The 53,619-nt window shown below is 64.9% G+C and carries 54 protein-coding genes and 1 pseudogene; 32 read left to right on the top strand and 23 right to left on the bottom strand.

The window, feature by feature from the left end:
• Together Q319_RS0106440 and Q319_RS28105 are read right to left on the bottom strand one after the other, a co-directional pair.
• Window positions 1-734, bottom strand: a 734-nt coding sequence (locus Q319_RS0106440; protein ID WP_029481266.1) for a PRC-barrel domain-containing protein, incomplete at its 3' end; no start/stop codon positions are given.
• Window positions 735-802: 68 nt separating this feature from the next.
• On the bottom strand, window positions 803-940 hold the full coding sequence (locus tag Q319_RS28105; RefSeq protein ID WP_169816506.1) for a hypothetical protein: 138 nt from the start codon (window positions 938-940) through the stop codon (window positions 803-805).
• A gap of 272 nt (window positions 941-1,212) precedes the next feature.
• On the opposite strand from Q319_RS28105, the gene Q319_RS0106430 reads away from it, so the two are divergent.
• The 3 genes from Q319_RS0106430 to Q319_RS0106420 all read left to right on the top strand — a co-directional run bounded on the left by Q319_RS0106430 (window position 1,213) and on the right by Q319_RS0106420 (window position 3,528).
• A complete protein-coding gene (locus Q319_RS0106430) occupies window positions 1,213-2,034 on the top strand; it encodes a DEAD/DEAH box helicase family protein (protein ID WP_415812924.1) in 822 nt (273 codons plus the stop codon).
• Entirely contained in the window at window positions 2,031-3,140 is a 1,110-nt protein-coding gene (locus Q319_RS0106425) for an enolase C-terminal domain-like protein (RefSeq protein WP_029481264.1), read from the top strand. Before Q319_RS0106430 ends, Q319_RS0106425 begins: the two co-directional genes overlap by 4 nt.
• 121 nt (window positions 3,141-3,261) lie before the next feature.
• Entirely contained in the window at window positions 3,262-3,528 is a 267-nt protein-coding gene (locus Q319_RS0106420) for a hypothetical protein (RefSeq protein WP_029481262.1), read from the top strand.
• 102 nt (window positions 3,529-3,630) lie between these two features.
• Here the strand turns inward: Q319_RS0106420 and Q319_RS0106415 are convergent, their stop codons facing one another.
• Window positions 3,631-5,049 (bottom strand): S8 family peptidase, encoded by a 1,419-nt coding sequence (locus tag Q319_RS0106415; RefSeq protein ID WP_029481260.1) that lies wholly within the window; start codon window positions 5,047-5,049, stop codon window positions 3,631-3,633.
• A gap of 265 nt (window positions 5,050-5,314) precedes the next feature.
• Here Q319_RS0106415 and Q319_RS0106410 point away from each other — a divergent pair, with 265 nt between their 5' ends.
• The 3 genes from Q319_RS0106410 to Q319_RS0106400 all read left to right on the top strand — a co-directional run bounded on the left by Q319_RS0106410 (window position 5,315) and on the right by Q319_RS0106400 (window position 8,096).
• Window positions 5,315-6,238, top strand: coding sequence for a CBS domain-containing protein (locus tag Q319_RS0106410; RefSeq protein WP_029481259.1), 924 nt, complete (start codon window positions 5,315-5,317; stop codon window positions 6,236-6,238).
• A 112-nt stretch (window positions 6,239-6,350) separates the two neighbouring features.
• Window positions 6,351-7,271 (top strand): histone deacetylase family protein, encoded by a 921-nt coding sequence (locus Q319_RS0106405; RefSeq protein ID WP_029481258.1) that lies wholly within the window; start codon window positions 6,351-6,353, stop codon window positions 7,269-7,271.
• A 189-nt stretch (window positions 7,272-7,460) separates the two neighbouring features.
• Entirely contained in the window at window positions 7,461-8,096 is a 636-nt protein-coding gene (locus tag Q319_RS0106400; protein WP_034414063.1) for a cyclic nucleotide-binding domain-containing protein, read from the top strand.
• Window positions 8,097-8,153: 57 nt separating this feature from the next.
• Here Q319_RS0106400 and Q319_RS0106395 read toward each other — a convergent pair whose 3' ends face one another.
• A complete protein-coding gene (locus tag Q319_RS0106395; protein ID WP_029481256.1) occupies window positions 8,154-9,071 on the bottom strand; it encodes a magnesium transporter CorA family protein in 918 nt (305 codons plus the stop codon).
• A gap of 56 nt (window positions 9,072-9,127) precedes the next feature.
• Here Q319_RS0106395 and crcB point away from each other — a divergent pair, with 56 nt between their 5' ends.
• The gene (crcB, locus tag Q319_RS0106390; RefSeq protein WP_029481255.1) at window positions 9,128-9,508 is read left to right on the top strand and encodes a fluoride efflux transporter CrcB; all 381 of its coding nucleotides are present in this window, start codon (window positions 9,128-9,130) and stop codon (window positions 9,506-9,508) included.
• Window positions 9,505-10,731 carry an exodeoxyribonuclease VII large subunit gene (gene xseA / locus Q319_RS0106385; RefSeq protein ID WP_029481254.1) on the top strand — a complete coding sequence of 409 codons (1,227 nt, stop codon included), beginning with the start codon at window positions 9,505-9,507 and terminating at the stop codon, window positions 10,729-10,731. The genes crcB and xseA overlap by 4 nt, the downstream gene beginning before the upstream one ends.
• Here the strand turns inward: xseA and Q319_RS0106380 are convergent.
• The 10 genes from Q319_RS0106380 to Q319_RS0106335 all read right to left on the bottom strand — a co-directional run bounded on the left by Q319_RS0106380 (window position 10,715) and on the right by Q319_RS0106335 (window position 18,695).
• Window positions 10,715-11,242: an N-acetyltransferase gene (locus tag Q319_RS0106380; RefSeq protein WP_029481253.1), complete on the bottom strand. Its 528-nt coding sequence runs from the start codon at window positions 11,240-11,242 to the stop codon at window positions 10,715-10,717. The genes xseA and Q319_RS0106380 overlap by 17 nt on opposite strands.
• A gap of 46 nt (window positions 11,243-11,288) precedes the next feature.
• Complete coding sequence (locus Q319_RS0106375) at window positions 11,289-11,759, bottom strand: GNAT family N-acetyltransferase (RefSeq protein ID WP_029481252.1); 471 nt, start codon at window positions 11,757-11,759, stop codon at window positions 11,289-11,291.
• Window positions 11,760-12,116: 357 nt separating this feature from the next.
• The gene (locus tag Q319_RS0106370; protein WP_051655156.1) at window positions 12,117-12,635 is read right to left on the bottom strand and encodes a GNAT family N-acetyltransferase; all 519 of its coding nucleotides are present in this window, start codon (window positions 12,633-12,635) and stop codon (window positions 12,117-12,119) included.
• Between the two features lie 77 nt (window positions 12,636-12,712).
• Window positions 12,713-13,204 (bottom strand): HIT family protein, encoded by a 492-nt coding sequence (locus tag Q319_RS0106365; RefSeq protein WP_029481250.1) that lies wholly within the window; start codon window positions 13,202-13,204, stop codon window positions 12,713-12,715.
• Window positions 13,204-14,610, bottom strand: a complete 1,407-nt coding sequence (gene argH / locus Q319_RS0106360; protein WP_029481249.1) for an argininosuccinate lyase — start codon at window positions 14,608-14,610, stop codon at window positions 13,204-13,206. The genes Q319_RS0106365 and argH overlap by 1 nt, the downstream gene beginning before the upstream one ends.
• Window positions 14,607-15,086 carry a GNAT family N-acetyltransferase gene (locus Q319_RS0106355; protein ID WP_029481248.1) on the bottom strand — a complete coding sequence of 160 codons (480 nt, stop codon included), beginning with the start codon at window positions 15,084-15,086 and terminating at the stop codon, window positions 14,607-14,609. Before Q319_RS0106355 ends, argH begins: the two co-directional genes overlap by 4 nt.
• The gene (locus tag Q319_RS0106350; protein ID WP_029481247.1) at window positions 15,083-15,559 is read right to left on the bottom strand and encodes a GNAT family N-acetyltransferase; all 477 of its coding nucleotides are present in this window, start codon (window positions 15,557-15,559) and stop codon (window positions 15,083-15,085) included. Before Q319_RS0106350 ends, Q319_RS0106355 begins: the two co-directional genes overlap by 4 nt.
• Before the next feature lie 2 nt (window positions 15,560-15,561).
• Entirely contained in the window at window positions 15,562-16,815 is a 1,254-nt protein-coding gene (locus tag Q319_RS0106345) for an argininosuccinate synthase (RefSeq protein ID WP_029481246.1), read from the bottom strand.
• A 352-nt stretch (window positions 16,816-17,167) separates the two neighbouring features.
• Window positions 17,168-17,977 (bottom strand): response regulator, encoded by an 810-nt coding sequence (locus tag Q319_RS25400; RefSeq protein WP_051655155.1) that lies wholly within the window; start codon window positions 17,975-17,977, stop codon window positions 17,168-17,170.
• Between the two features lie 244 nt (window positions 17,978-18,221).
• Window positions 18,222-18,695: an acyl-CoA thioesterase gene (locus Q319_RS0106335; protein ID WP_051655154.1), complete on the bottom strand. Its 474-nt coding sequence runs from the start codon at window positions 18,693-18,695 to the stop codon at window positions 18,222-18,224.
• Between the two features lie 278 nt (window positions 18,696-18,973).
• On the opposite strand from Q319_RS0106335, the gene Q319_RS0106330 reads away from it, so the two are divergent.
• The 5 genes from Q319_RS0106330 (at window position 18,974) to Q319_RS0106310 (ending at window position 23,780) form a co-directional block, all read left to right on the top strand.
• The gene (locus tag Q319_RS0106330; RefSeq protein WP_029481240.1) at window positions 18,974-20,113 is read left to right on the top strand and encodes an ABC transporter substrate-binding protein; all 1,140 of its coding nucleotides are present in this window, start codon (window positions 18,974-18,976) and stop codon (window positions 20,111-20,113) included.
• Between the two features lie 276 nt (window positions 20,114-20,389).
• Window positions 20,390-21,250 carry a branched-chain amino acid ABC transporter permease gene (locus Q319_RS0106325; RefSeq protein ID WP_029481238.1) on the top strand — a complete coding sequence of 287 codons (861 nt, stop codon included), beginning with the start codon at window positions 20,390-20,392 and terminating at the stop codon, window positions 21,248-21,250.
• On the top strand, window positions 21,247-22,254 hold the full coding sequence (locus Q319_RS0106320; protein ID WP_029481237.1) for a branched-chain amino acid ABC transporter permease: 1,008 nt from the start codon (window positions 21,247-21,249) through the stop codon (window positions 22,252-22,254). Before Q319_RS0106325 ends, Q319_RS0106320 begins: the two co-directional genes overlap by 4 nt.
• Window positions 22,241-23,080 carry an ABC transporter ATP-binding protein gene (locus Q319_RS0106315; RefSeq protein WP_034414058.1) on the top strand — a complete coding sequence of 280 codons (840 nt, stop codon included), beginning with the start codon at window positions 22,241-22,243 and terminating at the stop codon, window positions 23,078-23,080. Before Q319_RS0106320 ends, Q319_RS0106315 begins: the two co-directional genes overlap by 14 nt.
• Window positions 23,073-23,780: an ABC transporter ATP-binding protein gene (locus tag Q319_RS0106310; RefSeq protein WP_029481234.1), complete on the top strand. Its 708-nt coding sequence runs from the start codon at window positions 23,073-23,075 to the stop codon at window positions 23,778-23,780. The genes Q319_RS0106315 and Q319_RS0106310 overlap by 8 nt, the downstream gene beginning before the upstream one ends.
• A 62-nt stretch (window positions 23,781-23,842) precedes the next feature.
• On the opposite strand, the gene Q319_RS0106305 is transcribed toward Q319_RS0106310, so the two are convergent.
• Entirely contained in the window at window positions 23,843-25,249 is a 1,407-nt protein-coding gene (locus tag Q319_RS0106305; RefSeq protein ID WP_245619008.1) for an MFS transporter, read from the bottom strand.
• Window positions 25,250-25,469: 220 nt separating this feature from the next.
• Between Q319_RS0106305 and Q319_RS0106300 the strand changes: the two genes are divergently transcribed.
• Together Q319_RS0106300 and Q319_RS0106295 are read left to right on the top strand one after the other, a co-directional pair.
• Window positions 25,470-26,633, top strand: coding sequence for a pyridoxal phosphate-dependent aminotransferase (locus Q319_RS0106300; RefSeq protein ID WP_029481230.1), 1,164 nt, complete (start codon window positions 25,470-25,472; stop codon window positions 26,631-26,633).
• 79 nt (window positions 26,634-26,712) lie between these two features.
• Window positions 26,713-27,189 carry a hypothetical protein gene (locus Q319_RS0106295; RefSeq protein ID WP_029481229.1) on the top strand — a complete coding sequence of 159 codons (477 nt, stop codon included), beginning with the start codon at window positions 26,713-26,715 and terminating at the stop codon, window positions 27,187-27,189.
• A gap of 84 nt (window positions 27,190-27,273) precedes the next feature.
• On the opposite strand, the gene Q319_RS0106290 is transcribed toward Q319_RS0106295, so the two are convergent.
• Window positions 27,274-27,885, bottom strand: coding sequence for a hypothetical protein (locus tag Q319_RS0106290; protein ID WP_051655152.1), 612 nt, complete (start codon window positions 27,883-27,885; stop codon window positions 27,274-27,276).
• A gap of 165 nt (window positions 27,886-28,050) precedes the next feature.
• Between Q319_RS0106290 and Q319_RS0106285 the strand changes: the two genes are divergently transcribed.
• The gene (locus Q319_RS0106285) at window positions 28,051-29,781 is read left to right on the top strand and encodes an ABC transporter substrate-binding protein (protein WP_029481227.1); all 1,731 of its coding nucleotides are present in this window, start codon (window positions 28,051-28,053) and stop codon (window positions 29,779-29,781) included.
• A gap of 18 nt (window positions 29,782-29,799) precedes the next feature.
• Here the strand turns inward: Q319_RS0106285 and Q319_RS25395 are convergent, their stop codons facing one another.
• Window positions 29,800-30,492 carry a hypothetical protein gene (locus Q319_RS25395; RefSeq protein ID WP_029481226.1) on the bottom strand — a complete coding sequence of 231 codons (693 nt, stop codon included), beginning with the start codon at window positions 30,490-30,492 and terminating at the stop codon, window positions 29,800-29,802.
• A 176-nt stretch (window positions 30,493-30,668) separates the two neighbouring features.
• Here Q319_RS25395 and Q319_RS0106275 point away from each other — a divergent pair, with 176 nt between their 5' ends.
• Window positions 30,669-31,688: a YpdA family putative bacillithiol disulfide reductase gene (locus Q319_RS0106275; protein ID WP_029481225.1), complete on the top strand. Its 1,020-nt coding sequence runs from the start codon at window positions 30,669-30,671 to the stop codon at window positions 31,686-31,688.
• A gap of 44 nt (window positions 31,689-31,732) precedes the next feature.
• Window positions 31,733-33,121 (top strand): VanW family protein, encoded by a 1,389-nt coding sequence (locus Q319_RS0106270; RefSeq protein WP_029481224.1) that lies wholly within the window; start codon window positions 31,733-31,735, stop codon window positions 33,119-33,121.
• Window positions 33,122-33,180: 59 nt separating this feature from the next.
• Here Q319_RS0106270 and parB read toward each other — a convergent pair whose 3' ends face one another.
• From parB to mnmG, 5 genes are all read right to left on the bottom strand, one after another.
• Window positions 33,181-34,032, bottom strand: coding sequence for a ParB/RepB/Spo0J family partition protein ParB (parB, locus tag Q319_RS0106265; protein ID WP_029481223.1), 852 nt, complete (start codon window positions 34,030-34,032; stop codon window positions 33,181-33,183).
• On the bottom strand, window positions 34,016-34,765 hold the full coding sequence (locus tag Q319_RS0106260; protein ID WP_029481222.1) for a ParA family protein: 750 nt from the start codon (window positions 34,763-34,765) through the stop codon (window positions 34,016-34,018). The genes parB and Q319_RS0106260 overlap by 17 nt, the downstream gene beginning before the upstream one ends.
• An 87-nt stretch (window positions 34,766-34,852) precedes the next feature.
• Window positions 34,853-35,602, bottom strand: a complete 750-nt coding sequence (gene rsmG, locus Q319_RS0106255; RefSeq protein ID WP_029481221.1) for a 16S rRNA (guanine(527)-N(7))-methyltransferase RsmG — start codon at window positions 35,600-35,602, stop codon at window positions 34,853-34,855.
• Entirely contained in the window at window positions 35,599-35,919 is a 321-nt protein-coding gene (locus Q319_RS0106250) for a hypothetical protein (protein WP_029481219.1), read from the bottom strand. Before Q319_RS0106250 ends, rsmG begins: the two co-directional genes overlap by 4 nt.
• A gap of 115 nt (window positions 35,920-36,034) precedes the next feature.
• Window positions 36,035-37,843, bottom strand: a complete 1,809-nt coding sequence (gene mnmG / locus Q319_RS0106245; RefSeq protein WP_029481218.1) for a tRNA uridine-5-carboxymethylaminomethyl(34) synthesis enzyme MnmG — start codon at window positions 37,841-37,843, stop codon at window positions 36,035-36,037.
• 135 nt (window positions 37,844-37,978) lie between these two features.
• Between mnmG and Q319_RS0106240 the strand changes: the two genes are divergently transcribed.
• From Q319_RS0106240 to dprA, 10 genes are all read left to right on the top strand, one after another.
• The gene (locus Q319_RS0106240) at window positions 37,979-39,580 is read left to right on the top strand and encodes an aminotransferase class V-fold PLP-dependent enzyme (protein ID WP_029481217.1); all 1,602 of its coding nucleotides are present in this window, start codon (window positions 37,979-37,981) and stop codon (window positions 39,578-39,580) included.
• A 195-nt stretch (window positions 39,581-39,775) separates the two neighbouring features.
• The gene (locus Q319_RS0106235) at window positions 39,776-40,924 is read left to right on the top strand and encodes a thiamine pyrophosphate-dependent dehydrogenase E1 component subunit alpha (protein WP_051655151.1); all 1,149 of its coding nucleotides are present in this window, start codon (window positions 39,776-39,778) and stop codon (window positions 40,922-40,924) included.
• Complete coding sequence (locus Q319_RS0106230; protein WP_029481215.1) at window positions 40,921-41,940, top strand: alpha-ketoacid dehydrogenase subunit beta; 1,020 nt, start codon at window positions 40,921-40,923, stop codon at window positions 41,938-41,940. Before Q319_RS0106235 ends, Q319_RS0106230 begins: the two co-directional genes overlap by 4 nt.
• A 45-nt stretch (window positions 41,941-41,985) precedes the next feature.
• Complete coding sequence (locus Q319_RS0106225; protein ID WP_029481214.1) at window positions 41,986-42,231, top strand: hypothetical protein; 246 nt, start codon at window positions 41,986-41,988, stop codon at window positions 42,229-42,231.
• Window positions 42,232-42,293: 62 nt separating this feature from the next.
• Window positions 42,294-43,841: a dihydrolipoamide acetyltransferase family protein gene (locus tag Q319_RS0106220; protein ID WP_029481212.1), complete on the top strand. Its 1,548-nt coding sequence runs from the start codon at window positions 42,294-42,296 to the stop codon at window positions 43,839-43,841.
• A 193-nt stretch (window positions 43,842-44,034) separates the two neighbouring features.
• Window positions 44,035-44,511, top strand: a complete 477-nt coding sequence (locus tag Q319_RS0106215; protein ID WP_211252334.1) for a hypothetical protein — start codon at window positions 44,035-44,037, stop codon at window positions 44,509-44,511.
• Between the two features lie 26 nt (window positions 44,512-44,537).
• Entirely contained in the window at window positions 44,538-45,197 is a 660-nt protein-coding gene (locus Q319_RS0106210) for a response regulator transcription factor (RefSeq protein WP_029481209.1), read from the top strand.
• Window positions 45,198-45,202: 5 nt separating this feature from the next.
• Window positions 45,203-46,588: a sensor histidine kinase gene (locus tag Q319_RS0106205; protein WP_081845917.1), complete on the top strand. Its 1,386-nt coding sequence runs from the start codon at window positions 45,203-45,205 to the stop codon at window positions 46,586-46,588.
• 175 nt (window positions 46,589-46,763) lie between these two features.
• Window positions 46,764-47,396 (top strand): DoxX family protein, encoded by a 633-nt coding sequence (locus Q319_RS24265; RefSeq protein WP_081845916.1) that lies wholly within the window; start codon window positions 46,764-46,766, stop codon window positions 47,394-47,396.
• 49 nt (window positions 47,397-47,445) lie between these two features.
• Entirely contained in the window at window positions 47,446-48,534 is a 1,089-nt protein-coding gene (gene dprA, locus Q319_RS0106195) for a DNA-processing protein DprA (RefSeq protein ID WP_029481206.1), read from the top strand.
• A 96-nt stretch (window positions 48,535-48,630) separates the two neighbouring features.
• On the opposite strand, the gene Q319_RS0106190 is transcribed toward dprA, so the two are convergent.
• A complete protein-coding gene (locus Q319_RS0106190) occupies window positions 48,631-48,918 on the bottom strand; it encodes a hypothetical protein (protein ID WP_029481205.1) in 288 nt (95 codons plus the stop codon).
• Window positions 48,919-48,950: 32 nt separating this feature from the next.
• On the opposite strand from Q319_RS0106190, the gene Q319_RS0106185 reads away from it, so the two are divergent.
• The 4 genes and pseudogenes from Q319_RS0106185 to Q319_RS26900 form a co-directional block, all read left to right on the top strand.
• Window positions 48,951-49,913, top strand: coding sequence for an NAD-dependent epimerase/dehydratase family protein (locus tag Q319_RS0106185; protein ID WP_029481204.1), 963 nt, complete (start codon window positions 48,951-48,953; stop codon window positions 49,911-49,913).
• A gap of 110 nt (window positions 49,914-50,023) precedes the next feature.
• Window positions 50,024-51,385, top strand: a complete 1,362-nt coding sequence (gene dnaA, locus Q319_RS0106180) for a chromosomal replication initiator protein DnaA (RefSeq protein ID WP_415812943.1) — start codon at window positions 50,024-50,026, stop codon at window positions 51,383-51,385.
• Window positions 51,386-51,878: 493 nt separating this feature from the next.
• On the top strand, window positions 51,879-52,967 hold the full coding sequence (gene dnaN / locus Q319_RS0106170) for a DNA polymerase III subunit beta (protein ID WP_029481201.1): 1,089 nt from the start codon (window positions 51,879-51,881) through the stop codon (window positions 52,965-52,967).
• Between the two features lie 423 nt (window positions 52,968-53,390).
• Window positions 53,391-53,619: pseudogene (locus Q319_RS26900) on the top strand (hypothetical protein); the annotation flags it as partial.

Here is a 53,619-nt window from a genome sequence, read left to right as displayed (position 1 = left end):
GTCGCCAGCGCGCCCAGCTTGCCGTGCTGCTCGGCCAGATCGGCCTGCTCGGCGGTAATGGTGTCGCCCTTGGTCACGATCACGGTGCCGTCTTCCAGGGTGATGTCGCCGCCCGCCGTCTTGCCGGTGGCGTACTCTTTCTGGCGCTCCTTGGTGGCGTCGGCGACGTTCTCGTATGCGCCCTTGATCGAGTCGCCCGCGCTGCTGAAGGCTCCCTTGAGTCCGCCCGGTTCCTGCTCCTGCATGGCGGCGGCCACCGACACGGGCACAATGGCGGCGTGTTCACCGATCTGCACATTTTCCGGCGCGGGCACGAAGGTCCGCCCGTTGCTCAGGTCCGAGAACAGCCCGCCGGTGGCCTCGTAACCCTCCACCTTGCCGGTCTTCTCGTCGAAATACACGTCGGCGATCTTGCCCAGGTCCTGCCCGTCGGTGGTCAGCAGGGTCATCCCGATCAGGCTGATCTTGCTGTCCAGCACGTCGGCCAGCCGGTCATCGTCGCGGGTGGTGGTGACGTGGTCTGCCGAGTCGATCATGATGGCGTCCTCGCCAATCGAGCGGATCATCTCGAAGGGGACCACCTTGGCCGCGCGGAACCAGCCGCCCTCGTCAACCAGCAGGCCCAGAACCTCATTGGCCTGATGATCGAAGATCAGGTCATGCACGTTGTCGATGCGCTGGCCCGAATCGATGGCGACGATGTGCCGTCCCAGAATGTCTTTGCCTTTAATCATGGGTTACGCTCCAGTGTAAAAACAGAAAATTTGAAGAGAAGAAGTGCAGAAAACGAGGTTGGGCAACTCTAAATGAAGCCCAGATCGAGGATGCCCTGCGGCTTCAGATAAAGAAAATACGCCAGCAGGAAAACGACGATAATGATCAGCAGGATGGGCAGCCAGATACTGCCGCCGCCACCGCCTTTGCCTTTGAGTCGGGTCATGTTGCCTCCATCCCAAAGTGTAGAGATGAACGGCGGGTCAGTGATGGCTGAAGTCCTCAGCAGCACTTGTCCTGGTCTTGCGGTGGTCTTTATAAAATTTAACAGACGCGCAACGCACCTTGCAGCCCGCCTCCCTGTCCCCAAATCAGCCCGCAGAAGGGCAAGAAGTCCAGGGAAGGGCAAAAAATACGGGCAACGGCAGATCGGATGCGCGCCGCGCTGGCTGGACCACCCTGGACCACCGCCTTCCTGGCCCGTGTAGCCTGAACGGCGTGAGCGACAGTCCCTCTCTGCCCCATCTGCGTGCCGACACGGCCTCTGTCGGTAATGCCTCTAGCAATACTGCGCCGCCTGAACACGGGGAACGCCTCCAGCATGAGCGGACGCTGGGCGAGTTGCCGCTGACCGTGCTGGTGGGCGTGACCGGCGTGGGCAAGAGTACGGCGCTGGAGGCGCTGCGGGAGCTGGGAGGACAGCGGGTGCTGCCCAACCGCCGCGAGGTGGCCGACGCGGTGATGATCTGGCCGGGGGTGGGCCGCGCCGTAACGGACCGCGAAGAACGCTTCGCCCTGACCGCGCAGTACCGCGCCGCCCATCCCGGCGGCATAGCGCAGGCGCTGGGATCGCTGCTGGCCGACACCCGCCACTGGGGCCGGTCCCCGCTGTTCGACGGCCTGCGCGGGCTGGACGAGGTGACTTACGCCGCCCACAGCTTTCCGGCGTGGCGTTTCGTGGCACTGGGTGCCCCCGACGCCGTGCGCGTGCGCCGCCTGCTGGGCCGGGGGGACCGTTTCGATCAGGTGGCAGGCACGGCAACGAGGGGCACACTGCGGGCCGATCTGGACGGTCTGGCGGGCGTTTCCGGGGTCTTCTCCCCCGCCGAACTGGACGGGCTGGCCGCGCTGGAAGGCCCAGACTGCGCGGCAACGGAAGTGCTGGCAAAGGTGCGGATCGTGCTGAGCGAGCGCCGCCAGTACGATCCCGCCGCCGCCGAGACCTTTCTGCGCGGGCTGCCGCCGGAGCGGGCGCTGGTTCTGGACACCGTGGCCCTGAGTCCGGCACAGGTGGCGCGGGCCGTGCAGGACTGGGCATGAGCGGTTCCCAGGCCCCCCCCAGCGGCGTCACGGTCCAGCAGATCGGGGCCATTCCTTTCCGGCTGCCGCTGACCTCCGCGCTGGCGTGGGGCGCGCACTCCGCCATCAGCGCCGCCGAGCATGTGCTGGTGCGCGTGACCCTCTCCGACGGCACGGTGGGACAGGCCGAGGCCACGCCGCGCCCCACCATCTACGGCGAGACCCCCGGCAGCGTGGTGGCCGTGCTGACCCACCTTTCTCCGGCGCTGACCGGGCTGGACATTGCCGATGAAAACGGGCTGAACCGCGTGCGAAACAGCGTGGCGAACAACCACACGGCGCGCGGCGCGCTGGACATGGCGGTGCACGACGCCCGCGCCCGCGCCGGGGGAAAAACGCTGTTCGACACGCTGCTGGGGCCGAATCCCCGCGTGCGGGTCAGCTTTATCCTGGGTCTGGGCACCCCTGCCGACATGCTGGCCGAGGCCGAGCGCGTGGTGGCGGCGGGCGTGCGCTGCCTGAAGGTCAAGGTGGGCCGCAACCATGCCCACGATCTGGCCGTGATTGCCGAGTTGCGCCGCACCTTCGGCCCGGACGTGCTGCTATATGCCGACAGCAACGAGACCCTGACCCCGGAAACGGCCCCTGCCGCCCTGGAAGCCATGTGGGAGGCCGGGCTGCTGTATGTGGAAGAACCGCTGCCGGTGCGCCAGCTTCGGGCGCGGGCCGACCTGCACGCCCGCAGCCCCCTGCCTATCGTGGCGGACGACAGTTGCTTTACCCCCGCCGATCTGGAGCGGGAACTGGACTTCAATACCTTCGACGTGCTGAACGTCAAGACTGCCCGTAACGGCTTCACCGACGGCGCGTGGATGCTGCGCGAGGCCGCCCGGCGCGGCAAGCGCGGCATGGTGGGATCGCAGGCCAGCAGCGGCCTGGGCACCCTGCACGCCGCCCTGCTGTCCACCCGCGCCGAGGTGACCGAGCCGTGTGAACTGAGCTTCGTGCTGAAGTTGCAAGGTGACCTGCTGAACCTGCCGATCACCTTCAAGGACGGCTGGCTGGATGTGGACGGCCTGCGTGAACATACGGTGGACCCGCAGAAACTGGCGCGTTACCGCCTGTAGTCACGCGGCGGCGCAGGCCGGGGCGACCATCGGTTCCGGCCCGCGCCGCGCACGCTGTACCGTCCGGCAGGAATTCTATGCAGGTGACAGACCTGTCAGAAAACGGCGCGGATAATGAGGCATGGATCAAGGAATGCTTAACGCCCTCGTTCTTCCTCTGCTGTTCAGCATCGGTGGTGGCCTGTATCTATACCTGCGTTTTCCCGAGCGCCGCCCACGCGCCCTGCTGGTCATGACCCTGTTTCAACTGGTGGGGGCCTACGGCTACGCCACGGCCCCTGAGGAGGGTCTGTTCGGCCTGCTGATCCTGCACGCGGCGGTGGTGTTTGTGCTGCTGGTGCGCCACCTGCAAACGCCCACGCTGCTGCCAGGGAGCATGCCCCAGTAGGGGCGGCGTCTGGGACACTCAGGAAAAGCGGATGGCGGCCTGCGGTTGGGGCCGCCATTTTTGGTGGTCCAGCGCTGGCGTTCTAGCTCTGGCGCAGGGCGGCTAGCGCAGTGCGGCGCGCACAGCGGCGGCAGCGTCCAGCACAGGCAGCCCGCCGGAACGGTTGACATTCGCCAGGACCAGGGTGCGGGTCTGTTCCGCGCTCAGGCCGGGGTTGGCCCCGCGCATCAGGGCCACGACACCGCTGACCAGCGGGGCAGAGAAACTGGTGCCCGCCTCCAGTCTGTACTGGTCCTCTACCCTGTCACCGACTGCGAGGACGGGGATATCCAGCTCGGGCTTGAACCCTGGGCACCTTCCGCCCACCCCACCGGGCGCGACAATGTCCAGCGCGCGGGGAAGCTGGGGGTTCGGGCGGGCGCTGTAGCACGCCAGCGCGCCGTCGCTGCTGCCCAGTGCCCCGACAGCGATCACGTCCGGGTGGCTGGCCGGGTAATAGACCCCTTCATTGGCCGAATTGCCCGCCGCCGCGACGATCACTGCCGTTTTCGCCGCCGCCGTGAGCGCTGCGCCCAGCACCGCATCATCTATTCCCGGCGCACCCAGACTGATGTTGATCACCCTGGCCCCCTGCTGCGCGGCGTAATTCAATCCGGCGGTCAGGTCCACCGTGCTGCCGCTGCCACTGCGGTCCAGCACCTCGATCCCCGTGATTGGCCCGCTCCAGACCACGCCCGCGAGGCCCACGCCGTTGCTGGTGTTCGCGCCGATCAGGCCCGCGACCTCGGTGCCGTGTTCGCTGCCCGTCACCGCGCCCGTTTCGGGGCCAGCCGCCAGACAGGACACGCCAGCCTCCAACCGCCCCTGCAATTCGGGATGGCTGCGGTCCGGGGCCGAATCCAGCACGGCGACGCTGGCCCCCCGTGGCGTTTTGCCTGCCGCCTTCAGCACGTCCCAGGCCGCCGGAACCCCGCTACGCGTCAGATAGGTCTGGAACACATTGACGCCCTTTACCTCAAGGCCCGCGTTGCCTGGAAAAGCCGGATCGTTCGGCAGGGCTAGCGCACGGTAGACGTAGTTGGGCTGGGTCCGCAGACCCGCCGCCGCCAGACGCCCCGCGAAGGCCCGGTCATCCTCGCCCGCCGGGGTCCGGGCCAGTTGCACGCCGGGCACCACGGCCTGCATCTGCACGCCGGACAGGGCACGCAGGGCCTGGGCACTCAGGTTGTCCCCACTCAGGTCGCCCCCGGCGCTGCCCTGCAAAACCAGCACCTGCCCCGGCACACGCGCGGCGCTCCAGTCGGATTTGGCCTGCGACCACTGCCCCTCCAGCCGCTGCCCGGATAGTCCCTCCACAGAGGCCACCCCTGCCCCGGCAGCCCCCAGGGTACGGCAGGCCGCTGGTGCGGGCGGCTCCACCGGGTCCGGCTTGGGCTTCGGCTCCGGCGCGGGTGGCTGGTCCACACAGGCGGTCAGCAGCAGCGACAACAGCAGGGCGGGCATCAGCACACGGCGGGGCATGGTTTCAGGGTACAGGCCCGGAAGCTGAGACGCGTGGGGCCTGCGCCCCCGGACCACTGTCCCAAAAATTGCACGAGAAATCGCCACGGAAATATAGCCAGGGAAATCCAGAGAAATAAATAGTAAATACAGAGCGGTGCGCGCCGCCCAGCCGTTCCACCACGCGCGGTAATGCGCCCGTAATGCCAGGAGAAGAGGCTGTTCCCAGTCCAGAAGCCCGCCCGCACCCCACGCAGCAACTCAGCCCAGCCCGGAGGTTTGCCCCATGTCCGATCAGACCACGCCCCAGATCGCAGTTTCCCAGGCCGCAACGCCTCAGCACGCAGCCGCCCCCAACTCCATGCCCGCGCTGACGGTGCAGGACGCCATGCACCCCCGCGCCGTGAGCATCGGCGCACACGAGACGCTGGCCGACGCCGTGGTCGCCATGCAGGAACTGAAGGTCAAGCGGCTTCCGGTGACCCAGAACAACAGGGTGGTCGGCATCCTCACGGACGGCGAGATCCGGCGCAACCTGCCGCCGCTGAGCGAGGGCCTGACCCCCTGGGATTTCGCGGGCCGGGTCGGGCGGGTGCGGGTGCGCGAGGCCATGCGCCAGCCTGTGCATACGGTCACCCCTGAAACGCCGCTGGCGACGGCGGTTCGCACCATGCTGGAGCGGCATATCGGCGGGCTGCCCGTGGTGGACGGAGACGGCGTTGTCCTGGGCATGTTGACCCTGACCGACGTGCTGCGCGCAGAGGCGAAAACCCCCCGCCTGCGCTGGGGCGCGGTGGAACAGCACATGACCGTGGGCGTGGTGACCACCCCCGCCGACGCACCGGCCCACGAAGCGGCGGCCAAATTAAAGATCTCGCGCCTGCGCGTGCTGCCGGTGCTTCAGGGGGGCGTGCTGACGGGCCTGCTGCACGAGGTTGATCTGGCCGAGGCCCTGGACCGCGCCAGCGTCAGCCACGGCGACACGGTCATGGGCGGACAGTTCTTCCTGGAAGGCAAAACGGCCCGTGACCTGATGCGCCCGCCCACCGGCCATCTGCGGAGCGGCACCCCCATGCGCGACGCCCTGAGCCAGATGCTGGCGCTGAACGTTCACGGCCTGCCCATCGTGGATGACGACGGCAATCTGCTGGGCGTGGTGACCATCAGTGACGTGCTGAAAACCGTGCTGGGGCAGGCAAACGAGGGCTAGAGCGGGAACGGGCTGAGAAGGAGGCGTTGAGGAGGCCATCCCTCAGCGCCTTCCTACAACCCCGTAACCCCCCTCTCCCTCTGATTTCGCCGTCTGCCGCAGACTGAGGGGGATGTGCGCCGCCGCCCCACCTTCATTCACTCATTCCTTCCGGGCCTACTCGCCTGCCGATTTTCACTTTCCGCTGCCCGAGGGCCACCGCTTTCCGTATTACAAATACGCCGGGGTGCGCGAGCTGCTGCGCCCGCATCTGCCCGTGCCGGACGCGCCCGCCCTGCGCTGGGCCGACGCGGCGCGGGCGCATGATCCGCACTGGCTGCGGCGCTGGCGGCGCGGCGAGGTGGGGAAAAATGAGGAACGCGCCCTGGGATTGCCGTGGTCGCCGGAGATGGTGGAGCGTTCGCGCCGCGCGGCGGGCGGTTCGCTGGCGGCCCTGCATGACGCCATGAACACCGGCTGGGGCGCGAATCTGGCCGGGGGCACGCACCATTCCTTCCGGGACCGCGCCGAGGGCTTTTGCCTGCTGAACGACGCCGCGCTGCTCACAAAGGTGGCGCTGGACGACGGGCTGGCCTCGCGGGTGGCCGTCATCGATCTGGACGTGCATCAGGGCAACGGCACGGCGGCCATGCTGGGCGCGGAGGCACGGGCCTTTACCCTCAGCATTCACGGCGAGCGCAATTACCCGTTTCGCAAGGAGATCAGCTCTCTGGACCTGGGCCTGGGCGACGGCGTGACCGACAGCGAGTATCTGGACGTGCTGCGTCGACAGGCGCTGCCCGCCATAGACGCGTTCCGGCCTGACTTACTGCTGTATCTGGCGGGGGCGGACGTGCTGGCCGGGGACCGCTTCGGGCGCTTTGCCCTGAGCCTGGAGGGCCTTCGGGAACGCAACCGCACGGTGCTGAACTGGGCAAAAACAGCGGACATCCCAGTGGTCACGGTGCTGGCGGGCGGCTACAACAACAACCATGAACTCACCATCAAAGCCCATGCCAGCGTGGTTTTTGACGGTCTGGACGTCTTTGGTTAATCGCAAGGTTATTTGATATTTGGTCTGCCTTCATACTGTGTGGCCTGAACGTTCAGAGGTTGTTCAAAGCTTGTACAGTGCTGGTACGAAAGGCTGTTCAGAGAAGAGGCGTCAGGTGAAATACGCAGGTCCGACTCGAGTGAGCCGAACTTATTTTCTGAAATGCCCCTTATCGTCACAGGAGCGTCTATGACCTACGTAAACCCCACCGCCGTTCTTCCCATCACCCACACCGATCTCTCCACCCGTCAGGTGCGCCGTGGCCAGACGCTGTATTACGCAGGGGACAGCTCTCCCAGCCTGTACCGCCTCGAAAGCGGCCTGATGCGCGCCGTGCGCCTGACGCCGCAGGGCCGCAACCTGACCGTTCGTCACATCCACCCCGGCGACATTTTCGGTGAGGAAACGCTGCACGGCCAGACCCGCGCCCATCAGGTCGTCGCGCTGACCGACGCCGCGCTGACCCCCATCCACCCCGAACACCTGTCCGCCGCCGAGTTGTGGGACCTGACCCGCAGCCTGAGCGCGCAGCTCCAGCGCATGATGACCGACGGCGTGCATATCCAGGACGGCGACCTGCGTGAGCGCATCGCCCGTTACCTGCTGAATCTGGCCGACAGCACCCTGGGCGGCCAGCACGCCGACGGCGCACGTTATGTCCGCGCCACGCACGAACTGATCGCCGAGGGCACTGGGGCCACCCGCGAAAGCGTGAGCAAGCTGATCGGCGAGATGCGCGACGACGGTCTGCTGCTGCCCGCCTACCGCTGCCTGACCCTGATCGACGAGACTCGCCTCAAGGGCCTGAGCGGCTACCACGGCTGAATCTCTTCCGTTCTGATCTTCCCTCTCCACAGTGTTGGAGAGGGATTTTTTCTGGCTTCACCACCAGCCGCGCCGCTTGAAGTAAAGGGCCAGCAGGCCGCCGATCAGCAGGAAACTGCCCCAGGCCACCGCGTAGCCCAGGGGCCATTCCAGTTCCGGCATGGCCCTGAAGTTCATGCCCCACACCCCGGCCAGAAAGGTCAGGGGCAAGAAGATCACGCTGACGGCGGTCAGGGTCCGCATCACCTCGTTCATGCGCTGGTTCTGGAGGTTCAGGTGCAGGTCCAGCAGGCTGGTCAGGAAATCGCGCAGGCCGTCCAGGTGGCTGGCCGCGCGGGTGAAACTGTCCTGGGCGTCGCGGTAACGGACCAGATCGGCGGGGGTGGCGGTGGCGTGGCGGCCCAGCAGCGCGGCAGCCTCGCGGGCGTCGCTGGCCAGGCGGCGGCCCTGCGACAGCAGGTGCTTGACCTCAAAAATATCGGGGACCGGGTTGTCGCGCCTGTTTTTAAACACCTGCTCCTCCAGCGCGTCGGTGCGCCTCTCCAGCGCCTCGGCCAGCGTAAAAAAGGTATCGGCGGTGTGGTCCAGCAGTTCGTAGGTGACCTCGGCGGGCAGGTTGACATTCTCGCGGCCCACCAGCGCCCAGACGTTTCGCAGCGCCGCCGTGCCGTTCGTGCTGAAGGTCAGCGCCGCGTCCGTGAACCCAAAAATGCTGATGCGTTCGGTGTCCTCGTCCTCCTTATCGGGGTGCGAGAAAGAACGGACGGTGATAAAGGTGTGTTCGGGGTACTGCTCGGCGCGGCTCCAGTGGCCGTGTTCCAGCACGTCTTCCAGGGCCAGCTCGTTAAGGGCAAAGGCCGCCTGCAAACGGGCCAGTTCGGGCGGCGTCACGTCCTGAACGTCCACCCAGACCCCCTGGGTCTGCCCCATCCACTCGAGGGCTTCCCCACTGGCAAGGTGCTTGGCACGGATCATGGCCCTGATGCTACGCGCACACAGCGTCCCGACATTCACGCACTATTCTGTTGCCCATGACGCCCGCGCTGTGGATTTCCTTGATGCTGGGAGGCGCGGTGGGGGCCGCCTGCCGTCAGGGGGCGGTGATGGCCCTGCTGCCGCTGGTGGCCCGCACGGGTTTTCCCTACGCCGTGCTGCTGATCAACGTGCTGGGATCGTTCCTGCTGGGCCTGACGCTGGCGCTGGCCGGGCGCGGCGTGGTGCCGGAGGCGGTAAGGGTGGCCTTTGGGACAGGGGTGCTGGGTGCGTTCACCACCTTCTCCACCTTCAGCGCCGAGATGGACGGGCTGTTGCTGCGCGGACAGGCGGTGCAGGCGCTGCTCTACGCACTGGGCAGTGTGGGCCTGGGGCTGACGGCGGCCATCTTCGGAAGGCTGCTGGGGGCCAGATTATGACCAAACGGCGCAAAAAGACCGAGCCGACGCGCCCGCCCGAGCAGTTCCTGGAACTCTCCGAGGTGCTGGCCTACATCGGGCAGGTGATCGCGCGGGGGATGCCGGGGGCCGTGTGGGTGCGGGCGGAGGTGGCCTCGGTGACGGACCGCCGCCACCTGTATATAGATCTGGTGCAACTGGGCGAGGACGGCGAGGTGGCCAAATGCCGCGCCACCGTCTGGGCACGCGAACGCTTCAGCCTGGAGGGCAAATTCAGGCAGGCGACGGGCGGCACGCTGACGGCAGGCTTAAAAGTGCTGCTGTTCTGCCAGCCGGAATTTCATCCGCAATACGGCTTCTCGCTGAACGTGCTGGACCTGTCGCCCGAATACACGCTGGGGGACGCGGCGCTGCGCCTGGACACGCTGCGGCAGACGCTGGTGCAGGAGGGCGTCTATGGGTTGAACCGTCTATTGCCCCCGCCCGCCGACTTCGCACGGGTGGCCGTAATCTCACCGAGCGGGGCGGCGGGCCTGGGCGACTTTCGCCAGGAGACGGACCCACTGGAGATGGCTGGGGTCATTGACTTCACCTATCTGGAAGCCACGTTTCAGGGCCGCGAGGCGTCCGCCAGTCTGTTGCGTGCGGCAGAGGCGGCGCTGGACCTGCACGGGGAAGCCCCGCTAGACGCACTGGTGGTCATCCGGGGCGGCGGGGCCGTGACCGATCTGGCGTGGCTGAACGATCTGGCCTTCGCCCGCGCCCTCGCGACGTTTCCCGCCCCCGTCATCACCGGCCTGGGCCACGCCCGCGACGACTCCCTGCCCGACGAGGTGGCAGCCATTCGCACCGACACGCCCAGCAAAGCCGCCGCCCTGATCGTCCGCACAGTGGCTGGGGCCGCCGCACAGGCGCAGGAGAATATTCGCACCGTCCGCGCCGCCGCCGCGTCCGTGCTGGTGGAAGCCGACGCCGGGGCATTGTGGGCAAGGGACCGCATCCTGAGCGCTGCCAGCCGCCAGAGCGATACAGCCCGCGCCGACGTGGATGCCCTCATGCGGCAGGCACTGGGGCTGACCCCCGAACGCACCCTGGCCCGTGGTTACGCCCTGGTGCGGGATGCGCAGGGCCAACCCGTCACGCGGGCGGCAGCGGTAACGGCGGGGCAGCGGCTCACGCTGGAGTGGCAGGACGGCAAGGCAGGCGCTGTGATTGAGAACGTCTCCCCTACTCCAGCACCCTGAGCATGGCGATCTCGTTGCAGTTTTCAAAGAAGGCGCAGCGCTGGCACTCGCTCCAGACTTTCGGGTGCAGGTGGGTCTTGTCAATGCGCGTGAAGCCGCACTTCTCGAAAAAGACCTGCTGGTAGGTCCACGCGAACAGCGCGGGCAGGGCGATCTCGCGCGCTTCCCGCTCGCACGCCGCCACCAGTTGCTTGCCCAGGCCGCGCCCCTGCATGTTGGGATGAATGGCGAGGCCGCGCACCTCCGCCAGATCGGGGGCCAGCAGATGCAGGCCGCAGACGCCCGCCAGACCACCGACCTGACCCTCGTGGGCATCGGCGAAGATCAGGTGAAAGTCGCGGATGGTCTCGGCCAGCAGGGCGCGTGAGCGCACCAGCATCTGCCCACGCGCCGCCCAGTAGCCGATCAGCTCGTGAATGGCCTCAATGTCCGACAACTTGGCCTTGCGCCCATGCAACGGCGCTTGCGGGTGAATGTCGGGAATGGCAATCGAGTCCAGGGAAAGGGTCATGGGCAACACCTCGGTGAGGCTGGAAAAACCCGGACGGTCCCCCGGCTTACGCCTTGCTGGCTCCGCTGGTCAGGTCGCGCATCCAGGTGGTGTCGCCGGGGCGCTGGCCGCCGGAGCGGTACGCCTTGACCTGCGGCGCGTCGGGAATATCGCCCATGACCAGGGCCATCGGCACCTGGGTAAAACCGAAGGTACTCCAGTCGCCGCCGCTGCTGAACATGTAGATGGCGCGGTCCCCCCGGCCCTGGGCGTACTCGGTGGCGCTCATGATCAGCCGCCGTCCCAGACCCCCACCCCGCGCGTCCGGCATCACGGCTGCGCCGCGCAGCAGCGAGGCCCCATCGCCGTGTTCCAGGCCAATCGCGCCGATGGGCTGGCCGCCGCGCTCCATCACCCAGTAGGTGGTGCCCGTCGCCATCGCCTCGTCGGTGTCCAGCCCAGCCTCGTGAAACACGCGCACCACGGTGTCCTTGTCGCTGGCCGCAGCCAGCCTGATCTGAATATTCTGATCGGTCATGGGAAATTCCTCCGGGAAAGAAAAGGGAAAGAATAGAAAATTCGCCGAGCGGTCCCGGCGCACCTGAATTGAGAACGTCGGAAGAATAGCGCACGTCCCGCGCCCGTGGCAGGCGTCCGGGCAGGGCTAACGCAAAGTCGATTGTGGGGTGGGCAGTCCCGCTTAACCCCTCCGGCCCTACGGGCCACCTCCCCTTAGAAGGGAGGCAAGGAGATTGCCGCGCTGCACGTTCTTTTGCACCCCTTGGCTCCCTTTTGAGGGGAGCTGGCTGCGAAGCAGACTGAGGGGTTTGCCTTCCGGTTTGCCGCACTTCTACCCCCTGAAGCTGACTTTGCAGTAGCCCTGGGCGTCCGGGGGTCACGTCCGGCCCGCAGTCGATTCATGATTCAATTCACGCTTCCACGCCTGCTCGCCGTGAATCCAGCCTTTCAGCAGCCCACTTCTGACCTGGGACGTGTCCGGCAGCGCGGCGCTGATCTCGTCCACGCCCACCGGAACAAAGCCGAAGCGCCCCCAGTAATCCCCAGCCTCCTGGCTGAACAGGTACACAGCCCGGTCCCCGCGCAGGCTGGCGTGCGTCAGCGCCGAGGTCACCAGCGCGCGGCCCAGCCCCTGAGAACGCGCCTCCGGGAGAACGGCAGTCGAGCGGATCAGCGAGACCCCCTCGCCGTGTTCCAGGCCAATGCAGCCGCCCGGCACGCCGTTCAGCTCCGCGATCCAGTAGGTGCTCCCCTGCGGTGTGACGCTCTGGGTGTGCAGCCCGCAGCCGTCCAGCAGCGCGAGGACGGTGGGAAAATCTGCGGGCGCGGCCTGGCGCAGCTTGACGTGCATCTGGGAAAGAGGTGGGTGGGAGTTGGGGATGTTGGTGGGGGTCATGGGGGAACCTCTGGAGGGACTTTGTTGACTTTTGAGCTGAAGGTAAACCCCTCAGTCCGCTGCGCGGCCAGCTCCCCTTAAAGGGAGCCAAGGAGCTGTTGTCGTCGGTCCTCGGCCTGGGCCGCCGCTTTCAGGAAATAGCGCAGGCCCGCGCCCGCCGAGGCGTCCGTGTTCCAGCGCGGAATGACGTGCAGATGGACGTGGGGAATATGCGCCCCACCCGCTGGGAAGACGTTCCAGCCGACTGTGTAGCCATCTGGTTTGACTGTGGCCTCTAGATGGGTGCGGACCTCAGCCAGCAGCTCATGGGCGGCAGAAGCCTCAGCGGGGGTCAGGTCAAATACAGTTTCGCAGGGGCGGCGGGTGACGATATAGCCAGAAGCGCGGAGACCATCGCTGTAACGTGAGTCCTGCACGTACACGCACAACTCGTTTGCCAGCACCACCTCAGCGCCCACGAACGTGGCCCGCGTGGACAGCGGATTGTCCTGCGGATGCGCCAGCCAGTGCGCCCACTCCTCCTGCCGCTTGCCCAGGAGGGTGCCGTCGAGATTGACCGTCACGTCCATCAGTTCGCCGCCAGCCCCAGCGCCAGTTTCGCCGCGTCCACCGCCTCACGCACCCGCTTGGGCGCAGTGCCGCCGTAGCTCTGACGGCCTGCCACGCTTTCTTCCACGGTCAGCGAGGCCGCGACTTCGGCATTCAGCAAAGGATGAGCAGCTTTCAATTCCTCGTCGGTCAGTTCCCACAACTGGCGGCCACTGCGTGAGGCCACGCCCACCAGACCGCCCACCACCTCATGCGCCTCGCGGAAAGGGACGCCCTGGCGGGCCAGGAAATCGGCGACATCGGTGGCCGTGCTGTAGCCCCGCGCCGCCGCCTCGCGGGTCTTCTCGGCGTGCCACTCGCATTTGGGCAGCATGTCGGCGTACAGGCGCAGCACGATGGACAAGGTGTCGTAGCTGTCAAACACACCCTCCTTATCCTCCTGCAAGTCCTTGTTGTAGGCCAGCGGCGTTCCCTTGACCACCGTCAGCAGGCCCATCAGGTTGCCAAACACACGGCCCGCCTTGCCGCGCGCCAGTTCGGACACGTCGGGGTTCTTCTTCTGCGGCATGATGCTGCTACCCGTGGTGTGCGAATCCGGCAGGGTCAGGAAGCCGAACTCGAAGGTGCTGTACAGAATCAGTTCTTCCGAAAGGCGCGAGATATGGGCGGACAGGATGGCGCAGGCGCTCAGAAATTCCAGCGCGAAGTCCCGGCTGCCCACGCCGTCCAGGGAATTGGCGGTAGGGCGGGCAAAACCCAGCGCGGTAGACACGGTGTGGCGGTCAATCGGCCACGGCGTCCCGGCCAGTGCGGAGCTGCCCAGCGGCGACTCGTCCATGCGAACGGCAGCGTCCAGAAAGCGGCCCTCGTCGCGCTCCAGCATGGCGGCGTAGGCCATGAACCAGTGCGCCAGCAGGATGGGCTGGGCCACCTGAAGGTGCGTGTAACCGGGCAGGATGATGCCCGCATCCAGCGCCCGCTCGGCCTCCGCCACCATCACGGCGCGTAAGGCACGGGTCTGGGCGGCCAGATCGTGTGCCGCTTCCTTGGTGAACAACCGGAAATCCACCGCCACCTGATCGTTGCGGCTGCGCGCAGTATGCAGCTTGCCCGCCACTGGGCCGATGCGGTCCCGCAGCGCGGCCTCGATGTTCATATGCACGTCTTCGCGGTCCAGACGCCACTCGAACTCTCCAGCGTGAATGTCGTCCAGCACGGCATTCAGACCGCCCGTGATCTGCGCGACCTCCTCGGCGGTCAGGATGTCCACCTGCCCCAGCATGGCGACGTGGGCCAGCGAACCGCGAATGTCCTGCTCGTACAGGCGCTGGTCAAAGGACACGGAGGCGTTAAACAGTTCCACGAGGCTGTCGGTGGCCTCGGCAAAACGGCCTCCCCAGAGTTTCTTGTCTTTGGTATTCGTCATGTCACAACCTTTTGAAGGGGACTTTGAATGGCCTTCACCAGCACCACTGGTACCGGACTCCCCGGACTGGCAAACGCATAAATTTCATCCGCCTGCACGTATCCCAGCCGCTCGTAATACGGCACAACCTCTAAATTGAACTGCGAGACAGCCAGCAGCACCCGCCCGAATCCGCGTTCAGAAGCGAACTGTTCCACCGCCCGCACCAGCGCCACGCCGATGCCCTGGCCGCGATACCGGGGCAAGGTGGCGAGTTTATTCAGCGTCAGCGTGTCTTCCCCATCCGGGCGAAAGCCGACGCAGCCGCAGACCTTTCCGCCATCGACGGCCACGAATCCGCCTAAGCCGGGAGCAAACAGCGATTGCTCCAGCCCCTCCAGCGTCGTGCGGTTCCAGCTTGAGCGGGGGTCCATGTCCGCCGCCATCATCACGGCGTGGAAGGCGCGCAGATCGGCGGCGATCACGGGGCGAATCACGACGGCTCCAGAGTCAGGCGCATCTCGTTGGTGGAAACAAAACCCAGCTTGAGATACGTGGGCCTCCCCGCGTCGGAGGCGTGCAAGCTGACCTGTTCCACGCCGCGCGCCCGGCATTCGGCCAGCAGAACCTGCATCAGATATCGGGCCAGCCCTTGCCCCCGATGTTCCGGGGCCACATAAACGTTCTGGATATAGGCCCGGAGCGGGGTCACGGTGCGCGGGCTGGGCGGAAGCATCTGCCAGGAAACGCCCGCACCCGCCATGACTTCCCCGTCTTTCTCGACCAGGATGCCGGAATACGTGCTGTCGGCCAGTGCGCCGCGCAACCACTCCAGACTGGGGGCAGAACTCGCCTGTACCCGCGCCACGTCGCTGCCCATGTCGGTGAACATGGCGTCGCGCTGGGCCTGGATCAGTTCAGCGTCGGCCAGAGTGGCGGCGCGCAGGGTGAGGCCGGGCGGCAGAGTCACGCTCAGACCTTCGCCGCGTCCTTCTGCCCAGCCCTGGCCTGCACCCGCGCCTGCACGCGCATCCGCAGGGCATTCAGTTTGATAAATGCTCCGGCGTCGTGCTGGTTGTAGTCGCCGCCCGCCTCAAAGCTCACGAGGTCCTTGTCGTACAGGCTCTGCGGCGCTTTGCGGCCCACCGTGTCGCAGTTGCCCTTGTACAGCTTCAACCGGGCCGTACCCGTGACCGACTGCGCCACGTGATCAATGTAAACCTGCAACGCCTCGCGCTCGGGGGCGAACCAGAAGCCGTTATAGACCAGTTCGGCGTACTTCACACCCAGGGCGTCGCGCTGGTGCAGCACCTCGCGGTCAAGGGTCAGGCTTTCCACGGCGCGGCGGGCGTGGTACAGCAACGTGCCGCCGGGGGTCTCGTACACGCCGCGCGACTTCATGCCCACAAAGCGGTTTTCCACCAGATCAATGCGCCCGATGCCGTGCTTGCCGCCAATCTCGTTGGCCTTCTGGAGCAGGTCTGCGGGAGAAAGCTTTTCGCCGTCAATGCTCACCGGATCGCCGTTCACGAATTCCACTTCCACGTATTGCGCCTCGTCGGGAGCGTCCTCGGGATTCACCGTCAGCTTGAACATGTGGGCGGGGGCTTCCGTCCAGGGGTCTTCCAGAATGCCGCCCTCGTAGCTGATGTGCAGCATGTTGGCGTCGGTACTCCAGGGGTCTTTCTTGGTGGTGGGAACGGGGATGTTGTGTTCATGCGCGAAGGCTTCCAGATCGGCGCGGCCCTGGAAGTCCCAGTCGCGCCACGGGGCCACGGTCACGATGTCGGGATTCAGCGCGTAGGCGGTCATCTCGAAGCGCACCTGATCGTTGCCCTTGCCCGTCGCGCCGTGCGACACGGCCACCGCACCCTCTTTGGCCGCAATTTCCACCATTTTCTTGGCGATCAGCGGGCGGGCGATGGACGTGCCCAGCAGGTAATAGCCCTCGTACAGCGCAGAGGACCGGAACATTGGAAACACGTAATCGCGCACGAATTCCTCGCGCAGGTCCAGCGCGTAGGCGGCCACCGCACCCGTATTCAGCGCCTTGACGCGGGCTTCCTCTACCTCGTCGCCCTGGCCCAGATCGGCAGTGAAGCACACCACGTCGTAATTGCGCTCGGTCTGGAGCCACTTGAGGATGATGCTGGTGTCCAGGCCACCGCTGTAGGCGAGGACGATTTTTTCGCGGCTGCTGGCGGCTGTGCTGTTGGGGTCAGTCATGGCTTGATTGTCTCCTAGAAAGGTCAGGCAACGCAAAAGCCCGGCGCATGACAGCGCCGCCCATTCCCGCAGTGTCAATCACAAGCTGCGGGTCAGGCGGAATCTTTAGCGTCGGGAAATTGAGTCTGGTGTCATATGTATTGTTATGCGGTTTTTACGCATAGCTATACAGAATCTAGCAGGCTGGGCGTGGGGGGTCAAGCTGTCACAGACATTAGTTTGGACGGGTTTGAGGCTTGAGGTACCGATACGAAGATCAACGGATAAAAATAAGAAGGCCGCTCCCCACACCTCAGCGGCCTTCCAGATGAACTCCTCCATTTCTCAAAAATGGTTTTTAATGCAGCAGTTTTTAATGCAGCGAACGCGGGTTCAGTTCACCTGCGTGCGTTCGCATCCAGGATTTGACGCCGCTGGCCGCCGGGGTGTCGTGAACCAGAGCAGTCACGACGCCCGCGCCGAAGGGGCAGACCACCAGCACGCGGTCCCCGAACTCGATCTGCACCGCCTGCATGGGTTGCTGTCCGCCCAGATGCAGACTCAGGGACGCCGAGGTACTGCACAGAAAACCCAGGTAAGCCCCGAGCTGGGCGGGCAACTGGGCCGAACCCGCGATCAGCTCGCCCTGTTCGCCGAACACGCACGACGACAGCACACCGGGCAGCAGGTTGATTCCGCCCACACACGCCTGAGCGGCCTGAAAGCTCAGTTCGGGCGCTTGCAGAACCGGGGTGCTGGGCAGCAGACCGTCATCACCGTCCTCCTGCTCCGCACCGGAAGCGTCGTCCACATCACCGTTTAACCAGCCTGGCAGCGACGAGAGCAGCACCTCGGATTGCAGGGGCTTGCGCATCACGTCCAGCACGCCCAGTTCGCGGGCCTGACGGCGCAGGCTGTCCTCCACGATGCCGCTCATCAGGACCACGGACAGCTCCGGGCGGCCCTCTCGCAGCCTGCGGGCCAGTTCCAGGCCGTCCATGCCCGGCATCCGCACGTCGCTGAGGACCAGCGCGGTGTCGGAGGTCAGCACCTCCAGCGCGGCGTGGGCACTGCTCGCCATCTGCACGCTGACGTGAGGCGAGAGCAGCCGGTGCATGGTGAGCAGAACACCGGGGCTGTCGTCAACGATCAGCACCGAGGGATGGGGGGAGGAGGCCGTCATAGTTCCCAGAGCCTAAGCAGGCGGCTGTATCGCGCGCCTTACGTCATTCGCTGATAAAGGTGAGAACTTCACATGGATTTCTTAAGATGCGGACTTCTTCATGAAGCTGGGCGTGCGTTGGGCCTGAAATACGCTGTGTCGCTCGAAATGCCGGGTTCTCGACTCTGGCGTTCGGGAGAAGACCTCCCGCCCTTCCAATCCCAGCCGACTCAACCCCCACCAACCTGACCCCAGCCGTCTCCGTTCAGGGCCGGGCCTGATGGTCCGGGTGGGCGCTGGGCGTCTCCTGACCCTCGGGCAGCGGCGGCACCGGGCAGGGTTTGCCGTCCCCGTCCACGGCGACGAAGACGAAGGTGCCCGTCGTGGCCAGTTCCTGCTCGCCGGTGGTCATGGTCTCGCGGTACACGTCCACCCGCACGGTCATGCTGCTGCGGCCCACCCGGACCACCTGCGCGTCCAGAGCCACGGCGTCTCCCACCCGGATCGGCAGCCGGAAATCCACACCGTCCATACGCGCCGTGACCACATTGCCGCCGCCGTGCCGCACCGCCGCGACGCTGGCAGCCTTGTCCATCAGAGACAGCACCCAGCCGCCAAACGCCGTACCCAGATAATTGGTGTCCTTGGGAAACACCAGTTCCAGCATGCGGGCGCGGCTGCGCGGGGCCGGGGTGATGGGAGGCGGGGCGGCGGCATTTTTGGGGAGGGAACCAGTCATTGCCCCGAGTCTAGTGCCCCCCAGTGCCAAGTCGCCGAGTGCAATATCACCTGGCGCAGTCCCCAGGAATACAGCGCGGCAAGTCGTGTCAGGCGGCGGTGGACCGCCTTTTAAAGGTCTGCCCATCCCCCACCTCTCAACTGGGAACTTCATCAATTGGGGGCAGAGCATTTGACACCCCCGCCTGCCCATGACAGCATGTGTTCCACGCACAACTTGTACTGCGTCCAGCGTATTTGGCACCGTCCACTACGACTCTGGATTACGGAGGTTCACCCATGAAGACCAGACTTCTGTTCCCTGCCCTCGTTTTAGCTTTGGCCAGCTCCGCCCTCGCCGATAAGGTCGTCAATATCGGCTACTCCGGCCCCCTCTCGGGCGGCGCGGCCTTTTACGGCAAAGATGTCCAGAGCGGCATCGAGATGGGCATCAACGACATCAACAAGGCGGGCGGCGTGACCGTGGCCGGCGAGAAGGTCACCTTCAAGCTGGTCAGCCTGGATGACCGCTACCTGCCCAACGAGACGGCCACCAACGTCAAGCGACTGACCTCGCAGGGCATTGACATCATTTTTGTGCCGCACGCCGGGGGCATCCTGACCGTGCAGCCGCTGACCACCCGCGATCCGTCCTTCCTGCTGGTGGCCTACTCCAGCGAACCCGCGATCCTGGCCGCCAAGAACCCGCTGACCTTCATGCTGCCGCCGCGCTACGACAACTACCTGCAACCCTTCGTGTCCACGCAGATCAAGGCCTTCGGCAAGAAGCTGGGCATGATCGGCACCACCAGCGCCTACGGCAAGCAGTGGGCCGAGGCCGTGACCGGCGAGTGGAAGAAGCAGGGCGGCACCGTGGGCAGCAACAACGGCGTCGATTACGGCACCACCGTGGACTACAGCGCCGCCGTGACCAAGGCCCTGTCCGAGAAGCCCGACGTGCTGTTTATCGGCGGCCCCAGCCAGCCCACCGCGCTGGTGGTCAAGGCCGCCCGTGAGCAGGGCTTCAAGGGCGGCTTCATCGTGATGGATCAGGCCAAGTTCGAGCAGATGGACCAGATCGTGCCGGTGGCCTACCTGAACGGCTCCGTGGGCGTGCTGCCCACCAAGGAGTTCGCCGGAACGCAGGTCTTCGTGGCGCAGTACCAGAAGGCGTACAAGAAGATTCCCACCAGTGAAGCGGCCCTGAACTACATGGGGATCAACGTGCTGGCCAAGGCGATGGAGCTGGCCGGAACCACCACCGATCCGGTCAAGATCAAGGCCAATCTGGACGCCGCCGCCAAGGCGCTGCCCCGCAGCAGCACCGTCTTCAAGATGCTGGGCGTGACCCCGGACGGCCACGCCGACGCCGAGTTCATCATCGCCAGCGTCAAGGACGGCAAGTACACCAAGCTGCGCGTCAGCAAGATCTTCAAATAGGGCGGCCAGGGCAGCGCTCAGGTTCTGCCTGAAAGCTGCCCTGCTGCCCGCGCCCCGACTGAGTTTTTCGGGGCGCGTTTTGATTGCCTGGAGGCGCATTAGTCCGGCTGAGTCAGTCTGCAAGCAAGTCTGTGGGTCACCTGCGAGAGTGTAAGCAGCAAACCAGACCAGCAACTTTTCTCAATCGTTTGAGTTCCGCCCTGATGCTGTAGTGCCTGATGCTTTATTGATGGTGAAACTGCGCCCTCTCGCCCCCTTCCCTGGAGGACCAACCCCTTGATCACTTTCCTGCAACAATTCCTGAATGCCCTGGCGCTGGGCGGGGTCTACGCGCTGGTGGCGCTGGGCCTGACCCTGGTATACGGCGTGATGCGCGTGCCCAATTTCGCGCACGGCGGGCTGTACATGCTGGGCGCGTACCTGACCTACGCCTCGCTGACCGGGCTGGGCATCGGCTACGTGCCGTCGCTGATCCTGGCGGCCATCGGCGTGGCGCTGCTGGCCGCCCTGATGGAACGGGTGATCTTTTATCCGCTGCGGAACGCGCCGCATGTGTCACCGATGATCGCCGCGATTGGCGTGCTGTTCTTCTTGGAGGCCGCCGTGCAATTGATCTGGGGGCCGGATTTCAAGCAGATTCCCGCGCCCATCAACGGCATCGTGGAAATCGGCGGCATCATCATCACCTGGCAGCGCGTGATCATCATCGCCGCCAGCGTGGTGGTCGTGGTGGGCCTGAACTACTTCCTGAAACGCACGCTGACGGGCGCAACCATCGAGGCCATGTCGCAGAACCGCGAGGGCGCGCGGCTGGTGGGCATCAACACCAACCGCGTGGGCGCGCTGACCTTCGCCATTTCTGGGTTGCTGGCGGCAGCGGCGGCGGCACTTATTGCCCCCACCCTGCTGGTCAGCCCCAGCATGGGCGAGGTCATGAATCTCAAGGTCTTTGCCATCATCATCCTGGGCGGCATGGGCAGTGTGCCAGGGGCGATTGTGGGCGCGTTTCTGCTGTCGTTTGCCGAAACCTTTGGCGGCGCGTACATCAGCCTGGACTTTGCCGACGTGATCGGCTTTGCCATGCTGGTGCTGGTGCTGGCGATCCGGCCCCAGGGCCTGTTCAAGAGGGGCACATGAAAGGCTGGATGTGGTGGGTGGCTGTGTTCGTTCTGGCCGCGCTGGTTCCTCTGTTCAACCCATCAGGGTACGTGCTGGACATCGGCGTGAACATCATGATCTACGCGATTCTGGCGTATGGCATGAACGTGCTGCTGGGCTACACCGGGCAATTGCCGCTGGCACACGCCGGATTCTTCGGAATCGGAGCTTACGCGACTGGCATCCTGACCCTCAAGGCGGGCTGGAGTTTCTGGCTGGCGTGGCCGGTGGCGGTGGCGATTACCGCGCTAGCCGGGCTGCTGCTGGGGCTGGTGGCCTTCCGTACTAAGGGCGACACGTTTGCCATCTTCAACCTGGGCGTGGGCGTGATCATCATGCTGGTCATCAACAAGTGGGACGCGCTGACCGGGGGCAACGACGGCCTGAACGGCATTCAACCTCCCGGCGGGCTGGAGGCACTAGCCAATGGTGTGGGCCTCAAGCTGTCGGGGGGCTTTTTCTATCTGGCGCTGATCAGTCTGGCGCTGACGGTCATCGCGGTGGCGCGGGCGCGGGGCAGCGTGTTCGGGCGTTCACTGATCGCCATTCGCGGCGGCGACGATCTGGCGCGCAGTGCGGGCATCGACGTGTACTCTCACAAGCTGCGGGCCATGATGCTGTCCACCGCCATCGCGGGCTTCGCGGGCGGGCTGTACGCCACCTCGCTGGGCTTCCTGGGTTCGGCGTCCACTGGGCCGATCCAGACCTTCACCATCCTGCTGTACCTGCTGGTGGGCGGGCTGGGAACGCTGGCCGGGCCGCTGCTGGGGCCTGCGCTGATGTACACGCTGGCGCAGAACCTCAAGGGATTGCAGGACTATCAATACATCATCTTTGGGCCGCTGCTGGTGCTGCTGATCATGTTCGCGCCGCAGGGACTGGTGGGCCTGTGGCACCGCCTGACCGCGCGCCGTACCCCGCCGCCTGCCGCGCCACCCGCCACGCCACCCCACCAGAAGGAGGTCACCCGTGCTGGAAGTTAAGGGGCTGGGCATCCGTTTCGGCGGCAACCACGCCGTTCAGGACGTGACCGCCAGCATCGAGGCCGGAAAGATCACCGCCATCATCGGGCCGAACGGGGCGGGCAAGAGTACCTTCTTCAACCTGATCTCCGGGTTTTATCAGCCCACCACGGGCAGCATTCATTTCATGGGGCAGGACATCACGCGACTGCCCACGCACGACGTGGTGGCGCGCGGCATTGCTCGCACCTTCCAGACCACCACCATCTACAAGGAACTGAGCGTGCTGGACAACGCCATGATCGGCCACCGCGTCCGCACCCGCGCCGGATTGTGGGACGCCCTGCTGCGAACCGGGCGCGAGAAGCACGACGAGGAGGAAAGCCACGTGGGGGGCATGGCCGCGCTGCAACGGGTGGGGCTGGCCGCGCAGGCGCATCTGCCTGCCGGGGCGCTGACGCAGGAGGGCCAGAAGCGCGTCGGGATTGCGATGGCCCTGTCCAGCGATCCCAAACTGCTGCTGCTGGACGAACCCGCCGCCGGGATGAACCCCGAGGAAACGGTCAACCTGATGGCCTTGATCCGTGAACTGGTGGTGGGCGGCCTGAGCGTGGCGCTGGTGGAACACAAGATGAGCCTGGTGATGGGTCTGGCCGACGAGATTCTGGTGATGCACCACGGCCAGAAGATCGCCGAGGGCACGCCCGCGCAGGTCAGCCGTGACCCCGCCGTGATCGAGGCGTATCTGGGCAGCCATGCCCACGGCGGGCAGATGGGGCAGGCCAGCAACGGGGACACTCCAGCCTCCACCACAGTTCCACTGATCAAGGATTCTAACCATGCTTGAGGTCCGCAATCTGAGCGTCAATTACGGCCATTTTACCGCCCTGCACGCCATTTCTCTGAATGTCAACCCCGGCGAGATCGTGGTGATGCTGGGGGCCAACGGCGCGGGCAAAAGCACGCTGTTTCGCACGCTGTCCGGTCTGCAACGGGCCAGCGGCGGCACGGCCAGTTGGAACGGCACGCCGCTGACGGGCGGCAAACCTGAATACAACGTGGAACACGGCGTCGCGCAGTGTCCCGAGGGTCGCCTGCTGTTTCCCGAACTGAGCGTGGAGAAGAACCTGCGGCTGGGCGCGTTCGTTCACCGCAAGGACGCGGCAGGCACCAACAAGGAGCTGGAGCGCGTTTATACCCTGTTTCCCGATCTGGTGCAGAAGCGGAGCGCCCCCGCCGGAAGCCTGTCCGGGGGGCAACAGCAGATGGTGGCGATTGCCCGCTCCCTGATGGCCCGCCCGCAACTGCTGCTGCTGGACGAACCCAGCCTGGGCCTCGCGCCGATGGTGGTGGAACAGGTCTTCGCGGCCATCCAGCGCGTCAACGAGGCCGGGGTCAGCGTGCTGCTGGCCGAGCAGAACGCCTACGCTGCCCTGGACATCGCGCACCGGGGCTACGTGATGGAAAGCGGCGTGCTGACCTTGCAGGGCACCCAGCAGGAACTGATGACGGATGACCGGGTTCGGAGCGCTTACCTGGGGGTGTAGTCAGGACAGGGGGAGGGGGCAATCTGCCTCTCCCCCCGAGAACACTCAGAAGCGGGCGATCCTCAAACGAGGTTCGCCTCTTTTTCTTCCCCCACCTTTCCCTTTTGTCCGGCCCACAGCCGCCCGGCCACCGCCAATGCCAGCACCGCCCCCAGCAGCGTGACCGCGAAGGCCAGCGTGAAGGCCCCGTCCAGCGGGCGTACGCGGGCGATCAGTGCGCCGCCCACGCCTGCGGCCAGCGCCACCATCAACGATTCAATGTTGGCCAGTTGCCCGGACAGTTGCCCCGCGCCTTCCGGGCGAACGTTGGACATGGCGAACAGGGAAACGCTGGTGTAGCCGATGCCCATGCCCAGGCAGGCCAGCACCCAACTGGGGTAGATCACCCACAGTGGCACCACGCCCAGCACACCCAGGGCGGTCAGGGCCACTCCGACAGTTACGCCGCTCAGGCCAGCGCGGATGCGGGCGGGCCGCGACGCCTCGCCGCGCGCGTCCTCTATTCGCGCCTGAATCCACGACCCCAGGGTCCAGGTCACGCCGCCCAACGACAGCACGATGCCCGCCCCGGTCAGCGTCAGGCCGCGCAACTCGTTCAGGGCCAGCGGCAGAAAGGAACTGGTGCCCATGATGGCGAAAGCCGCCAGCCCCCGGACCATCAGGGCGCTGGGCAGGCCACTTTTAAAGCGCCACAGGCCCGCTGGGAACAGCACGCGGGTGCTGAGGCCCACGCCGATCAGGGCTACTGCGCCCAGCAGCAGACCCAGGATGTCGGCGCGGCGCAGACCTTCCACCAGCGCCCCTGCCGAGACGGCCAGCGCCAGTGCGGCCCACAGGACACGGCGGCTGCCCAGCGCGGCCTCACCCTTCTGCGGCTGCCGGACACGCACCCGCAGCGGCAGCACGCACATCGGGGCGCTGACGACCAGAACCGGCACCAGTCCCCAGAAGACCACGCGCCAGGACCACGTATCGGCCATCACGCTGGCGATCAGCGGGCCGATTAAAGCTGGAAGGAGCCACGCGCTGGAAATGGCAGCCAGCATCTTTGCGCGGGCCTGCGGGGGGTAGCGGGTAGAAATGACGGCCCACGGCAGCGCGGCCAGCCCGCCTGCACCCAGGCCCTGAATCAGGCGGCCCAGCACGAAGATCAGCATGGTGGGAGACGCCGCCCCCACCAGCAGGCCAAAGGCGAACAGAACCAGCGCCAGCACTGCCCCGTAGGCCAGCCCGCGCCGGTCCGCCAGCACGCCGCCCAGCACCGCGCCGAACAGGCTGGACAGCAAAAAGGCGCTGGAGGCCCAGCCATACAGGGCCAGCCCGTTCAGTTGCTCGGCCACCCGGGGCAGCACCGTACTGACGGCCATGCTTTCAAAGGCGACGATCAGCACCACCAGCACCAGCCCCAGGCTCAGGGTGGGCGGCACAGCCGGAAGAGGGGTGGAATCGGGGGATACGGCGCTGCTCACGGGGCGCATCCTCGCACAGTCGGGGGCGGCGGGCTGTGGCCGTTGCGGCGGTAGGAGAGGAATGTGGCCTTTGCCGTCCAGCCAGTCCGCGCACTCCAGGCCCAGGCCAGAGGCCCAGTATTTTTAGACCCGTTTTTCAGGCACGTGTCCGGCAGCCCCTGCTCCGGCCCTGTCTGACCCGCCCTCCCCTGCCCACCGTCCCACAGGCGCACACTGAACCATGCCCGAACTGTTGCCCCGCGCCCGCGCCTCGCGGGAGAGTGTGTTTGCCCGCATGAGCCGCCTGGCCGCGCAGTACGGGGCCGTCAATCTGGGCCAGGGCTTTCCCGCCGATTCTCCCCCGGCCTTCCTGCTTGAAGCGGCGCGGCGGGCGGTGGGCACGATGGACCAGTACAGCCCCCCCGCCGGATTGCCCGCCCTGCGCGACGCCATCGGCGCGGACCTGGGGGTGGACGGCGCGGACGTGATCGTCACCAGCGGCGCAACCGAGGCCCTGAACGTGCTGGCCCTGTCGCTGTACGGCCCCGGTGATGAAGTGCTGATGCTGGAGCCGGTCTTCGACGTGTACGTGCCCCAGACGCTGCTGGCCGGGGCTGTGCCCGTCACGGTCCCCATGACCCTGAGCGAGCTGGGCGGCTGGTCCCTGAATCTGGAGGCCCTGAAAGCCGCCGTGACGCCGCGCACACGGGCGCTGCTGCTGAACAGCCCCTATAACCCCACTGGCACAGTCTTTTCCCGCGAGGAACTGGCGGAGATCGTAATCCTGGCGCGCACCCATGACCTGTGGATCATCAGCGATGAGGTCTACGACGAACTGTATTTCGGGGAACGGCCCGTCTCCATGCGGGAACTGGCCCCCGAACGTACCTTTACCGTGGGCAGCGCGGGCAAGCGGCTGGAGGCCACCGGCTGGCGCGTGGGCTGGATCGCGTGCCCTGCTGGGGAAGCTGGGGCAGGCGTGGCCACGAACATCGCCGGGGTGCGCCAGCAGGGATCGTTCTGTTCGCCCACGCCCCTCCAGGCGGCGGTAGCCTCAGCCCTTCCGCTCGCCCGTGCCGAGGGCTTTTACGAGGGCCTTCGTGCCGAATACAGCGCCCGGCAGACCTTGCTGGCAGACGGTCTGCGCGGTCTGGGGGCCACCGTGTTCATGCCGCGCGGCACCTATTTCCTCACGGCGCTGCATCCCGACTGGAGCGCCGAGACGCTGGTGGAACGCGGCGTCGCGGTCATTCCCGGCGAGGCGTTCTACTGGCAGCACCCCGCGCCGCAGGGCCTGCTGCGCGTCGCCTTCTGCAAATCAAGGGACGAGATCGCGCGGGCGCTGGAACGGCTCTCGGCGGTCACGCCAGCCCCTCAAAAAAGCAAGACAGGCCCCAAAGAATAAGTAAGCCCTAAAGGCCACTGTTCGTTTCTGTAAAGGGCCTCACCTTTTACAACCAGGGCAACCTCGTTATGGTGAGCTTATGAAGAAAGCTGCCCTGACCCTCCTGGCGCTCGCCGCCGTTTCCTCCGCCTCCGCCGCCACGTATGTCGGCGGTTCCGTCGGCTCCGGCCTGAGCGTGCATTACCAGAACGATCTGACCAGCAACTCGGCCATCCGCTACGGCCTGAACCTGGACGCCATCAACTTTAACTTCAATGCCCTGTCCGTCAACGCCAGCGTGGACTACCTGGCCGACTTCGCCGCAGCCAGCTCACTGGGCGGCTTTACCCCGTACTACGGCGTCGGTCTGGGCGCAGGTGCAGGGCTGGGCAGCAACGTGGGCCTGAGCGTCTATCCGCACGCCACCTTGGGCCTGCGTTACAACATCTCCGCGCCGCTCAGCGTCTTCGTCGAGGGCAATGCCGGAGCCTACGTGCGCGTGGGCAGCGGGGCGAACACCACCAGCGTCGGCCTGGGCAGCACTGCCCGCATCGGCCTGAACTACCGCCTGCCCTGAGTTTAACCAGCACTTTAACCAGCATTGAAAACCCCCACCCAACTTACGGGCGGGGGTTTTCAATTGAGCGGGCGGATCAGAGGTTCACTTGACGGTGAGGTTCCCCTGTTCCATCGTCACAGCCAGATCAACCTTATATTTAGCCGTCGCGAAGTTGGCACTCTGGTACATGCCGTCAAACTCCAGTCCGTCGGCCACCGTCTTGCCGTTGATGACCAATGCTCCCTGGGTAAATTTCTTGACCTCCAGGCGAATACCTGTGTTCGGCGGCAGGGTGACGGTCAGGTCTCCCTGTAACTGCTGCACTGCCGCTTTCAGATTGGCAGCAGGCAGCTTCAATTGCAGGCTGCCGAGTTTCTGGGTCACTTGCAGGCCCAGCAGCTTCAGCGACCGCAGGTCCAGACTGCTCTCGCCCTGACTGGCCTGAACCGTCAGGTTGATTGGCAACTTTGGACTCAATCCGATGGCCCAATCGCCCAGCGAATGCGAGGCCGACACGTAGGCCACGCCGTTCTTGATGGTGGGGTTGCGGACGCCCATGACGGGTGAGGCGCTGCTGCTGCCAGCCAGCGTCAGGTCCCCCAGCTCCTGCTTGAGTGTGATGTTGACGCTGCTGTAGCTGGCGGCCAGAGCAAAACTGGCGGTAGCGAGGGCCATCAGGGCGGGGGCGATCAGAGCAGGGGTATTTCGTTTCATGGGGCACATCCTTGAGAGGTTTTCAGGCGGTGCCGAGATGGAGGCGGCTGTCCAGGATAAGAGGGGACGGCAGCTTGCCCTCTCCGAACAGGGCAGGCATAGTAAGAGGCGCTACAAATTGGACTATAGCCCCTTCCCCTGTTCCCCTTTACCCGGAGGTCTGCCATGACGTCATTCCACATTCTTCCCCTGACCCTTGCCCTGCTGGGTTCCGCTGCTCTGGCCGCCGCGCCCAAGGACACGCTGGTCATCCAGCAGGCCGCCACTGTGACCACGCTGGACCCCACCGCCGCCTACGACACCTTCAGCCTTCAGGTGCTGGAAAACGTGTACGAGACGCTGTGGACCTACAAGGGAGCCAGCCTGACCCAGATGACGCCGTTGCTGGCCTCGGCGCTGCCCACCTACACGGACGGCGGCAGGACCCTGACAGTCAGCCTGCGAAAAGGGGTCAAATTCCACAGCGGCAACCCGATGACCTGCGCGGACGCCCAGTACACCTACCGCCGCGATCTGGTGACCAACAGCGCCGAATCGGCCAACTGGTTTATCAGCGACTCGCTGCTGGGCACGCGCGACAACGCCAAGACTGATAAGAGCGTCACCTGGGCGCGCATTGCCGGGGCCGTGAGCTGCAACGCACAGGGCCAACTGGTCTTCAAGCTGCCCAAGCCGGACCCGGCCTTCATGGCGAAGATGGCTTTTGCTGGAATGGGCGTGCTGGACAGCAAATGGGCGGCCAAACTGGGCGAGTGGAATGGCACGGAGGCCACCTGGCAGGTGTGGGTGGGCAAGGACGTGTCGGGCAGCAAGCTGAGCGCCCAGCCCAGCGGCACCGGGGCCTACCAGTTGCTGCGCCGCGACGCCGACAACATCCTGCTGACCGCCTTTCCCAGCTACTGGGGCGGCAAAGCGGCCATTTCCAACGTGATCATGCAGAAGGTGGGCGAACTGGCCGTGCGCCAGCAGGCGTTCCTGCGCGGCGACGCGGATCTGATCGAGGCCGGAACACGCACCAACGTGGAGGCGCAACTGAAGGGCAAGCCCGGCGTGACCGTGCTGGACAATCTGCCCAGTGCCGGGGCGCAGGCCCTGTTCATGAACAACAACATCAAGGGCGGCGCGGCGCTGGGCAGCGGCAAACTGGACGGCAAGGGCATCCCCGCCAACTTCTTCGCCGATACCGACGTGCGCCGGGCCTTCGCCTACGCCTTCGATTACGACGAATACATGCGCGACGTGCAGCGCGGCAAGGCGGTCAAGCGCACCATGCTGCTGCCCGACACCTTTCCCGGCTATTCCAAGGGGACCAAGACCTACAGCTATGACCCGGCGCAGGCCCAGGCCCTGTTCGAGAAGGCCAGGGGCGGCGAGGTCTGGAAGAACGGCTTTATCATCAACGCCAATTACCGCACCGGGCACATCGCCGGACAGGTGGCGCTGGAGTTGCTCAAGCGCAACGTGGAGGCCCTGAACCCCAGATTCCGCATCAATATCATTGAGGAACCGTGGGCCGAGCAGTCCAAGAAGATGCAGCAGGGCCTGGAAATCATGCTGCCGATGGGCTGGGGCGCGGACTACGCCGATCCCGACAACTTCGTGTACACCTTCTACAGCTCTGAAGGCTTTTTCTACCCCACCAACAACTGGAAAGACGCGGACGTGGACCGCTGGCTGGTTCAGGCCCGGGCCACTGTGGACCCCGCCGTCCGCGCGGGGCTGTACAGGCAGGTGGCGGACCGCGCCTACCAGCAGAGTCCGTTCATCGTGCTGCCTGCCGAAACCAACATCCGCCCCGTTCGCAGCAACCTTCAGGGCGCGTCAGCCGCCGCCTACAATCCCATGCGAAGCTTTGGCTTCACCGGAACGCTGTGGCGGGAGCTGAGTAAAAAGTAGGGCCGGGTCTGCCCAGGGCTATTTCTTGCAGGTCAGGTCAAAGCGCATGTTGGGGTCCGCCACGGTGTACTGCCCCACGGCGGGCTTCTCGCGGAACAGCAGCAGCATTTTGACGGGCGGGTTGTCCTCCTGCAAATTGGGGCGGCTGAAGAAATAGCTCAGGGTTCTGGGCGAGGCCGGGGCAAATTGTTCCGTTCCGCCGGAGCTTGAGCCGGTGCGCGTGAGCTGCGTTCCGTCTTTCAAGACCAGGATGATCGGATCACCGCCCAGTTGCTGCAAGCTGTTGACGAACAGTTTATTGGGCCTGGCACTGGCGTTGGCGTATTTCACGTCCACCGTCCAGCCTGTGTTGAAGCCTGTTCTGGCCGGAGTGAAGGCCGCGCTCTGCACCGTCACGCGCCAGTTGCCGTTGAACAGCTCCTGTTTCAGGCAGCCCTCCAGCGCGCGGGTCTGGGTGGCCCCGCCCGTGATCCCGACGCTCAGGGTGCCGCCGCTGACCGCCGAGGCGATGCCCAGTTCCTTGAGGACACTGAGGGGCACGTAGGTCTGGCCGCCGACCACGACGGCTTTCGTCGCGTGCGCCTTGCCGTTCACGACAACTGGCAGAGAACTCTGCACGTTCTGGGCGCTGGCGGATGCCCCGAGGCCCAGCACGATCAGGGCGCTGAGGGCGAGGTTTCTATGCTGGGCAGATGCGGATTTCATGGTCATGGACGGCTCCTGGGGCGGCCAGCCGGAGAGGAACGCTGGACGCTGATCTGAAGAATAAACGGGAAGGCATGATCGGCCCGTGACCGGGTTTGTCGTTTTGCCTCTCCCCTCCCCTACCGACCCAACCGTCTATAAATCTCACGGTGTCGTCTGTGTGCGGCTGACACAATGGGGACATGAATCTCGCCCCTCCCTCTGATCTGTTCGATGTCGCCATCGTCGGCGCTGGCCCGGTGGGGCTGGCCGCCGCCATCGCCTGCAAACGCGCGGGCCTCAGCTACGTGGTGCTGGAAAAGGGCTGCGTGGTCAACGCCATTTTCGAGTACCCCACGTACATGTCGTTTTTCACCACGGCCCCAGAGCTGGAAATCGGCAACCACCCTATGGTGACGGGCCACGACAAGCCGGACCGCCGCGACGCGCTGATGTATTACCGGCTGGTCTCCCAGCGTGAGGCGCTGAACGTGGAGCAGTACACCTCGGTGACGGCGGTTCACGCTGCCCCGGCGGGATTCACGCTGGAAATCGAGCGCCGCGACGGCACGCCGGACACCGTGGAGGCCCGGCGCGTGGTGGTGGCCACCGGATATTACGACAACCCCCTGCACCTGGGCATCCCCGGCGAGGACAGCGACAACGTCAGCCACTATTACACCGAGGCGCACCCCTTCATGGGCCTGAACGTGACCGTGATCGGCGCGGGCAATTCGGCGGCAGACGCGGCGCTGGACCTGTGGCGCGGCGGCGCAAAGGTGACGATGGTTGTCCGCGCCCCCGAGCTGAAAAGCACCATCAAATACTGGGTGCGCCCGGACCTGGAAAACCGGATCAAGGAGGGCAGTATCGCCGCAGAGTTCAATTCGCGCGTGGTGGACATCGGCCAGGACACCGTGAGGGTGGAGGGAGAGGACGGCGAAACCTTCGAGCTGCCCACCCATTTCACCTTCGCCCTGACCGGCTACCGCCCGGACCTGTCTTTTTTAGAGGGCCTGAATCTGGCGCAGCAGCCTGACGCCTGTCTGGTGCTGGACGAGCATTACGCCAGCAGCACGCCGGGCCTGTTCGTGGTGGGCAGCGCAGGTTTTGCGGGCAGGACCAATCAGGTCTTCATCGAGAACGGACGCCACCATGCGGATCTGGCAGTGGCCGAAATCGCGCGGCAGCTGGCCGGACATGCGGAATTGCAGGCGCACTGATGCCCCCTCACAGACGGTCAACCGGTGCGTGGGATACTGACGGTATGAGGTCAAAATTTCGCCTGCGCCTGGGCCTGGGTGCCGTAGTTCTGACGGCGGCGCTGGGTCAGGGCATCGCCCAGATACCGTCCATCCCGGCACTGCCACTGCCCGCCCAGCCCACGTCCCCAGAGCCGTTGCCCGCCCCGACACCGGAGCCTGCGTCTGTTCCCGAACCTGCGCCCGTGCCAGAGCCAGCATCTGCTCCCGAACCTGTGCCAGAGCCGCCCGCACCGCAGCCCACCCCCACGCCGGAGCCAGTGCCCCAGCCTGCGCCGACGCCAGCGCCCATCAAGGCACCTGCCTTCAAAGCACCGCTGCTGATCAATGTGGAAACCACCATCCCGGCTCTGGTGGGCGGCAAAAAAACCACGGTGCCGCTGACCCGCACACTCACCATTCCTGGCCCGCGCATGGCCCTCATCCGCCAGAAAGGCGGCGTCTCAGCCAGTCTGGACGCTGATCTCAAGACCTTCGTGAATGGGCTGTCGGGAAAAGCGCAGGACGCCCGATTCGAGGAACTGTGGGACGGCTGGGCAGTGGTGCAGCGTAACGGCCTCCAGATCGACCTGGAGGCAACCCGCGCCAATGTCCTGGCCACCATCAAAGATCCCAGGGGGGTCAAGGCCAGTGTGGTGGTCAAAGGACAGACACCGCCCAAGCAGACGCTGGATTTCTTCCTCTCTAAAGGAATCACTGCACATCTCGGGACCGGTGAGACCAATTACTACGGCAGCAGCGAGGACCGCGTGACCAATATCCATGTGGGCGCAAAGAACTTCAGTGACCGGCTGTTCGAGGGCAAGACTTTTTCTTTCAACCAGTTCGTCGGCCCCGTGACCTCCCGCAACGGGTACGTGACCGGGCTGGTCATCGCCGGGGACCGCACGGCCAGCGGCGTCGGCGGCGGCATATGTCAGGTCAGCACCACGCTGTTCCGCACCCTGTACGGGGCCGGGCTGCCCATCGCCCAGCGCCAGAACCACTCGTACCAGGTGCATTATTACGATCCACAGGGGCTGGATGCCACCATCTACCAGCCCAGTCTGGACCTCAAGTTCGCCAACGATACAGGGGGCGCGCTGTGGTTCCAGACCGAATGGGACGACGAGGCCGCCAGCCTGAGCATCAGCGTGTTCGGCAAGGCGCGGGACTTCACCGTGGAGATCGGCAAACCGAAGACACTCAGCTCCACGCCCGCGCCCGCTGACCGCCTGATCCCCGACGCGACGGTTCCTGCCGGGCAGCGCAAGCAGATCGACTGGGCCGCCCCCGGCGCAGTGATCGAGGTCACGCGCAAACTGGTGAAGGACGGCAAGACCATCCGGCAGGACACGCTGAAGAGCAGCTACCGCCCCTGGCCGAATATCTTCCTGGTCGGCACAGGCCGCTGAGCAGGGCTAAACGGAGAGGGAGAGGTTTGAACGCCTCTCCCTCTCCCCTTTTGTCTCTGCTATTCCTCGGCTTCAAAACCCAGCAGGCCCAACACCCGGTCCAGTTCCTCGCGGGAAGAATAATTCAGTTCTATCTTTCCCTTATCCTCCCCGGTGATGCGGACGCGGGTGCCGGTGCGGCGGCTCAGGTCCAGCTCCAACTGACGGTAGGTGCGCGGCGGATTGACCTTGATGGGTGCAGCGGTGCGGCTCTCGCGGCGTAGCGCCTCCGCCTCACGGACATTCAGACCGCGCGAGGTGATCTGCTCCAGCGCCCAGGCGCGGTCCGCGTCCGGCTGGGCCAGAATCGCACGGGCGTGTCCGGCACTGATCTGGCCGCCGTCCAGCGCCCGCAGCGCGCCTTCCCCCAGGGTCAGCAGCCGCAGGGCGTTGGACACGGTACTGCGGCCCTTCCCCACCGCCTGCGCCACCCGCTCCTGATTCAGCCCGTGGTCCAGCAGCGCCTGATAGGCCCGCGCCTCTTCCAGCGGTCCTAGATCCTCGCGTTGCAGGTTCTCGACGATGGCGATTTCCAGCGCCTCACGGTCTCCCAGATCGCGGATGATCACCGGCAGTTCCCCTAGCCCGGCCAGTTGGCTGGCCCGCCAGCGCCGCTCCCCGGCCACGATCTCGAAGGATTCGCCGCGCGGGCGCACCAGCAGCGGCTGCAACACGCCCTGCTCGCGGATGCTCTGCGCCAGTTCGGCCAGAGAACCCGGATCAAAGACCTGACGCGGCTGGTAGGCGGCCTGCACGATGCGGCTGATGTCCAGCGTCTGCACTCCCCCGGAGCTGACTGTACCCGCCGCCTCGGCCACCGGACGGGCCAGCAGGGCGTCCAGCCCACGGCCCAGACTAGATTTTTTCGACACGCGACATCACCTCCTCGGCCAGCCGTTTATAGGCCGCCGCACCGCTGGACAGGGGCGCGAAGGCGTTGATCGGCTTGGAAAAGCTGGGCGCTTCCGACAGGCGCACGTTGCGTGGGATCACGGACCAGAACACCAGTTCCCCGAAGTGCTGGCGCACCATCGTCTCGACTTCCTGGGCCAGATTGGTGCGCCCATCGAACATGGTCAGCACCACGCCCAGCACCTTCAGGCGCGGGTTGAGGCCGCCCTGCACGCGCTCCACCGTTTCCATCAGCCCTGCCAGACCTTCCAGCGCGTAATACTCGGCCTGCAAGGGAATCAGCAGGGCGTCGGCGGCAGCCAGCACATTGACGGTCAGCGGCCCCAGCGAGGGCGGCGCGTCCACCAGGATCAGGTCATAGTCGCCCAGAGTGGTCAACAGGCGGCTCAGGGCGTCGGGATCGTCGGCCAGTTCCACACCTGCTCCGGCCAGATCAGGAGTGGCGGGCAGGATATCCAGGCCCGGTTGATCGGTGGGGCGGATGCATTCGGCAGCGCGGGCCGGGTCTTCCAGCGCCTCGTATAGTCCCACTTCCGCGCCGCGCAGTCCCAGCCCACTGGTGGCATTGCCCTGGGGGTCCATATCAAGCAGCAGCACCCTGCGCCCCCCTGCCGCCAGATAGGCCGCGAGGTTGATCGCAGTGGTGGTCTTTCCCACCCCACCCTTCTGGTTCACCAGACCCAGCACCTTCATTGCGCTGCCCTACTGTGTGGCCTGCAACCGTGCAGCCCTCTGTTTCGCCCGTCTTCCATCAAGTCAACCTCACCTTTGGGGTCCACTTTAGCGTGCCTGCTTTGGCGCTGCGTTCCAGAACAGCGGTTGAGCCGTGGGAAGGCCCTCGCGCCGGGGGTACTTGGAGGACGTGGGCTTGAGTTTCTCGATGATGATCAGGGTCCGCGCGTCACCCAGAACGGGTAATTCAAATGGGTCCACCACCTGAACCTTGCCGCCCACCTCGCCTGCCGCGCGCCGTCCGGCATTCAGCTCCTCGGCGGTAATGTCCCCTTTCTGCGCCACCAGCAGCCCTCCTTCACGCAACAGGGGCAGGGCCAGCTCGGCCAGCACCGGCAGCGAGGCCACGGCGCGCACCACCACGCGGTCATACTGCTCCCGGTGTTCTGGGTCCCGTCCCAGCGCCTCTGCCCGGCCCACCAGCGGCACGACCTGATCCAGACCGAGTTGCGCCGCAGTCTCCCGCACGAAATCAATCTTCTTGCGGGTGGAATCGACAGGCGTGAAGTGCAGCTCCGGCCTGACCAGCGCCAGGGGGAAGGTGGGAAATCCTGCTCCCGTTCCCAGATCGAGAACACTGAGCGCCCCCTCCAGGTAGTTTCCCCGCAGGCAGGTCAGCGAATCCACGAAATGCTTGAGAACGATGTCCTCTTCCGTCTTGAGTGCCGTCAGGTTAAGACGGGTGTTGCCTTCCTGAAGCAGCTCAAACAGGCGCTCGAAGGCAGGAAGCTGTGGTTCGATCTTCAGCCCCAGTTCGCCTGCGCCCTGCTGCAATAAATCCAGACCCTCGCGGTTCATAAGCCGTACCTCACTTTCATATCGCTGTAACGCTCAAAGACATGCCCATCGATGCTTTCCAGCGGCAGACGGTCCAGCAGGGGCAGCAGCGTTTCCCGCAAAACCTGCCCCCTCGCCATCCACTGGTAATAACTTCGTCCGCCGTGTTCGTAGGGACCGTACAGCTTGGACCCTGGGCACAGCCGCACCATCGTCTCGAACAGCTTCTGATGCCGCGTGTGCATCCGCAGCGTGATCTGTGGCTGCTTACCGTCGCCCCCAAAATGGCCCTCGCCGATCAGGATACCCAGCAGCAGTCCCTCTTCAAATGTATTCAACCGCGCCCCCCGTTTGTTTCACCGTCAAGTTTCCCGTGAAACACAGTGCGCGTCAAGAGGCAGGCAGAGTAAAGGCGAACCGAAGTCCGCCAAGAGGGCAGGTCTTGTTTCACCGTCAAGTTTCCCGTGAAACGCCCTGCTTTTTCAGATGCACCAGCAACGCCCCAATATCAGCATGTCGCACCCCGGAAATGCGGGCAGCCTGCTCGATGGTGCCTGGGCGGGTGCGCCCCAGCTTCTCGCGGGCCTCATTGGACAGCGACAGGACGGCGGCGTAATCCAGCCCCTCCAGCTTGAGATCTCTGGCACGGGCATCCGAATCGAGTTGAAGGCGGGCGCGCTGGATATAGCCCGCGTACTTCACGCGGATTTCTACTGCTTCACGTTCTGAGGCATCCACATCTGCTGGCAGTGAGATGCCCAGTGCCTCGATATCCGCCAGATGGAATTCGGGACGGCGGAGCCACGCGTCACCCGTCTGGCCGTTGCTTCTCTGTGCGGCAAGAGCAGCGATACCCCCAGCAATGCGCTGATATTTGGCCTCCACCCGTACCAGCTCGGCGTCCGACACCAGACCCAGCCCGTGCCCAAGCGGCGTCATGCGTTCGTCGGCATTGTCCTGACGGACCAGCAAGCGGTGTTCCACGCGACTGGTCATCATGCGGTACGGCTCGTCGCTGCCCTTAAACACCAGATCATCGATTAGCACACCGATATAACCCGTTTCCCGCCCAATGGGTTCCGTCTTCAGCTCCAGCGCCCGTCGCGCGGCTGCGGTCCCAGCCACCAGACCCTGCGCCGCCGCTTCCTCATACCCACTGGTGCCGTTGATCTGGCCTGCGGTAAACACGCCGGGCAGCAGGCGTGATTCCATATTCAGGCTCAGTTCGGTGGAATCCACCACGTCGTATTCGACGGCGTAGGCATAACGCTGCACCACCGCGTTCTCAAAACCGGGGAGGGTCCGCACCAGTTGATCTTGCAGATACGGCGGCAGCGAGGAACTGAACCCCTGCAAATACACCTCGCTGGTCTGAATGCCGTCCGGCTCCACAAACAACAGGTGGCGGTCATGGTGGGCAAAACGCACCACCTTGTCCTCAATGCTGGGGCAGTAGCGGGGGCCTTTGCCCTCGATATCGCCGGAGAACATCGGGGACTCTTGCAGATTGTCGTGAATGAGCTGATGCGTCTGGGGGGTGGTGTGGGTCTGCCAGGTGGGCGACTCCTGGGCGCGTGGTCCGGGTATGCCAGTGAAACCACGGGGCTGTGGATCAGCCGGGATCTCCAGCAGGGCAGAGAAGTTCACCGAATCGGCCCGCACACGCGGGGGCGTTCCCGTCTTGAAACGCTTCAGCACATGCCCAGCCCGTTCCAGTGGGGCCGACAGAAAACGCGATGGTGGCTCGCCCTGCCGCCCCTCCGCACGAGACTGCCGCCCATACCAGGTGATGGCCCGCATGAACGTGCCCGCCGCAATCACCACACTGCGGCAGGGAAGACGGCGGCCATCGGTGGTGATAACCAGCCAGCCGCCCTTACCGTCGGGTTCCAGATCAGCGGCCTCGCCACGGATCACGTCAATTTCAGAATGACCGAGAATCACGTCCTGGGCGCGTTCGGCGTAGGCATCACGCTCGTTCTGCACACGCAGGGACTGCACGGCTGGCCCCTTGCTGGCATTCAGAACACGGGTATGGATCGCGGTATCGTCGGCCAGACGACCCATCAGACCGCCCAGGGCCTGAACCTCAAAGACCAGTTGGCTCTTGCCTGGGCCGCCCACCGCCGGGTTGCAGGGCATCCGCCCCACCGTAGCCGGATTACCCACCAGCAGACCCACCCGCGCGAATTTGGCCGCCGCCCACGCCGCCTCCAGGCCAGCGTGGCCCCCACCGATCACGATCACATTCCAGCCATTCACCCATTGAGTGTATCTGGGGCCATGCACCGGAACGGTGACCCGTATCGCGGGACGTGGGGGCCGAAACCTGACAAATAAACCCTGGAGTGTTCACCTTCATCTGGTCTTCAAACTGAGAAACTCTTACAATCCGGCATGGACTTCGCCACTCTCCGGGCCGACCTGATCGGAACTGACGCCGTGATCAACACGCCTTTCGGGGAGCGGCGGGTGACCTATGCGGATTACGTGGCCTCCGGGCGGGCGCTACGGAGCGTGGAGGAGCGGATCAACACGCTGGCTTTGCCGCTGTACGCCAACACCCACACCGAGGACAGCGCCACCGGAGCGCACAGCACCCACATGTCACATCAGGCCGCCGACTACATCCGGGGCCAACTGGGCGGCGACAAAACCTGCAAACTGGTCTTCTGCGGTTCGGGCAGCACGGCGGCGGTGCGGCGTATTCAGGACATTCTGGGGCTGACGGTTTGCGGCGATCACCGCGCCACGGTCCTGGCTTCCATCCCTGAACACGAGCGCCCGGTGGTCTTCGTCGGCCCCTACGAACACCACAGCAATGAGGTGAGCTGGCGCGAAACGCTGGCCGAGGTGGTGGAGCTGCCTCTGTGCGAGAAGGGCAATCTGGATCTGGACGCACTTGTTCAGGCGCTCAAGTCGCCGCAGTACGCGCGCCGCCCCAAGATCGGCTCGTTCAGCGCGGCCAGCAACGTGACCGGCCTGCTGACCGACACCCGCACGGTGGCGCGCATCCTGCACCAGCACGGGGCCTACGCCTTCTTCGACTTCGCGGCCAGCGGCCCTTATGTCAAGATCGACATGAAGCCAGGAAAACCGGACGGCTACGACGCCGTGTTCCTCAGCCCGCACAAGTTCGTGGGGGGTCCGGGAACGCCGGGGTTGCTGTGTTTTCAGGAGCATCTCTACCACCTGAATGTCCCCAGCACAGCGGGGGGCGGCACGGTGCGCTATGTCAGCCGCACCAAGCAGGTGTATATCGAGGATATCGAGGCGCGCGAGGATGCCGGAACCCCCGCCATTCTGGGCAAGGTTCGCACGGCGCTGGCCTTCAAGGTCAAGGAGCAACTGGGGGTAGACGAGTTGACGGCGCGTGAGCATGAGCTGTTCGCCCGTGCGCTGGAGCGTCTGGGAACCAACGAGCAGATTCAGATTCTGGGCAATCCGCAGGCCGCCCGCCTGGCCTTCCTGTCTTTCCTGGTCAAAACGGCGGACGGCAGCTACCTGCATCCCCGGCTGGTGGTCCGCCTCCTGAATGACCTGTTCGGTATACAGGCGCGCGGCGGCTGTGCCTGCGCCGGACCCTACGGCCATGTGCTGCTGAACATCGACGACGAGCGCAGTGAGCGTTATATGCAGTGCGCGCTGTCCAACATCGACGGCCTCAAGCCCGGCTGGACCCGCCTGAACCTCGCGCCGTGGGCCAGCGATGAGGAAGTGGAATTCATCTTGAGTGCCATCGAATTCGTGGCCGAACACGGGGCGCGTTTTCTGCCGCTGTATGACTTCAACTGGATGACTGGGGCCTGGACCCACGCGCAGGATGAGGCCCCGATGGACCTGTTCGGCGATCAGCGCCCACAGACAGGTGAGGGAGAAGTACCCTTCGCCTTCTATCTGACAGAGGCGCGGCGGATTTTAGAGACCCTGGAGCCAGCAGGGGAGGGGAGAGCTGTTCCCGAATACGTCCCCGGCGATCTGGTGTTTTTCGCGCACTGAACGGGATCCAGGCTCTCCCCACCAATTCTGAATCCACCTGTCGTCCAGACCCACTGGACGGCCCCTCCCCCTGCCTTCCTCACTCGCAGCGGCTAGAATGCCTAACGCCCGTTAGTTTAGACATCAGTGAGACAGATTCCGCCGATGGCAGAGAACGTTCCAGCCTCTGCCGCCCGCTCAGGAGGCCCGCCCCAGATGACCACATCAACTCTGGTTGAACCCTTGCCCGTTACTGGAATTCAACCCTTCACCAAAGAACCCATCCGCTATATCGGCGAGGACGGCCTGCCCGTTCAGCCCCTCCCCGCCGCCTACACCCCCGAACGCCTGCGCGAGTTGCACGGCGTGATGCTGCGCGCCCGCGAGTTTGACCGCAAGCTGATCACGCTGCTGCGGCAGGGGCGCACCACCTTCTACGCGCAGTCCAGCGGCATGGAGGCCACCCAGGTGGGACTGGCGCATTCGGTCCGGCCCGGCCACGACTGGGTCTGGCCGTATTACCGTGATCACACGCTGGCGCTGGCATTGGGCGTGCCGATGTTCGAGCTGATCAGTCAGGTGCTGGGCAGCAACTCCGATCCCAGCCGGGGCCGCCAGATGCCTCACCACTTCGCCGCCCGCAAACAGAACTTCGTCTCTATCAGTTCATCGATCGCCAATCAGGTGCCGCCCGCCACAGGTACGGCGATGGCCCAGAAGTACCTGGGCACCGACGAGATCACCATCTGCACCTTTGGCGATGGAGCCACCAGCGAGGGCGACTGGCACGCCGGAATGAACATGGCCGGGGCGATGGCCGCACCGTGCCTGTTCGTCTGCGAGAACAACCAGTGGGCCATCAGCACCAACCTGCGCGGTCAGACCGCCAGCGAGAACATCCATATCAAGGCTAAGGCGTACGGGATGCCCGGCTTCTATGTAGACGGCAACGATCTGGTAGCCGTCATGGAAGTCTGCACGCACGCCGCTGAGTGGGTGCGCGCCGGAAACGGCCCCGCGCTGGTGGAATGTCTGACCTACCGCGTCGGCTCCCACAGCAACGCCGACGCCGACGCCGAGAAGCACTACCGCACCCGCGAGGAAGTGCAGGAGTGGCTGGGCCGTGATCCGGTGGTGCGCGTCGAGAAACTGCTGGAACACCTGGGCCATCCCATCGGGTCCGAGGAACGCGCGGGCATGATCTCCGCCGTTCACCGCGAGGTGGATGAGCAGGTCATCCGCGCCGAGGCCACCGGACAGCCCGACTGGCGAATCATGTTCGAGGACGTGTACGCCGACATGCCCGCCCATCTGCGCGAGGAAGCCGCCATGCTGCGGGCCGAGCAGGAAGGGGAGAGAAAATGACCGCCACGCAGGAGAGGAAAACCGAGACGGCCACCCCCGGAACCCGCACTATTAACCTGATCACCGCCATCACCGAGGCGCTGCATGAGGAAATGGAGCGCGACAGCCGCGTGGTGCTGTTCGGTCAGGATGTGGGCGCACGCGGCGGCGTGTTCATGGCCACCGCTGGGTTACAGGCCACCTTCGGCAAGAAGCGGGTGTTCGATACCCCCCTGAGCGAGGCGGCCATCGTGGGCGCAGCCGTGGGCATGGCGGTGCGCGGCCTGCGGCCCGTGGCCGAGATCCAGTTCGCCGATTACATGGGGCCGGGCTTCGATCAGATCATCTCTCAGGCGGCCAAGATGCGCTACCGCAGCGGCGGGCAGTACACCTCGCCAATGGTGATCCGCACCCCGTCGGGCGGCGGCGTCAAGGGCGGCCACCACCACAGCCAGAGTCCCGAGAGTTACTACACCCACACGCCGGGCCTGAAAGTAGTGATGCCCAGCACGCCCTACGACGCCAAGGGGCTGCTGAAGGCCGCCATTCGCGGTGAAGACCCGGTGATCTTCTTTGAACCCAAACGCCTGTACCGCGCGTCTAAAGGCGAGGTGCCGGGCCACGACTACACCGTTAAAATTGGCGAGGCTGCCATCCGCCGCGAGGGAACGGACCTGAGCCTGATCGGTTACGGCGGCGTCATGCCCGATCTGGAACGCGCCGCCGACGCGCTGGGAGCCGAGGGCGTGAGCGTAGAGGTCATCGATCTGCGCAGCCTCGTTCCCTGGGACAAGGAACTGGTCCTCAGCAGCGTGCAGAAGACGGGCCGCGCCGTGCTGGTCAGCGAGGCCCCGCGCATCAGCAACTTCATGGGCGAGGTGGCGTACAGCATTCAGGCCGAAGCCTTCGACTCGCTGCTGGCCCCGGTGGGGCAGGTGGCGGGCTTCGATATTCCGTATCCCTACGTGCAGGACAAGATCTACCTGCCCGGCCCCAACCGCATCACGGCGGCCTGCGTGCAGGCGCTGAATTATTAACAGCCGCCTGCCGCCCATACAGAGTGCCCGCGTTAAGCTGCGCCCATGAAGCTCAAGCTCAACCCTGACCTGCTGCGTCCGCTGCTGGGCACCATCGGGCTGATGATCGGCTTCGGTGTGTACGCCGTGGCGGGCGATCTTCCCCAGCCGTGGCAACGCCTGAGCATCGGTTTCATGTTCGTCCTGCTGGGGATCAGTGCCGTGATCTACGGCAGGGGCGAACGCTGGATTCAGGTGCTGGGCGGCGTACTGCTGCTTTACGGCGTCCTGCGGATGTTCGTGATCGGGTAGGCAAGCCAGATTCCTGGGTTGTCCCGCAACCCACAAGCCACATTCCACCTCCGAGGTAATCCGTGAAAGAAATTCTGCTCCCCGAACTGGCCGAAAGCGTTGTCGAAGGCGAAATCCTCAAGTGGCTGGTGGAGGAAGGCGACACCATCGCGCTGGAACAACCCCTGTGCGAGGTCATGACCGACAAGGTGACGGTGGAACTGCCCAGCCCGGCAGCAGGCATCCTGCATAAGCGCATGGCGCAGGAGGGCGACGTGGTGGCCGTTCACGCCGTCATCGCCCTGATCGACGAGGGGGGAGAGTCGGCAGCTACGCCCAGCCCCACCCAGGCCATTCAGGACAGCGGTGAGAATCCAACGACCGCCGACGCCCAATTGCCCCCACAGGCGCTGGAGGAACGCGAGCAGATCGCCCAGGAAGATCAGGGCGGCAGCATCGTTGAGGCGGGCCACATGAAGGGCGGGGCCGACGACGATTCCAGCAGCCTGTTCAAGGCGTTTGCCTCTGACGAGCAGGTGAAAGTCCAGGGCCTGGGCAGCCGCAGTGGCAGCGGCGCACCGGGCAGTTCCACCGCCGGGACGGGAACGCTGAACCGTGAGCCTGCGCCTGCCGCCCGCGCCGATGGCCGGGTGCTGGCCGTTCCTGCCGCACGTCAACTGGCCCGCGAAATGAACCTTGATCTGACGCAGGTGCAGGGCAGTGGCCCCAACGGACGCATCCGCGTTCAGGACGTGATGGAGCATGGGCAGGGCGGGGAAGAGCAGGCGGCTGCACCTCAGTCGGCAGCTCCAGCGCAGGCGCAGGCTCCCCAAACCCAGAGCGCACCTTCACAGCCCGCCGCCAAAGGTGCAGGTGGAATGCCCGTCGCACCCGTCCAGTACCGCACGCCCAAGGGCTATGAGCATCTGGAAGACCGCGTGCCGCTGCGGGGCATGCGCCGGGCCATCAGCAACCAGATGCAGGCCAGCCACCTCTACACCGTCCGCACCCTGACCGTGGATGAAGTCAACCTGACCAAGCTGGTGGAGTTCCGGGGGCGGGTCAAGGGCGAGGTGGCGGCGGCGGGCGTCAAGCTGTCGTACCTGCCGTTTATCTTCAAGGCGGTCACGGCAGCGCTGAAGAAGTATCCCAGCCTGAACACGTCCTTCGACGAGGCCAGCGGCGAGATCGTGCAGAAGCGGTATTACAACATGGGCATGGCCGTCGCCACCGACGCGGGGCTGACCGTGCCGGTGCTGAAAGACGTGAACCAGAAAAGCATCTTCGAGCTGGCGCGCGAAGTCGTTGATCTGGCAGGCCGCGCACAGAACGGCAAGCTGGCCCCCGACGAACTGGCGGGCAGTACCTTCTCGATCACCAACATCGGCTCGATTGGCGCGCTGTTCTCTTTCCCGATCATCAACGTACCGGACGCCGCCATTCTGGGCATCCACAGCATCGTCAAGCGGCCCATTGTGGACGAGAACGACAACATCGTCGTGGCCCACATGATGTACCTGAGCCTGTCCTTCGACCACCGGCTGGTGGACGGCGCGGAAGCGGCCCGCTTTTGCCGCGAGGTGATCCGCCTGCTGGAAAACCCAGACCGCCTGATGCTTGAGGCGATGTGATCCCAACGCTGTGATTTCAATGAAGGGGTTCGCCTGATTCCACCGAACCCCAAGTCCAGATAAAGACGCGCCTCAGATTCATCAAGGGCGCGTCAGTTTGAAGGCTTAAGGTGGGGCATCCGGGGTCAGCCAGAGCAGCCCTATCCATTTTATCCCCCCCACGCCCACTCAGGAGACCCCCTACACTGCCATGATGACCCGCATTTTACTTTCCCTGCTGTGCCTGACGGCCCTGGCCCCTGCGGCAGAGGCGCTGAAGGTTCAGGTCTGGGACCGGGATTTGCAGACCAAAGTGGGCGACGGCGAGACCACCGGCAGCAAGCTGGTCATGCAGTTCGTCGGTGACTATGACGGCCCGGTGGTGGTGCTGTTCGCCCAGACCGACGAGGAAAAGTCGCGCGTCACCTTCCCCGGCCTCAAGAGCAGCTACAACGGCAGCCTCAGCAAGGGGCAACTGACCTTGCAGGTGCCGGGTGCCGCCGGGGCCAGCGCCCCCAACACTTCCCTGACCCTCGGCAAATTCCTGATTCCCTTTAAACTGACCCTCAGCGCGCAGCCTGCTGGACTTTCCCTGAGCCTGCCGGGTCTCAAGACCACAGACACGGCGGCCAAGGAAAGTTCCGGTAAAAGCGGCGCGGCTAAGGACAGTTCCGCCAAAGACGTCAAGTAGACCCGCCCCACCCCCAAGGAGACCGCATGCTGGCGCAGATTCTGGTTGTAGAAGACGATCCACATCTCGGGCCGCTGCTCAAGGAATACCTGTCGGGCGACTATCAGGTGCATCATTCCGCCACCCTGCGGGACGCGCAGTCGTGGCTGGGCATGCACAGCGCTCAACTGATCCTGCTGGACCTGAACCTGCCCGATGGCGACGGTCTGGATCTGGTGCAGTCCCTGCGGCAGTACAGCAGCACCCCCGTGCTGGTTCTGTCCGCCCGCAGCGGCGTGCAGGAGCGCGTGGCCGGGCTGAATGCCGGGGCCGACGACTACCTGACCAAGCCCTTTGCCATGCCGGAGCTGGACGCCCGAATTACCGCCCTGCTGCGCCGCACCGCCGCCGGGACCGGGGTGAATCTGGGCAACACCAGCCTCAGCACCTCCAGCCTGCTGCTGACGGTCAACGACAAGAGCATCAATCTGACCGAGCACGAGGCGCGCATTCTGGAACTGATGATGCGCACGCCCGAACGCGTGTTCTCACGGGCGGATATCGAATCGCATCTGTACGGCTGGGAAACGCCCAACAGCAACAGCGTGGAAGTGCGGATCTCGCAGCTTCGCAAGAAACTGGAGCAGTCCGACAGTGACCTGAAGATTCGCACCATCCGCAACGTCGGCTACGTGCTGCAAGCATAAAACAGATGTTGCCAGACACCCGCCCCGCCCCGAATGCTGCGCCCGCCGCACCACACAGGCGGGGCGCGGTGCTGACGCCGGGGGCCGGAATGGCGTCGGCGCGGGTGGCGTGGCGGCATAGCCTGCGTTTCCGGCTGGCGGCCACCTACAGCCTTCTGGCGCTGGCTTTGATCATGCTGATCAGCCTGGGGGTTGTGACGCTGCTTCTTGCGCGTATGGATCAGCAATTCAATGACCGTCTGAATGAGCGTGCCGATACGCTGGCCGAAACTATTACCACGGTTGGCGCGGGTCTGGGCAAACCGGTCGGCGGGGCCAGTGCATACACGATGGTGATTGACAGCGACAACCGTGTTGCCTTTGCCAGTCCGATTTTAAAATCCTATTTCGACGCTCCTTTCCCCTTTCAAGGTCAATCGCGCGTTCCCATTCAGGACACCTCGGTGCGGGTGGCGACGCGCGATGCTGGAGCCTTCGGGACCCTGTGGGTGGGTCTGCCCGAGGACGACCTGATCGCCGCCCGCCAGAGCGCCGCGAGTGCCCTGCTGATCGCGCTGGTGTTCACGCCGCTGATCCTGCTGCTGGTGGGCTGGTGGGTGGGCCGCCGGGCACTGTCGGGGTTGCAGGGGGCGGCGAATCTGGCAGACCAGATCGACCCTGGCCGCAGCCTTGCCACGCTGCCCCTGCCTGCGCGCGAGGACGAGGTCCACCGCCTGCTCAGCGCCATCAACCGCCTGCTGGTCCGCATCGAGGCCGGGCAGGCCCGCGAGAAGCAACTGCTGGGCCAGATCGTGCATGAGCTGGGCGCACCCCTGACCGTGTTGCAGGCCAGTCTGCGCCGCGCCGAGGAACGCACCGACGACCCGGAAGTGCGCCGCGCCGCGCTGGTGGCCGACGAACTGACCTTTACCACCCAGGACCTGATGCAACTGGCACGCGGTCAACTGGAGCTGAAGCTGGCGTGGCATTACATCCCGGCGCGCACCTTGCAGGAACGGCTGGAGCGGCTGGTGCCCGGCACGCTGTACGAGGGTGACTGGACCGGCGGCATCCTGTGCGACCCGGACCGATTAACGCAGGCCGTCCGCAACCTGCTGGCGAACGCCCGCCGCGCCGCAGGACCAGAGGGCAGCGTGAAACTGACCCTGGAAGAAAAGGCGGACCACCTGACCTTCACCGTGCGCGACAGCGGTCCCGGCCTGCCCCCCGAACTGGGCGAGCGCATCTTCGAGCCGTTCATCAGCGGCGCGGGCAGCAGCGGTCTGGGCCTGAGCGTCTCGCGGCAGATCGCGGTGATGCACGGCGGCCACCTGAGCGGCGGCAACCACCCTGGTGGCGGCGCTCAGTTCGTGCTGAGTATTCCCGGCGCGGCGCTGGGGGACGAGGACTAGAGCGGGCAATGAAGAGGAGACGGCTGGGGATTAGACCCGCCTGCCCTCCAGAAAAATGAGTGGCGGGGCGGGGCAAGATGGATGTCCCGCCAGGGCGTTTCCAGCAGTGACATCATCCAATTGGTGAACTTTCGCATATCTCTGTTCAGGTGATCCCCACGCCGACGGAGAATTTATGACCCGCAATGAAACCGAGTTCAAGACCGCCCTGCCCCTTCGCCCCACTTCCCCGGTGGCCATGGTGCCCGCAACGAGAGACACCCTGGCCTGGAAGATCGACGCGCTGGAACTCCGCATGGTGGGCTGGTGGGCGCGACACGGCATTCTGCTGCTGCGGCTGGCGCTGGGCGTGGTGTTCTTCTGGTTCGGCGTGCAGAAGTTCTTTCCGGGCCTGAGCGTGGCGCAGGACCTCGCCACCAACACCATCTCGGTCCTGACCTTCGGCCAGGTCTCGCCGAAGGTCAGCCTGCCGGTGCTGGCCACCTGGGAATGCCTGATCGGGCTGGGGCTGCTGTCCGGGCGTTTCCTGCGCCTGACCCTGCTGCTGCTGTTCGCGCAGATGGCGGGCACGTTCCTGCCGCTGGTGTTCTTTCCCACCGAAACGTTCAAGATCGTGCCGTGGGTGCCCACCCTGGAAGGGCAGTACATCATCAAGAATCTGGTGCTGATCGCGGCGGGTCTGGTGGTGGGGGCCACCTCGCGCGGGGGCCGCATCATTCACAGCGCAGTGGCGGCACAGACGGCAGAAAACACGCAGAACCTGCACGCCCGCTTCCGTCGCCGTTTTCACCGGAATCCCGAGGCGTAAATAGACTGGGGCAGCGTGTCTGGGACCGCCGCCCCGCTATGCTGACCGCGTGACCACTGCCGCCCAGACCTCCGACGCCGCCTCCGAACTGCTGGCCCTGCTGATCCTGCGCCTGACCCCCAACCTGGGGCCGCGCAGGATCGAATCTTTGCGGCGGCATTTCGGCAGCGCGCGGGCGGCCCTGCATGCGCCTCTGCTAAAGCTGCGTGACGTGCCGGGACTGGACTCTAAAAGTGTGGCCGGCATGGGCAACCCCAAAGCAGCGGCGGGCGCACAGGCCGAACTGGAAAAGGCCGCGCGCATGGGCGTGACCCTGCTGGGCCGGGGGCTGGACGGCTATCCGGCGGCGCTGGAGGCCCTGATTGACCCGCCCCCGGTGCTGTGGGTGCTGGGCGACTTGCCCGAACTGGATGTGGTACCGCGCGCCGTGGGCATCGTGGGCACGCGGGCGGCCAGTCCGTATGCGGTCAGCCTGACCCGCAGGATTTCCGGCGATCTGGCGCGGGCGGGCGTGGTGATCGTCAGCGGACTGGCGCGCGGCATCGACACGGCAGCGCACGGCGCGGCGGTGGAGGCCGGCGGCCAGAGCATCGGCGTGCTGGGCTGCGCCGTCAACGTGATCTACCCGCGCGAGAACGAGCGGCTGGCCGAACGCCTGACCCTGATCAGCGAATACCCGCTGGACACTGGCCCGGCGCAGCACCACTTCCCAACGAGGAACCGTTTGATCGCCGCACTTTCCGCCGGAACGCTGGTGGTGGAGGGCGAACGCAAATCCGGTTCGCTGATCACTGCCACCCATGCGCTGGAATGCGGGCGCACAGTCTTTGCGGTGCCGGGCAGAGCAGGCGATCCCCGCGCCGCTGGCCCACATGCCCTGCTTCGCGACGGCGCGGTGCTGACCGAAACGGCCCAGGACGTGCTGGATGAACTGGGCTGGGGTCAGGCCCCCACCGCTCCTATTCCCGATCTGCCACCCGAGCAGGCCCGCGTGCTGAAGTCCCTGACCGCCCCCGCCACGCTGGACGATCTCCAGGCCACGACGGGCCTGCCCCTGCCCGAGCTTCAGACCGCGCTGGTCATGCTGCAACTGATGGGCCTGGCCGAGGAAGTGGGCGGACGGTGGGCGCGGCGCTGAGCGTAAATCTCCTTGGCTCCCTTTTGAGGGGAGCTGGCTGCGTAGCGGACTGAGGGGTGGGACCGTGGGAGCCACCCTGGAACATCGCGGAGCCGGTCACCCATGCTGAGGCCCGAAATCCTTCTCCACATCCACACGCGGCGGCCCCGGCAACGTCACGCCCTCGCGCGCAGGTTCGGCCAGCTCAGGCAGCAGACTTTTCATCCCGGCGCGCAGATGGCCGTCAACGCCCTCAATGCCATCCGAAAGCGGATCGAGGCTGAGCGTCCAGCCTCCGCCCGGCCACAGCGTCTCCAGCATCAACGCCTCGCCTCTTTGCAGCGCGGTAAGTTCCAGATCATCGATGCGGACGCGGACGCCCTGGCGGGTGAAGCGAACTTTCATACCCCCTATTCTGCCCGCTCTATGGTGGGGCTATGAACATCCTGATTCTGGGCGGCACGCAGTTCGTGGGGCGGCATATCGTGGAAGCGTTTCTGGATTCGGGCCACAAGGTCACGGTCCTGACGCGCGGCAAATCAAAGGACGAACTGCCCGAAGTCGTCGAGCGCCTGCACGGGGACCGCAACGAGGGCGCGGCGGGCCTGAGCGCGCTGGAAGGCCGGGAGTGGGACGCCTGCGTGGATGTCAGCGGCTACACGCCCCAGCAGGTCCGCGCCAGTGCCTCGGCCTTGCAGGGCCGCGTGGGGCGCTACGTTTTCGTCAGCACCGTCAGTGTCTACGCCGAGCCGGAGCGCCATCCGGTGCGCGAGGACGATCCCCTGTCCGCACCCGCCGCCGAGGAAGTGACCGAGGTTTCGGGCAAGACCTACGGCCCCCTCAAGGTCACCTGCGAGAACATCGTCCACGAGGTCTACGGCGAACACTGCACGGTGCTGCGCCCGCAGATCGTCGCCGGGCCGTTCGATCACACCGCGCGCTACCCGTACTGGGTGGACCGCGCCGCGCGTGGAGAAACCGTGCTGGCCCCCGGCGACGGCCAGGATTATCTTCAAGTCATTGACGCCCGCGATCTGGCGCGTTTCACGGTCAAGGTGGTAGAGGACGGCACCGACGGCACCTTCAACATGTCCGGGCCGCGAATTAGCTGGACGGAGTTTATGAACGTGCTGGGCGTCTCAGGTCCGGTCTGGGTGGACGGCAAGACGCTGGAGGCGAACGGCCTAGGCTCTAAAGAACTGCCCGTCTATCTCTCCGCAGACGGCGAGCAGGGCGGCATGATGGACGTGGACAACGCGCGGGCGATGGCAGCAGGCCTGACCCTGACCGACCCGGCGGTGACGGCGCGCGATACGCGGGAATGGAGCAAAGACGCGGACCTTCAATACACCCTGACGCCTGAGCGCGAAGCGGAAATTCTGGCGTCGCTGGGCGGCTAATCCGGCTCACCCAACTTGGCCGGGAGGCCAGGATATGGGTGATATGCTGCCTCACGCTACGCATTACGGAAGGGAGGTGCGCGCCTATCTCGCAGGAAATCTGGTCGGACGTGCTGGGGTACGTCCGCAAAAATATCTCGGAAGTCGAGTACCACACCTGGTTTGCCCCGGTCAAAAACCTGGGGGTCAAGGAAGGTTCGCTGGTGCTGGGCGTCCGCAACTCGTTTGCTCAGGAGTGGTTCCGCAAGCACTATCTGGAGCTGCTGGAAGACGCCCTGCGCTCGCTGGGCGCGCAGAATCCGCAGGTCAGCTTTCAGGTGCTGCCCGCCTCGCAGGACACCCTCTTTTCACCCGCCGACCCGCCGTCCCCGCCCAGCAGGTCGCCGCCCAGCGCACCCGGCGGCCCCTCGGCGCAGGATCAGGCCGAGAACCGCAAGCGGCTGAATCCCAAATACACCTTCGAGAACTTCGTGGTGGGGCCGAACAACAACCTCGCCCACGCGGCGGCGATGGGCGTGGCCGAATCCCCCGGCAAGGCTTACAACCCGCTGTTCATCTACGGCGATGTGGGCCTGGGCAAGACCCACCTGATGCATGCGGTAGGCCACTACATGTCCGAGCGTTTTCCCGACAAACGCATCGAATACGTGTCCACCGAGTCGTTCACCAATGACCTGATCAACGCCATCCGCGACGACAAGATGACCCACTTCCGCAACCGCTACCGCAGCGTGGACCTGCTGCTGGTCGACGATATCCAGTTTCTGGCGGGCAAGGAGCGCACGCAGGAGGAGTTCTTCCACACCTTCAACGCGCTCTACGAGAACCACAAACAGATCATCCTCAGCTCGGACCGTCCGCCCAAGGACATCCAGACGCTGGAAGGCCGTCTCAGAAGCCGTTTCGAGTGGGGCCTGATCACCGATATCCAGTCGCCGGAGTACGAGACGCGCGTGGCGATTCTCAAGATGAACGCCGAACACAACCGCATCGATATCCCGCAGGAAGTGCTGGAACTGATCGCCCGACAGGTCACCAAGAACATCCGTGAACTGGAGGGCGCATTGATGCGCGTCGTGGCCTTTTCCAGCCTGAACAATGTGCCGTTCTCGCGCGCCGTGGCCGCCAAAGCCCTGAGCAACGTCTTTGCGCCGCAGGAGGTCAAGGTCGAGATGATCGACGTGCTGCGGCAGGTGGCGGCCCATTACAACATGCCCCCAGACGTGATCCGTGGCGCGGGCCGGGTGCGTGAGGTGGTGGTGCCGCGTCAGGTGGCCCAGTACCTGATCCGTGACCTCACGGACCACTCGCTGCCGGAAATCGGGCAGTTTTTCGGCAAGGACCACTCCACGATCATGCATGGCATCAACAAGGTCACGGAGCAACTGGGCAAGGATCAGGAAGTCACGGCCTCTGTGGAACTCCTGCGCCGCAAAATGCAGGGGTTGGATGAGGACGATTTTGACACATAATCCTGTCATCAGATTCTCCTGCCACTTAAATAAGTTCCAAAACCCGTTCCAAAACGGTGTGCGGAGTTTCACAAGCTGTGGATAAACCTGTGGATAACCTGTGGATAACCCCGTTTTTTCTGTGGATAAAATTGTGGATAACTCGGGCTTTTTCCACCCCTGTGGATAACCCCCCTTTTTATCCACAGGTTATCCACAGGCAAGTGCCACTTATCCACAATTTTGTCCACAGGCCAAACCTGCGCCCAGCGCAGTCGCAAGGCACTTTTCCACAGTTTCCACAGGCCCTATTACTACTACTACTATCTTTTATAGTTATTTAAAGACAGGTAAGAGATAGAGGTTGGAAGCTAATCCAGAAAATCTAGACTCAGTCCAAAAAGTGAGACCCTGAAATGAGCCAGAATCTCCAGATGGAATCCGCGCAGAAAAAAGCCAGACTGCAAAAAATCAAACCCCCGCAAATCAGGCAAGTCACCGCAGAGGTCCAGGCATGAAAGCGCACGTCACTAAAAAAACCTTGAGCGAGGGCCTGGGTCTGCTGGAACGCGTGGTCCCCAGCCGCAGCAGCAACCCCCTCCTGACCTCGCTGAAGGTCGAGGCCAGCGAGGCAGGGCTGACGCTGAGCGGCACGAATCTGGAAATCGACCTGTCGTGCTTCGTGCCCGCCGAGGTGCAGGAGCCGAAGGATTTTGTTGTCCCGGCGCACCTTTTCGCGCAGATTGTCCGCAACCTGGGCGGCGAACTGGTGGAACTGGAACTGGTGGGGCAGGAGCTGGCGGTGCGTTCGGGCGGCTCGGATTTCAAGTTGCAGACCGGCGACACCGAGGCGTACCCGCCCCTGAGCTTCCCCAGCAACGCGGACCTGAGCCTGAACGCCGAGGAACTGGCCCGCGCCCTGGGCAGCGTGCGCTACGCCGCCAGCAACGAGGCTTTTCAGGCGGTCTTCCGGGGCATCAAGCTCGAACACCACGCGGATACCGGCTCGGCCCGTGTGGTGGCCAGCGACGGCTACCGGGTGGCGATCCGCGATTTTCCGGTCAGCGGTGACGGCAGAAACCTGATCATCCCGGCCCGCAGTGTCGATGAGCTGATCCGTGTGCTGAAGGACGGCGAGGCCCGGTTCACCTACGGCGAGGGCATGCTCAGCGTGACCACGGACCGCGTGCGGATGAACCTCAAGCTGCTGGACGGCGACTTCCCCGATTACGAGCGCGTGATCCCCAAGGACATCAAGCTTCAGGTCACGTTGCCCGCCACCGCCCTCAAGGAAGCAGTGAACCGCGTAGCCGTGCTGGCCGACAAAAACGCCAACAACCGCGTGGAATTTCTGGTGTCCGAGGGCCAGTTGCGCCTGGCCGCCGAGGGCGATTATGGCCGCGCGCAGGACACCCTGACCGTCACGCAGGGCGGCGTGGAACCGGCCATGAGCCTGGCTTTCAACGCCCGGCATGTCCTCGACGCCTTGGGTCCAATCGAGGGGGAAGCCGAGCTTCTCTTCTCCGGCTCTACAAGCCCCGCCATCTTCCGCGCAAGCGGTGGAGGTGGCTACATGGCTGTCATGGTCACGCTGCGCGTCTAAGGGGCCAGTGGGGGCCGTTACGGGGCATATATGGATACTCACTGGAGGACGAAATGATCTAGCAGAGCAAAAGAGCATGGGCGATCCGCCTTCCGCCAAGAATCAGGATCGCCCAACAGTCCAGAAGAAAAGTGGCTTTGCGTCACGCTCCTTCCGTGTGCCTACGTTACTCGCCCCCAGCTTTCATCTCAAGAGTTGGTCCGAGGATTTGGGTGCGGATGCCGATTGGGAGAAAATTTTTGAACCCGTCTTTTTATCGTCTGTTGCTTGCCATTATCGCTTTAGTTGCGTTAACTCTGGTCATTGCTGCCACCTCAACGACAGATAGCAATGGTTCGGACAGTTTTGACGAAAAGTAGGGGTGGCCCAAAAAACGGGTCTCCGGTAGGGTGAGGTTCTCAAGCCCACACCCAAGGAGACCCAATGACTATTTTACCTGTGCTGCTCACCCTGCTCAATCTCCCCGCTGCCCAACAGCGTTTTTTCCTCCACCTGATGCCGGTGTGGCAGGCCATTCCTGGCCGAATCAATGCCCTGAATCTCAGCCGTTACAGCGGACTCCACGAACGTACCTTCCGCCGATGGTTTCAAAAGGCCCTCCCGTGGAATACGCTCCAATGGAGCGTACCGGAACTCCTCGTGCGGCTGGGCG

The organism is Deinococcus marmoris DSM 12784 (genome assembly GCF_000701405.1).
Lineage (GTDB): Bacteria > Deinococcota > Deinococci > Deinococcales > Deinococcaceae > Deinococcus > Deinococcus marmoris.
This window is presented reverse-complemented; position numbering and strand designations above follow the sequence as displayed.

Bases quoted from the DNA above. Each gene is read 5' to 3' on its own strand.
- Q319_RS0106230 (WP_029481215.1), top strand. From the start codon at position 40,921: ATGACCGCCACGCAGGAGAGGAAAACCGAGACGGCCACCCCCGGAACC.
- Q319_RS0106190 (WP_029481205.1), bottom strand. From the start codon at position 48,918: ATGAAAGTTCGCTTCACCCGCCAGGGCGTCCGCGTCCGCATCGATGAT.
- Q319_RS0106370 (WP_051655156.1), bottom strand. From the start codon at position 12,635: ATGACCCCCACCAACATCCCCAACTCCCACCCACCTCTTTCCCAGATG.
- Q319_RS0106290 (WP_051655152.1), bottom strand. From the start codon at position 27,885: ATGAAACGAAATACCCCTGCTCTGATCGCCCCCGCCCTGATGGCCCTC.
- xseA (WP_029481254.1), top strand. From the start codon at position 9,505: ATGACCAAACGGCGCAAAAAGACCGAGCCGACGCGCCCGCCCGAGCAG.
- Q319_RS0106415 (WP_029481260.1), bottom strand. From the start codon at position 5,049: ATGCCCCGCCGTGTGCTGATGCCCGCCCTGCTGTTGTCGCTGCTGCTG.
- Q319_RS28105 (WP_169816506.1), bottom strand. From the start codon at position 940: ATGACCCGACTCAAAGGCAAAGGCGGTGGCGGCGGCAGTATCTGGCTG.
- dnaN (WP_029481201.1), top strand. From the start codon at position 51,879: ATGAAAGCGCACGTCACTAAAAAAACCTTGAGCGAGGGCCTGGGTCTG.
- crcB (WP_029481255.1), top strand. From the start codon at position 9,128: ATGACGCCCGCGCTGTGGATTTCCTTGATGCTGGGAGGCGCGGTGGGG.
- Q319_RS0106285 (WP_029481227.1), top strand. From the start codon at position 28,051: ATGACGTCATTCCACATTCTTCCCCTGACCCTTGCCCTGCTGGGTTCC.
- Q319_RS0106420 (WP_029481262.1), top strand. From the start codon at position 3,262: ATGGATCAAGGAATGCTTAACGCCCTCGTTCTTCCTCTGCTGTTCAGC.
- Q319_RS0106300 (WP_029481230.1), top strand. From the start codon at position 25,470: ATGCCCGAACTGTTGCCCCGCGCCCGCGCCTCGCGGGAGAGTGTGTTT.
- Q319_RS0106405 (WP_029481258.1), top strand. From the start codon at position 6,351: ATGTGCGCCGCCGCCCCACCTTCATTCACTCATTCCTTCCGGGCCTAC.
- Q319_RS0106185 (WP_029481204.1), top strand. From the start codon at position 48,951: ATGAACATCCTGATTCTGGGCGGCACGCAGTTCGTGGGGCGGCATATC.
- Q319_RS0106295 (WP_029481229.1), top strand. From the start codon at position 26,713: ATGAAGAAAGCTGCCCTGACCCTCCTGGCGCTCGCCGCCGTTTCCTCC.
- argH (WP_029481249.1), bottom strand. From the start codon at position 14,610: ATGACGAATACCAAAGACAAGAAACTCTGGGGAGGCCGTTTTGCCGAG.
- Q319_RS0106275 (WP_029481225.1), top strand. From the start codon at position 30,669: ATGAATCTCGCCCCTCCCTCTGATCTGTTCGATGTCGCCATCGTCGGC.
- Q319_RS0106210 (WP_029481209.1), top strand. From the start codon at position 44,538: ATGCTGGCGCAGATTCTGGTTGTAGAAGACGATCCACATCTCGGGCCG.
- Q319_RS0106380 (WP_029481253.1), bottom strand. From the start codon at position 11,242: ATGACCCTTTCCCTGGACTCGATTGCCATTCCCGACATTCACCCGCAA.
- Q319_RS0106235 (WP_051655151.1), top strand. From the start codon at position 39,776: ATGACCACATCAACTCTGGTTGAACCCTTGCCCGTTACTGGAATTCAA.
- Q319_RS24265 (WP_081845916.1), top strand. From the start codon at position 46,764: ATGACCCGCAATGAAACCGAGTTCAAGACCGCCCTGCCCCTTCGCCCC.
- Q319_RS0106345 (WP_029481246.1), bottom strand. From the start codon at position 16,815: ATGACTGACCCCAACAGCACAGCCGCCAGCAGCCGCGAAAAAATCGTC.
- Q319_RS0106240 (WP_029481217.1), top strand. From the start codon at position 37,979: ATGGACTTCGCCACTCTCCGGGCCGACCTGATCGGAACTGACGCCGTG.
- Q319_RS0106330 (WP_029481240.1), top strand. From the start codon at position 18,974: ATGAAGACCAGACTTCTGTTCCCTGCCCTCGTTTTAGCTTTGGCCAGC.
- Q319_RS0106260 (WP_029481222.1), bottom strand. From the start codon at position 34,765: ATGAAGGTGCTGGGTCTGGTGAACCAGAAGGGTGGGGTGGGAAAGACC.
- Q319_RS0106425 (WP_029481264.1), top strand. From the start codon at position 2,031: ATGAGCGGTTCCCAGGCCCCCCCCAGCGGCGTCACGGTCCAGCAGATC.
- Q319_RS0106375 (WP_029481252.1), bottom strand. From the start codon at position 11,759: ATGACCGATCAGAATATTCAGATCAGGCTGGCTGCGGCCAGCGACAAG.
- rsmG (WP_029481221.1), bottom strand. From the start codon at position 35,602: ATGAACCGCGAGGGTCTGGATTTATTGCAGCAGGGCGCAGGCGAACTG.
- Q319_RS0106225 (WP_029481214.1), top strand. From the start codon at position 41,986: ATGAAGCTCAAGCTCAACCCTGACCTGCTGCGTCCGCTGCTGGGCACC.
- Q319_RS0106320 (WP_029481237.1), top strand. From the start codon at position 21,247: ATGAAAGGCTGGATGTGGTGGGTGGCTGTGTTCGTTCTGGCCGCGCTG.
- Q319_RS0106400 (WP_034414063.1), top strand. From the start codon at position 7,461: ATGACCTACGTAAACCCCACCGCCGTTCTTCCCATCACCCACACCGAT.
- Q319_RS0106335 (WP_051655154.1), bottom strand. From the start codon at position 18,695: ATGACTGGTTCCCTCCCCAAAAATGCCGCCGCCCCGCCTCCCATCACC.
- Q319_RS25395 (WP_029481226.1), bottom strand. From the start codon at position 30,492: ATGACCATGAAATCCGCATCTGCCCAGCATAGAAACCTCGCCCTCAGC.
- Q319_RS0106365 (WP_029481250.1), bottom strand. From the start codon at position 13,204: ATGGACGTGACGGTCAATCTCGACGGCACCCTCCTGGGCAAGCGGCAG.
- Q319_RS0106310 (WP_029481234.1), top strand. From the start codon at position 23,073: ATGCTTGAGGTCCGCAATCTGAGCGTCAATTACGGCCATTTTACCGCC.
- Q319_RS25400 (WP_051655155.1), bottom strand. From the start codon at position 17,977: ATGACGGCCTCCTCCCCCCATCCCTCGGTGCTGATCGTTGACGACAGC.
- Q319_RS0106410 (WP_029481259.1), top strand. From the start codon at position 5,315: ATGTCCGATCAGACCACGCCCCAGATCGCAGTTTCCCAGGCCGCAACG.
- Q319_RS0106205 (WP_081845917.1), top strand. From the start codon at position 45,203: ATGTTGCCAGACACCCGCCCCGCCCCGAATGCTGCGCCCGCCGCACCA.
- Q319_RS0106395 (WP_029481256.1), bottom strand. From the start codon at position 9,071: ATGATCCGTGCCAAGCACCTTGCCAGTGGGGAAGCCCTCGAGTGGATG.
- Q319_RS0106270 (WP_029481224.1), top strand. From the start codon at position 31,733: ATGAGGTCAAAATTTCGCCTGCGCCTGGGCCTGGGTGCCGTAGTTCTG.
- Q319_RS0106215 (WP_211252334.1), top strand. From the start codon at position 44,035: ATGACCCGCATTTTACTTTCCCTGCTGTGCCTGACGGCCCTGGCCCCT.